Origin of the sequence: Actinoplanes sp. NPDC049802 (assembly GCF_040656595.1) — a bacterium.
Taxonomy (GTDB): domain Bacteria; phylum Actinomycetota; class Actinomycetes; order Mycobacteriales; family Micromonosporaceae; genus Actinoplanes.
In genome coordinates this window covers 1-57,671 of record NZ_JBFAMR010000043.1, presented here as the reverse complement: position 1 = coordinate 57,671, position 57,671 = coordinate 1, and the positions used below count along the sequence as shown (strand labels likewise).

At 70.2% G+C, this 57,671-nt stretch carries 45 protein-coding genes and 1 pseudogene (1 of these 46 running past the window's edge); 30 read left to right on the top strand and 16 right to left on the bottom strand.

From position 1 onward, the window contains the following. The 4 genes in view from AB0I88_RS26480 to AB0I88_RS26465 are tightly spaced (at most 50 nt apart) and all read left to right on the top strand, a layout consistent with a single transcriptional unit that may run on beyond the window. On the top strand, positions 1–353 hold the 3' portion of the coding sequence (locus AB0I88_RS26480) for an ABC transporter ATP-binding protein (protein WP_361029944.1). It extends 625 nt beyond the left edge of the window; 353 of the gene's 978 nt are visible here — the last part of the coding sequence; its start codon lies off the left edge, out of view; it ends in the stop codon at positions 351–353. Further along, complete coding sequence (locus AB0I88_RS26475; protein ID WP_361029941.1) at positions 353–1,669, top strand: GH1 family beta-glucosidase; 1,317 nt, start codon at positions 353–355, stop codon at positions 1,667–1,669. Before AB0I88_RS26480 ends, AB0I88_RS26475 begins: the two co-directional genes overlap by 1 nt. Beyond that, the gene (locus tag AB0I88_RS26470; protein WP_361029939.1) at positions 1,666–2,490 is read left to right on the top strand and encodes a class I SAM-dependent methyltransferase; all 825 of its coding nucleotides are present in this window, start codon (positions 1,666–1,668) and stop codon (positions 2,488–2,490) included. The genes AB0I88_RS26475 and AB0I88_RS26470 overlap by 4 nt, the downstream gene beginning before the upstream one ends. A 50-nt stretch (positions 2,491–2,540) precedes the next feature. Continuing rightward, on the top strand, positions 2,541–2,741 hold the full coding sequence (locus tag AB0I88_RS26465) for a hypothetical protein (protein WP_361029937.1): 201 nt from the start codon (positions 2,541–2,543) through the stop codon (positions 2,739–2,741). A 6-nt stretch (positions 2,742–2,747) separates the two neighbouring features. Here AB0I88_RS26465 and AB0I88_RS26460 read toward each other — a convergent pair whose 3' ends face one another. After that, positions 2,748–3,269 (bottom strand): hypothetical protein, encoded by a 522-nt coding sequence (locus tag AB0I88_RS26460; RefSeq protein WP_361029934.1) that lies wholly within the window; start codon positions 3,267–3,269, stop codon positions 2,748–2,750. 153 nt (positions 3,270–3,422) lie between these two features. On the opposite strand from AB0I88_RS26460, the gene AB0I88_RS26455 reads away from it, so the two are divergent. Together AB0I88_RS26455 and AB0I88_RS26450 are read left to right on the top strand one after the other, a co-directional pair. Then, the gene (locus tag AB0I88_RS26455) at positions 3,423–4,376 is read left to right on the top strand and encodes an aldo/keto reductase (RefSeq protein ID WP_361029931.1); all 954 of its coding nucleotides are present in this window, start codon (positions 3,423–3,425) and stop codon (positions 4,374–4,376) included. 228 nt (positions 4,377–4,604) lie between these two features. Beyond that, positions 4,605–6,878 carry a bifunctional diguanylate cyclase/phosphodiesterase gene (locus AB0I88_RS26450; RefSeq protein ID WP_361029928.1) on the top strand — a complete coding sequence of 758 codons (2,274 nt, stop codon included), beginning with the start codon at positions 4,605–4,607 and terminating at the stop codon, positions 6,876–6,878. A gap of 232 nt (positions 6,879–7,110) precedes the next feature. Here AB0I88_RS26450 and AB0I88_RS26445 read toward each other — a convergent pair whose 3' ends face one another. From AB0I88_RS26445 to AB0I88_RS26435, 3 genes are all read right to left on the bottom strand, one after another. Then, positions 7,111–9,630 (bottom strand): DNA topoisomerase IV subunit A, encoded by a 2,520-nt coding sequence (locus AB0I88_RS26445; RefSeq protein WP_361029925.1) that lies wholly within the window; start codon positions 9,628–9,630, stop codon positions 7,111–7,113. A 14-nt stretch (positions 9,631–9,644) separates the two neighbouring features. After that, positions 9,645–11,726, bottom strand: coding sequence for a DNA topoisomerase IV subunit B (locus AB0I88_RS26440; RefSeq protein WP_361029922.1), 2,082 nt, complete (start codon positions 11,724–11,726; stop codon positions 9,645–9,647). A gap of 112 nt (positions 11,727–11,838) precedes the next feature. Continuing rightward, positions 11,839–12,447 carry an adenylate/guanylate cyclase domain-containing protein gene (locus AB0I88_RS26435; protein ID WP_361029920.1) on the bottom strand — a complete coding sequence of 203 codons (609 nt, stop codon included), beginning with the start codon at positions 12,445–12,447 and terminating at the stop codon, positions 11,839–11,841. 175 nt (positions 12,448–12,622) lie between these two features. Here AB0I88_RS26435 and AB0I88_RS26430 point away from each other — a divergent pair, with 175 nt between their 5' ends. Together AB0I88_RS26430 and AB0I88_RS26425 are read left to right on the top strand one after the other, a co-directional pair. Next, positions 12,623–15,433, top strand: a complete 2,811-nt coding sequence (locus AB0I88_RS26430) for an AAA family ATPase (RefSeq protein WP_361029917.1) — start codon at positions 12,623–12,625, stop codon at positions 15,431–15,433. A 175-nt stretch (positions 15,434–15,608) separates the two neighbouring features. Next, positions 15,609–16,379 (top strand): DUF5995 family protein, encoded by a 771-nt coding sequence (locus AB0I88_RS26425; RefSeq protein ID WP_361029914.1) that lies wholly within the window; start codon positions 15,609–15,611, stop codon positions 16,377–16,379. A gap of 166 nt (positions 16,380–16,545) precedes the next feature. On the opposite strand, the gene AB0I88_RS26420 is transcribed toward AB0I88_RS26425, so the two are convergent. Genes AB0I88_RS26420 through AB0I88_RS26410 form a run of 3 tightly spaced genes read right to left on the bottom strand, consistent with a single transcriptional unit; the run spans position 16,546 to position 19,323 of the window. Beyond that, on the bottom strand, positions 16,546–17,049 hold the full coding sequence (locus tag AB0I88_RS26420) for a hypothetical protein (RefSeq protein ID WP_361029911.1): 504 nt from the start codon (positions 17,047–17,049) through the stop codon (positions 16,546–16,548). Positions 17,050–17,084: 35 nt separating this feature from the next. Next, positions 17,085–18,632 carry a histidine kinase dimerization/phospho-acceptor domain-containing protein gene (locus AB0I88_RS26415; RefSeq protein WP_361029908.1) on the bottom strand — a complete coding sequence of 516 codons (1,548 nt, stop codon included), beginning with the start codon at positions 18,630–18,632 and terminating at the stop codon, positions 17,085–17,087. Then, positions 18,625–19,323, bottom strand: coding sequence for a response regulator transcription factor (locus AB0I88_RS26410; RefSeq protein WP_361029905.1), 699 nt, complete (start codon positions 19,321–19,323; stop codon positions 18,625–18,627). Before AB0I88_RS26410 ends, AB0I88_RS26415 begins: the two co-directional genes overlap by 8 nt. 54 nt (positions 19,324–19,377) lie before the next feature. On the opposite strand from AB0I88_RS26410, the gene AB0I88_RS26405 reads away from it, so the two are divergent. Together AB0I88_RS26405 and AB0I88_RS26400 are read left to right on the top strand one after the other, a co-directional pair. Beyond that, entirely contained in the window at positions 19,378–20,079 is a 702-nt protein-coding gene (locus tag AB0I88_RS26405) for a hypothetical protein (RefSeq protein ID WP_361029902.1), read from the top strand. A gap of 1,226 nt (positions 20,080–21,305) precedes the next feature. Continuing rightward, a complete protein-coding gene (locus AB0I88_RS26400) occupies positions 21,306–22,289 on the top strand; it encodes a glutathione S-transferase C-terminal domain-containing protein (protein ID WP_361029899.1) in 984 nt (327 codons plus the stop codon). Here the strand turns inward: AB0I88_RS26400 and AB0I88_RS26395 are convergent. Next, positions 22,263–22,745: a MarR family transcriptional regulator gene (locus AB0I88_RS26395; protein ID WP_361029896.1), complete on the bottom strand. Its 483-nt coding sequence runs from the start codon at positions 22,743–22,745 to the stop codon at positions 22,263–22,265. The two genes, AB0I88_RS26400 and AB0I88_RS26395, sit on opposite strands and share 27 nt — an antisense overlap. Between AB0I88_RS26395 and AB0I88_RS26390 the strand changes: the two are divergent. Beyond that, positions 22,675–23,634 (top strand): annotated as a pseudogene (locus AB0I88_RS26390) (EamA family transporter); the annotation flags it as partial. The gene AB0I88_RS26395 and the pseudogene AB0I88_RS26390 sit on opposite strands and share 71 nt — an antisense overlap. A gap of 75 nt (positions 23,635–23,709) precedes the next feature. Here the strand turns inward: AB0I88_RS26390 and AB0I88_RS26385 are convergent. After that, the gene (locus AB0I88_RS26385) at positions 23,710–24,354 is read right to left on the bottom strand and encodes an NAD-dependent epimerase/dehydratase family protein (RefSeq protein ID WP_361029893.1); all 645 of its coding nucleotides are present in this window, start codon (positions 24,352–24,354) and stop codon (positions 23,710–23,712) included. Between the two features lie 61 nt (positions 24,355–24,415). Here AB0I88_RS26385 and AB0I88_RS26380 point away from each other — a divergent pair, with 61 nt between their 5' ends. The 4 genes from AB0I88_RS26380 (at position 24,416) to AB0I88_RS26365 (ending at position 32,072) form a co-directional block, all read left to right on the top strand. After that, complete coding sequence (locus AB0I88_RS26380) at positions 24,416–27,445, top strand: DUF5691 domain-containing protein (protein WP_361029890.1); 3,030 nt, start codon at positions 24,416–24,418, stop codon at positions 27,443–27,445. Then, complete coding sequence (locus tag AB0I88_RS26375; protein WP_361029887.1) at positions 27,442–28,503, top strand: AAA family ATPase; 1,062 nt, start codon at positions 27,442–27,444, stop codon at positions 28,501–28,503. Before AB0I88_RS26380 ends, AB0I88_RS26375 begins: the two co-directional genes overlap by 4 nt. After that, positions 28,496–30,688, top strand: coding sequence for a DUF5682 family protein (locus tag AB0I88_RS26370; RefSeq protein ID WP_361029884.1), 2,193 nt, complete (start codon positions 28,496–28,498; stop codon positions 30,686–30,688). The genes AB0I88_RS26375 and AB0I88_RS26370 overlap by 8 nt, the downstream gene beginning before the upstream one ends. 202 nt (positions 30,689–30,890) lie before the next feature. Beyond that, positions 30,891–32,072, top strand: a complete 1,182-nt coding sequence (locus AB0I88_RS26365; RefSeq protein WP_361029881.1) for a VWA domain-containing protein — start codon at positions 30,891–30,893, stop codon at positions 32,070–32,072. On the opposite strand, the gene AB0I88_RS26360 is transcribed toward AB0I88_RS26365, so the two are convergent. Then, positions 32,073–32,324: a hypothetical protein gene (locus AB0I88_RS26360; protein WP_361029877.1), complete on the bottom strand. Its 252-nt coding sequence runs from the start codon at positions 32,322–32,324 to the stop codon at positions 32,073–32,075. It lies immediately after the preceding gene. Between the two features lie 319 nt (positions 32,325–32,643). On the opposite strand from AB0I88_RS26360, the gene AB0I88_RS26355 reads away from it, so the two are divergent. Both AB0I88_RS26355 and AB0I88_RS26350 read left to right on the top strand, forming a co-directional pair. Further along, entirely contained in the window at positions 32,644–33,384 is a 741-nt protein-coding gene (locus tag AB0I88_RS26355) for a hypothetical protein (protein ID WP_361029874.1), read from the top strand. Positions 33,385–33,824: 440 nt separating this feature from the next. Beyond that, the gene (locus tag AB0I88_RS26350) at positions 33,825–34,202 is read left to right on the top strand and encodes a helix-turn-helix transcriptional regulator (protein WP_361029871.1); all 378 of its coding nucleotides are present in this window, start codon (positions 33,825–33,827) and stop codon (positions 34,200–34,202) included. A 62-nt stretch (positions 34,203–34,264) separates the two neighbouring features. On the opposite strand, the gene AB0I88_RS26345 is transcribed toward AB0I88_RS26350, so the two are convergent. Next, positions 34,265–36,265, bottom strand: coding sequence for a S8 family peptidase (locus AB0I88_RS26345; RefSeq protein ID WP_361029868.1), 2,001 nt, complete (start codon positions 36,263–36,265; stop codon positions 34,265–34,267). A 91-nt stretch (positions 36,266–36,356) separates the two neighbouring features. Then, entirely contained in the window at positions 36,357–37,289 is a 933-nt protein-coding gene (locus AB0I88_RS26340; protein WP_361029865.1) for an IPT/TIG domain-containing protein, read from the bottom strand. Between AB0I88_RS26340 and AB0I88_RS26335 the strand changes: the two genes are divergently transcribed. From AB0I88_RS26335 to AB0I88_RS26325, 3 genes are all read left to right on the top strand, one after another. Next, the gene (locus AB0I88_RS26335; RefSeq protein WP_361029862.1) at positions 37,270–37,623 is read left to right on the top strand and encodes a hypothetical protein; all 354 of its coding nucleotides are present in this window, start codon (positions 37,270–37,272) and stop codon (positions 37,621–37,623) included. The genes AB0I88_RS26340 and AB0I88_RS26335 overlap by 20 nt on opposite strands. A 228-nt stretch (positions 37,624–37,851) precedes the next feature. Continuing rightward, positions 37,852–38,967, top strand: coding sequence for an IPT/TIG domain-containing protein (locus tag AB0I88_RS26330; RefSeq protein ID WP_361029859.1), 1,116 nt, complete (start codon positions 37,852–37,854; stop codon positions 38,965–38,967). Positions 38,968–39,159: 192 nt separating this feature from the next. Further along, a complete protein-coding gene (locus AB0I88_RS26325; protein WP_361029856.1) occupies positions 39,160–39,927 on the top strand; it encodes a hypothetical protein in 768 nt (255 codons plus the stop codon). 137 nt (positions 39,928–40,064) lie between these two features. On the opposite strand, the gene AB0I88_RS26320 is transcribed toward AB0I88_RS26325, so the two are convergent. Further along, the gene (locus tag AB0I88_RS26320; RefSeq protein ID WP_361029853.1) at positions 40,065–42,368 is read right to left on the bottom strand and encodes an IPT/TIG domain-containing protein; all 2,304 of its coding nucleotides are present in this window, start codon (positions 42,366–42,368) and stop codon (positions 40,065–40,067) included. A 287-nt stretch (positions 42,369–42,655) separates the two neighbouring features. Next, a complete protein-coding gene (locus AB0I88_RS26315; protein WP_361029851.1) occupies positions 42,656–44,896 on the bottom strand; it encodes an IPT/TIG domain-containing protein in 2,241 nt (746 codons plus the stop codon). Between the two features lie 394 nt (positions 44,897–45,290). Between AB0I88_RS26315 and AB0I88_RS26310 the strand changes: the two genes are divergently transcribed. Beyond that, positions 45,291–45,581, top strand: a complete 291-nt coding sequence (locus tag AB0I88_RS26310; RefSeq protein ID WP_361029848.1) for a DUF1540 domain-containing protein — start codon at positions 45,291–45,293, stop codon at positions 45,579–45,581. Positions 45,582–45,813: 232 nt separating this feature from the next. Here AB0I88_RS26310 and AB0I88_RS26305 read toward each other — a convergent pair whose 3' ends face one another. After that, positions 45,814–48,273, bottom strand: coding sequence for an IPT/TIG domain-containing protein (locus AB0I88_RS26305; RefSeq protein ID WP_361029845.1), 2,460 nt, complete (start codon positions 48,271–48,273; stop codon positions 45,814–45,816). A 228-nt stretch (positions 48,274–48,501) separates the two neighbouring features. Between AB0I88_RS26305 and AB0I88_RS26300 the strand changes: the two genes are divergently transcribed. The 6 genes from AB0I88_RS26300 to AB0I88_RS26275 all read left to right on the top strand — a co-directional run bounded on the left by AB0I88_RS26300 (position 48,502) and on the right by AB0I88_RS26275 (position 54,156). Next, positions 48,502–49,251, top strand: coding sequence for an NUDIX domain-containing protein (locus tag AB0I88_RS26300; RefSeq protein ID WP_361029842.1), 750 nt, complete (start codon positions 48,502–48,504; stop codon positions 49,249–49,251). Next, positions 49,248–50,321 (top strand): molecular chaperone DnaJ, encoded by a 1,074-nt coding sequence (locus tag AB0I88_RS26295; protein ID WP_361029839.1) that lies wholly within the window; start codon positions 49,248–49,250, stop codon positions 50,319–50,321. Before AB0I88_RS26300 ends, AB0I88_RS26295 begins: the two co-directional genes overlap by 4 nt. Before the next feature lie 12 nt (positions 50,322–50,333). After that, positions 50,334–51,290, top strand: coding sequence for a hypothetical protein (locus tag AB0I88_RS26290; protein WP_361029836.1), 957 nt, complete (start codon positions 50,334–50,336; stop codon positions 51,288–51,290). Next, on the top strand, positions 51,287–52,483 hold the full coding sequence (locus tag AB0I88_RS26285) for an adenylosuccinate synthetase (protein WP_361029833.1): 1,197 nt from the start codon (positions 51,287–51,289) through the stop codon (positions 52,481–52,483). The genes AB0I88_RS26290 and AB0I88_RS26285 overlap by 4 nt, the downstream gene beginning before the upstream one ends. A gap of 615 nt (positions 52,484–53,098) precedes the next feature. After that, on the top strand, positions 53,099–53,959 hold the full coding sequence (locus AB0I88_RS26280) for a helix-turn-helix transcriptional regulator (RefSeq protein ID WP_361029830.1): 861 nt from the start codon (positions 53,099–53,101) through the stop codon (positions 53,957–53,959). Between the two features lie 8 nt (positions 53,960–53,967). Then, the gene (locus tag AB0I88_RS26275) at positions 53,968–54,156 is read left to right on the top strand and encodes a DUF397 domain-containing protein (RefSeq protein ID WP_361029827.1); all 189 of its coding nucleotides are present in this window, start codon (positions 53,968–53,970) and stop codon (positions 54,154–54,156) included. Between the two features lie 44 nt (positions 54,157–54,200). Here AB0I88_RS26275 and AB0I88_RS26270 read toward each other — a convergent pair whose 3' ends face one another. Then, complete coding sequence (locus AB0I88_RS26270; protein WP_361029824.1) at positions 54,201–54,635, bottom strand: nitroreductase family deazaflavin-dependent oxidoreductase; 435 nt, start codon at positions 54,633–54,635, stop codon at positions 54,201–54,203. Between the two features lie 128 nt (positions 54,636–54,763). On the opposite strand from AB0I88_RS26270, the gene AB0I88_RS26265 reads away from it, so the two are divergent. From AB0I88_RS26265 to AB0I88_RS26255, 3 genes are all read left to right on the top strand, one after another. Then, entirely contained in the window at positions 54,764–56,503 is a 1,740-nt protein-coding gene (locus AB0I88_RS26265) for a S8 family peptidase (protein ID WP_361029822.1), read from the top strand. A 46-nt stretch (positions 56,504–56,549) separates the two neighbouring features. Further along, on the top strand, positions 56,550–57,149 hold the full coding sequence (locus AB0I88_RS26260) for a sulfite oxidase-like oxidoreductase (protein WP_361029819.1): 600 nt from the start codon (positions 56,550–56,552) through the stop codon (positions 57,147–57,149). Then, the coding region (locus AB0I88_RS26255; RefSeq protein WP_361029816.1) for an FAD-binding oxidoreductase at positions 57,119–57,671 on the top strand (553 nt) is incomplete at its 3' end. The genes AB0I88_RS26260 and AB0I88_RS26255, both read left to right, overlap by 31 nt.

Sequence of the window (57,671 nt, the reverse complement as noted above, 5' to 3'; positions counted from 1 at the left end):
TCGGCTTCTCGGTCATCTTCATCACCCACGACCTGTCGCTGCTCGTCGAGTTCTCCAACCGGATCGCGATCATGTACGGCGGCCGGATCGTCGAGGAGGCGCCGGCCGCCGCGATCTACCGGGACGCGCTCCACCCGTACTCCTCGGGTCTGCTCGGATCCTTCCCGGCCCTGCGGGGACCGCGCCGCGAGCTGACCGGCATCCCCGGCTCGCCGCCCGACCTGAAGGGCATGCCGGGCGGGTGCTCGTTCCACCCGCGGTGCCCGAAGGCCTTCCACCCGTGTTCGGAGAGGATCCCGGTGCTCACGCCGCGCGGGGACCGCTCGGTGGCCTGCTGGCTGATGGAGAGCTGATGGAATTCACCTGGGGCGTTGCCACCTCGGCCTATCAGGTCGAGGGCGCCGCCGGCGAGGACGGGCGGACCCCGTCCATCTGGGACACGTTCGCCCGCGACGTGGTCGGCGAGACCGGCGACGTGGCATGCGACCACTACCACCGGATGCCGTCGGACGTGCAACTGATCAAGAGTCTGGGGGTGAACGCGTACCGGTTCTCGACCTCGTGGACCCGGATCCAGCCGAACGGGCGCGGTCCGGCGAATCCGGCGGGCCTGGCCTTCTACGACCGGCTGGTCGACGAGCTGCTGGGCAACGGGATCGAGCCGTGGCTGACGCTCTACCACTGGGATCTGCCGCAGGAACTGGAGGACGCCGGGGGCTGGGCCAACCGGGACACCGCCTACCGGCTCGCCGAGTACTCCTCCTTCGTCATCTCCCGTCTGGGAGATCGCGTGCGGAACTTCTCGACGGTCAACGAGCCGTGGTGCGTCGCCTACCTCGGCTACGAACACGGCGTCTTCGCGCCCGGCCGGCGGGATCCCGGTGCGGCCGTCGCGGCCACCCACCATCTGCTGCTCGGGCACGGGCTGCTGGCCTCCCAGTTGCGGTCTCCGGACAGAACGGTCAGCATCCCGCTCAACATCGGCACGGCCACCCCCGCGTCCGACGACCCGCTGGACATCGCGGCGGCCTGGCGAGCCGACGGCAACGTGGCGCGGATCTTCCTCGACCCGCTCCGGCACGGCCGGTATCCCGCGGACGTCGTCGAGGATCTCGCGGCCCGCGGCTACGAACTGCCGGTCCGCGACGGGGACATGGAGATCATCTCGACGCCGATCGACCTGCTCGGGGTCAACTTCTACTTCGGGCAGGACTTCGCCGGGCGCGACCTCGACGGCAACACCGTCGACGCGGCCGGCCGCCCGGTCGTCCGGGAGATCAAGCCGGACGCGCCGCGTACCGACCTGGGCTGGCCGGTCACCCCGGACCGGTTCACCACGCTGCTGCTGCGACTGCACCGCGACTACGGGTTCCCGCTCGTGGTCACCGAGAACGGCGCGGTCTACCCGGACCACCCGGACCCGGACGGGTTCGTCGAGGACACCGAGCGGACCGCGTACCTCGCGGCCCACGTCGACGCGGTCGCCGCGGCCCGCGCCCAGGGCGCCGACGTGCGCGGCTACTTCGCGTGGTCGCTCATGGACAACTTCGAGTGGGCCGAGGGCTACGCGAAACGGTTCGGCCTGGTGCACGTCGATTACGAGACCCAGACGCGTACGCCTAAACGCAGTGCGCTCTGGTTCCGTGATCGCATAGCGTCCGGAATATGACCGACTATCTCTCGCTGAACCGTGCCAATTGGGATGATCGGGCGGCCGCCCACGCGAGTTCGCCCGATTACGGTGTCGCCAGGTTCGCCGACGATCCGGCGTTCCTGAGCGACGTGGTGCGATTCGACCGACAACGGCTCGGCGACGTGTCCGGGCTGCGAGGCGTGCATCTCCAGTGCCACATCGGCACCGACACCGTCTCGCTGTCCCGGCTCGGCGCCGACATGACCGGCCTCGACTTCTCCGGCGCCTCGCTCACCGAAGCACGCTCCATCGCTCTCGCCGCCGGCGCCGAGATCGATTTCGTTCAAAGCGATGTGTACGCGGCCCGCGAGGCCCTGGAAGGCGAATTCGACCTGGTCTACACCGGGATCGGGGCGCTCTGCTGGCTGCCCTCGGTGCGACGCTGGGCGCAGACCGTCGCGTCGCTGCTCGCACCGGGCGGCCGGCTGTTCCTCCGTGAGGGGCACCCGGTGCTGTGGGCGCTCGACTACGACCGCACCGACGGGGTCATCGCCCTGGCCGAGCCGTACTTCGAGCAGGAACAGCCGCAGATCTACGACGAGCCGGGGACGTACGTGGCGACCGACCACGCGTTCACCCACAGCGTCACCCACGAGTGGAACCACGGCATCGGCGAGACCGTCACCGCGATCCTCGAAGCCGGGCTCGTCCTCACCGGACTCGAAGAACACCAGAGCGTGCCGTGGGACGCCCTGCCGGGACGGATGCGCCGGATCGACGGCGGTGAGTGGCAGCTCACCGAGAAGCCGGAGCGGCTGCCGCACACGTACACCCTGCAGGCCCGCAAGCCCGTTTAATGATCGCCTCCAACGGGGTATTCGCCGCTCATCCCCGTTTGGAGGCTCTCATGCGTATCGGTGCGGTTCTCATCGTCATCTGGCTCGTGCTCGGCGTCATCGCCGCCTACGAGCGCGGCTACTTCTCCGACAGCGAAGACGCCAGCTGCGCGGAGGCGGGCACGGTCATCGTCACCACCGTCGCCGGGCCGCTGAACTGGATGGGCGTCAACCCCAAGGTCAAGTGCGACGTCCCCGAGCCGAGCAAGTGATCCCCCTCATCTGAGGAAACCCCGCTCGTCGACGTGCCGGGTGGGCTCGCCGAAGAACAACTCCGGATCGGCCGGGCCCACCGCGAAGTTGAGGGTGTCCTGGCGGTACTCCCACCGGCCGCCCTCGCTCACCGGCCACGACATCCGGTAGTTCACCTGCCAGCGCAGCCACTGCCCCGGCCCCAGCCACACGCCCGGCGGACGATGGTCCCGGCCCGGGGCGCCGTGCCGGGCGAGCAGCAACTCGACCCGGACGCCCCGGTCCGCCCGGACCAGCCGCAGCCCCGACCGGCCCGCGCCCGGCTCCCGCTCCGGCGGCTCGACGTCGATCGACTCCACAGGCACGAAGTTGTTACGCTCCGTTATGGACACCTCGTGCACGACACCGGATCGGCGGCCCGGCAACCGAAACCCCACAGGCACCGCGTTACGCCGCGCCGCACCCGGCCCGCCCCGGGAGAGTCTGGTCCACTCGGTGCTCACCCACTGCGCCACGACGTCCACGACCGCCCCCTCCCGCCACGTCATCTTCGCTGCTCCGACAGCGTGAGAGCACGGATTATCCGCCTGTTGGACATTCGCCCTCCGACGGCACGCCGAACGAGATCGACCACTTGATCTGGAGCGCGCTCCAGGTTCTACGGTCGATACCGGAGAGCCCGCCACGAGGGGAGAACACTGATGGAACTGCGTGACTTCGGCCGTCTGGGACAGATCAGCGCGCTGACTCTGGGTGGTGGGGGCATCGCGGGCGTGTGGGGCGGAACCGACCGCGCCGAGGCGATCGCGACCGTCCACGCGGCACTCGACGCCGGCATCACCATGCTCGATCTGGCCCCCAGCTACGGCGCCGACTTCGAATCGGAACGCGCGACCGCCGAGGCCCTCCGACTCCGCCCCGCCCCCGACGTCATGATCACCAGCAAGGTGCAGCTGCACGACGGCGGTGACCTCCCGAACCGGATTCGCCACAGCCTCCAGGCCAGCCTCACCCGCCTGGGCCGCGACCACCTGGACCTGCTTCTGCTGCACACCCAGCTGCGCCGTGGCGGAACCACCCCACCCGAAACCGTCAGCCCCGACGATTACCGCGACGAGATCGTCGTCGCTTTCGAGGCGCTCCGCGACGAAGGCCTGATCCGCGGCTGGGGCATCACCGCGGTGGGCGACCCCACCCCCATCATCGACGCGTTCCAGCACACGCCGCGCCCCGACGCCGCCCAGATCGTCGTCAACCCGCTCCACCAGAACGGCGACCTGTGGATCCACGGCGACACGGTCCGCCCCGACAACCCGGCCCTCATCGAAGCCGCCGCCTCCGCGGGCGTCGCCGTCAGCGCCATCCGCGTCGTCGCCGCCGGCTCCCTCACCAGCACCCTCGACCGCGAAGTCCCGTCCACCCATCCCGCCGCCGTCGACTTCGCACGGGCCGAGCCGTACCGCAAACTGGCCGCCGAACTCGGCGAGACCCCCGCCGCCCTGGCCCACCGCTACGCCCTGACCGTCCCCGGAGTCTCCACCGTGGTCCTGGGTGTGAAGAACCGCACCGAACTGGCCGAATGCCTGGCCGCCGAGGCCCGCGGCCCGCTGACGCCCGACGAGATGGCGGCCGTCACCGCCCTGACCACCCGCTGACTCCGATACCGCTCCCGGCGGGCGGCCTGTCCGCCGGGCCGGCCGGAGACGAGCGCACCCCGCTGCGGATCGGGCCGAGGCGACGACCTCGGCCGATTCCTCGGCTCCGGCGCCTTGGTGCCGATGAGACGCGTGACCAGGAAGGCACTGCGTGCCCGGCTTCTCCGGCCGGGCCGTCACCCTTCCACAGCGCACGCGATTCACCGGAGCTGGAGGTCTCTGCCGCCGATGGCCGCCCGAACCCGTATCCCACTGAACCCGGTGATCTCCTGGATCGTCCTCGGGTCTTTCACCGCTGTGGTGCTGTCCACGTTCATGCTGCCGGCCGCGCCGGTGATCCAGAGCTGCATCCTGGTGGTGGCGACAGCCGGCATCTTCTACGGCGCACGCCGCAACGGTGCCGAGGACCGGCTCACCTGGCGATTCGCGTTCCTGACCGGCGCCATGGAGGTGATCGCCAACGTCATGCGCGCGGTGCTGCCGACCGGGCACGGCTGGGTCTCCTACCTGCCGGACATTCCGACGATGGCGGCCTATCTGTTCCTGATGGCCACCGTCGTCCGGATGCTGCGGCTGCACGGCCGGTTCCGCGGGCCGAGCGACTACCTCGACCTGCTGCTGGTCGGGCTCGGTCTCGCCCTCGCCGCCTGGATCCTGGTCATCGAACCGAACCTGGGCAGCGGCGCGCCGCTGTTGACCCGGCTGCTCAACACGGCCTACCCCCTGATCAGCATCATGATTCTCTTCATGGGCGGCATGTTGCTGTTCACCAGCGCGAAACTGCGGCCGGCCCTGGGCATGATGATCGCCGGCGTGGCGGCCACCGTCGCCGGTGACGTGATCTGGGCGCTGGACTCCATCGGCGCGGATCCGCCGTTGACTCTCGCGTCGGCCTGCTACGCGACCGCGGTGGCCGCGATCTGTTCGAGCAGCCTGCACCCCTCGATGCGGATCCTGACCCGGCGGGAGAAGCTGCCGGCGAAGGCGCCCAGCACCGCGCGGATGACGTGTGTGGCGTCCGCGCTGAGCGTTCCGCTCGTCACCTTCGGCCTGTATCACCCTTCGACGCTCCTGGCCTCGGCGGTCGTCATGGTTCTCAGCTGCCTGATGGGCGCCGTCGTCACCGTCCGGATGGTGACGTCGATCCGGATGTACTCGGCGATCCAGGCCCGACTCACCTGGCAGGCGAGCCACGACGCGCTGACCGGCCAGCCGAACCGGGCGCTACTGTCGGCGCAGCTCGACGAGATGCTCCAGACCCGCCGCGACGGTGTGGCCGTGCTCTTCGTCGACCTGGACCGGTTCAAGAGCATCAACGACACGTGGGGACATCCGGCCGGTGATGAACTGCTGATCAGTGTCGCGGGCCGAATCCGGGACGCGCTGCGCAGCGAGGACGTCCTCGCCCGTGCCTCCGGTGACGAGTTCGTCGCGGCATGCCCGCACATCCCGTCCCAGGAGGCGGCGATCCAGCTCGGCGAACGGGTCCTCGCCGCGTTCGCCGACGCGTTCCGGCTGGGCACGGCCGCGGTGACGGTCACCGCGTCGATCGGGGTCGCCTACGCCGCCGCCGACCGCGACGTCGACGCGGAAGAACTGCTGCGGGAGGCCGGCAACGCCATGAACCGGTCGAAGGCCGCCGGCCGCCGCACCGTCACGGTGTACGGCGGTGACCTCGCGGCGGCCACGGCCCGGCGCGCCGGGCTGGAGGAGCTGTTGCAGGGCGCCGCCGACCGCGGCGAACTGGCCATGATGTACCAGCCGATCGTCGCCCCGGACACCGGCCGTGTCCTCGGCTTCGAGGCCCTGATGCGCTGGGCGAACCCGGTATACGGGCCGGTATCCCCGGCCGAGTTCATCCGGATCGCCGAGGAATCCGGTCAGATCGTGCAGATCGGGCGCTGGTCGTTGCGACAGGCCGTCTCTCAACTGTCGCGTTTCCACCGGATCGACCCGGCGCTGACGATGAGCGTGAACCTGTCCACCCGGCAGTTGCGCGACGAGGAGCTGATCGATCTGGTGGCGGACACCCTGACCGGCAACGACGTACCGCCCCACGCGGTGTTCCTCGAGGTCACCGAAACCGCGATGATCGACGACGCGGATCAGGCGGACACCACCTTCGCCGCCCTCAAGACGGTCGGGGTACGCCTGTCGGTCGACGACTTCGGCACCGGCTACTCGTCGATGTCGTTCCTGCGCAGATACCCGATCGATCAGGTGAAGATCGACCGGTCGTTCGTGTCCGGGCTCGGGGGCAACCACGACGACGAGGCGATCTGCGCCTCGGTGGCGACCCTCGCCAGATCGATGGGCCTGCACCTGGTCGGCGAGGGTGTGGAGACCCCCGAACAGCTCGACGGCCTGATCCGGATCGGCTGCGAGAAGGCACAGGGCTGGCTGTTCGGCAAAGCGATGACCGCGCAGGACGCGACAGTGCTGCTCAGCGGTGGCGCCACCCTCCCCGGCGGCGCCGACCGGTACGCACAGGCCACCGTCTGAGCGGCGGCGGCCACCGATCTCAGCCCGGCGGCCGCGGCACGGGCGGGACCACCGAACGGGCTCGCGCGGCTCGGCGTGACAGCCCGAACGGTCCGGAACGACGAAAACCCCGTACCGGAAAGATGAGAGCGGCGGAGAGGCGGAAACTCAGCCGGGCAAGGTTCGCCGGCGGGGTGGCCCACGAAGGTTTCAAGATCTGAAGGCCTTCGTCGGCCACCCCGCACTCGACCGTCTAGTCCCGCTCGATCAGGTGCCCGACGAGCTGCGGCCCCATCAGGACGGCGACCCCCGACCCGTCCCGGCGGGCGTCCGGCTCGGGAAGCTCGACCGGCTCACCGGTGCTGCTGGCGCCGACCGGCCGCGGCCCGACCCAGGCGACGGCCAGGCGCGACTCGCCCTTGAGGAACCGCTGGACCCGCACTCCGCCGGTGGCCCGGCCCTTGGCCGGGTAGGAGGCGAAGGGTGAGACCTTGACCTGGGTCCCGGTGGAGGTGACGACCATCGGCGCGCCGTGCGCTTCGTCCGCCGTGGCGACCGCGTTGAAGGAGACCACCTCGGCGTCCGGGGCGACGTTGACGCCCGCCATGCCGCCGCCCTTGAGGCCCTGCGGCCGGACCAGTTTCGCCGGGAACCGCAGCAGGTTGGCGTCGGAGGTGATGAAGACGAGCGCCTCGTTTCCGTCGGTGAGCCAGGTGGCCTGGAGCACCTCGTCCCCCTCCTTGAGGGTGATCACCTCGAACTCGTCGGACCGCACCGGCCACTCCGGCGCGCAGACCTTGACGATGCCCTGTTTCGTGCCCATGGCGATACCTGGCGAGCCCTCCGAGGTCAGTGGCGCGAGGCCCACGACCCGTTCGCCCTGATGCAGCGGGACGATCTCGGACGCGGACATGCCGCCGCGCAGCGACACGGTGCCCGATTGTTCCGGAAGGACCGGAAGCGGCAGCACGTCGGTCTTGAACGCCCGCCCCCGGTTGGTGATCAGCAGGATCCGCCCGCGGGCCGTCGAGTGGATGACGGCCCGGACGGCGTCGTGTTTGACCCGGCCGCTACGGCTGCGGGCCTCGGTGGACTCCTCGCTCTCCGCCGCGGTCCGGGCGATCAGCCCGGTGGCCGAGAGGATGACCTGGCACGGGTCGTCGGCGACCTCCAGCGGTCCGGCCGGCACCGACGCGGCGAGGACCTCCTTGAGGTCACCGTCGATGAGGGTGGTCCGCCGGGCCGCGCCGAACTGTTTGGCGACGGCGGCCAGCTCGTCGGAGACGACCTTCTTCAGCACCGCCTCGTCGTCGAGGATGCGGCTGAGCTCGGCGATCTCGTTACGCAACCGGTCCTGTTCGGCTTCCAGCTCGATCCGGTCGAAGCGGGTGAGCCGCCGCAGCGGGGTGTCCAGAATGTACGTCGCCTGGATGTCGGAGAGCCCGAACTCGCTCATCAGCCCGGTCTTGGCGGTGGCCGCGTCGTCGCTGGCCCGGATCAGCGCGACGACCCGGTCGATGTCGATGAGCGCGATGAGCAGACCGTCGACGAGGTGCAGCCGGTCCTCGCGTTTGGTGCGCCGGAACAGCGTCCGGCGGGTCACCACGTCGTAGCGGTGCTGGACGAAGACCTCGAGAAGGGCCTTCAACCCGAGCGTACGAGGTTGGCCGTCGACGAGGACGAGGTTGTTGATGCCGAAGGAGCTCTCCAGCGGGGTCAGACGGTACAGATCGGCGAGCAGGGCCTGCGGGTTGACGCCGACCTTGCACTCGACGACGAGCCGGGTGCCGTGCTCGCGGTCGGTGAGGTCCTTGACGTCGGCGATGCCGGTGAGCCGGGCCGGCTGCCGCTGGCCACGCCGCGGGCCGGAGGTGATGACCTTGCCCTTCACCTCGTCGGTGATCGCCTCGATGATCTTCTCGGCGCCGATGCCGTAGGGCAGCTCGGTGATGGTGATGGCCTGCCGGCCGCGGCCGCCCTCGAGGGGGCCGGTCTCGGCACGGGCCCGGATCCGGACGACGCCGCGGCCGGTCTCATACGCCCGGCGCACCTCGTCGAGGCCGAGCAACTGGCCGCCGGTCGGCAGGTCGGGGCCGGGCACGTAGCGCATCAGCTCGTCGAGGTCGGCCCCGGGTTTGCGGATGAGCAGCCGGGCGGCGGCCACCACCTCGCCCAGGTTGTGCGGGATCATGTTGGTCGCCATCCCGACCGCGATGCCGGACGTGCCGTTGACCAGCAGGTTCGGGAAGGCGGCGGGCAGCACCCTGGGCTCGAGCTCGTTGCCGTCGTAGGTGGGCTTGAAGTCGACGGTGCCCTCGCCGAGCTCGCCGACGAGCAGCATCGCCTCGCGGGACATCCGTGCCTCGGTGTAACGCGCGGCCGCCGGTCCGTCGTCTGGGGACCCGAAGTTGCCGTGGCCGTCGATGAGCGGCGTGTTGAGCGAGAAGTCCTGAGCGAGCCGCACCAGCGCATCGTAAATTGCGACATCTCCATGCGGATGGTACTTGCCCATTACATCACCGACAACTCGGGCAGACTTCACATAGGGCCGGTCGGGGCGGTGGCCCTGCTCGGACATGGACCACAGGATCCGCCGGTGCACCGGCTTGAGGCCGTCGCGGGCGTCGGGCAGAGCACGCGAGTGGATGACCGAGTACGCGTACTCCAGGTAGGAGTCCTCCACCTCGGTGACCAGTGGGTTGTCGATGATCCGGGCGCCGGCCTGGTCGAACGCTGACAGGTCGACGCGCTTGTCGGTTTTGCGGCGTGCCATTGGTGGAGAACCTCTCAGGCGTCGATCGTCTCTTGGTCGATCCGGCCGGCGGCCTCGATCAACCAGTTCTTACGGGGTTCGACCCGCTCACCCATCAGCAGTTCGAGGGTGGCTTCGGCTTTTTCGGCGTCCTCGATGGTGATCCGCCGCACGGTCCGCTCGGCCGGGTTCATCGTGGTGTCCCACAGTTCGTCGGCGTCCATCTCACCGAGGCCCTTGAACCGGACCACCGGCTTGTGCACCTGCTTGCCGGAGCGCTCCAGCCTGCCGACCGTTCTCTCCATCTCCTCCTGGGTGTAGGTGAAGACGGTCTCCGTGTTACGGCCCTTGGTGACGACCTTGTGCAGCGGGGGCATCGCGGCGAAGAGCCGGCCGTGCTCGATGACGGGCCGCATGTACTTGGCGAACAGCGTGATCAGCAGCGTCCGGATGTGCGAGCCGTCGACATCCGCGTCAGCCATGATCATGACACGGCCGTAGCGCATCGAGCTGATGTCGAAGGTGCGGCCGGAGCCGGCGCCGAGCACCTGCACGATGGCCGAGCACTCGGCGTTGTCCAGGACCTGCTGGAGACTGGCCTTCTGCACGTTGAGGATCTTGCCGCGGATGGGGAGCAGCGCCTGGTACTCCGAGGAGCGGGCCATCCGGGCGGTGCCGAGGGCCGAGTCACCCTCCACGATGAACAGCTCGGAGCGGTCGATGCCGATGGCCCGGCAGTCGACCAGCTTGGCCGGCATGGACGCGCCCTCCAGGGCGGTCTTGCGGCGGGCCGCGTCCTTCTGCTGCTTCTGGGTGAGGCGGACGCGGGCCGCGTCCACCACCTTCTGCAGGACGGTGCGGGCCTCCGTCTTGGTGCGCCGGCCGTCGATCCAGTCCTTGAGGTACGCCTCGACGAGCCCCTGCATGACCCGGGCGACACCGGCCGTGGACAGCTCGTCCTTGGTCTGCGAGGTGAACTGCGGCTCCGGCACGCGGACGTGGATGACCGCGGTCATGCCCTCCAGGAAGTCGTCCAGGACGGGCGGCTCCTCCTTGGGCTTGAGCAGGGCGCGGGCGTTGCGGATCGCCTCGGTGAGAGCGCGGACCAGGGCCCGCTCGAAGCCCTTGCGGTGGGTGCCGCCGTGCATGTTGCGGATGGTGTTGGTGAAGCACTCGACGGTGCGCTCGTAGCCGGTGCCCCAGCGGAAGGCGACCTCGATCTGCGCGGTCCGCACGACGTTGGACTGCATCACGCCGTTGGCGTCGGCGGCGTTCTCCTTGTACGTCCCCTCGCCGGTGACCATCAGCACACCGGAGACCGGCTTGTCGGACGGCGGGGTGAGGAACTCCACCATGTCGGCCAGGCCGTTGGGGTAGTGGAACGTCTCGGTGGCCGGCTCCTCGGCGGTCGCGTCGAAGAGCGTGTACTGCACGCCGGGGACCAGGAACGCGGTGTTGCGCAGCTTGGTCCGCACGGCGTCGACGTCGAGGCGGGCGCCGGTCTCGAAATACCGGGCGTCGTACCAATACCGGATGGAGGTGCCGCTGGGCTCGCCCCGCTTCATCCGGCGGACCACGCGCAGACCGGGCTCACGGGTGAACGCCGCGTCCGGCCCGGGGCCGTCGAAGACGCCGGGCACGCCGCGCTGGAAGGAGATCTCGTGGACCTTGCCGTCCCGCTTCACGGTGACGTCGAAGCGCAGCGACAGGGCGTTGACCGCGGAGGCGCCGACGCCGTGCAGGCCGCCGGAGGTCTTGTAACCGGAGCCGCCGAACTTGCCGCCGGCGTGCAGCCGGGTGAGCACCAGCTCGACGCCGCTCAGGCCGGACTTGGCGTGCACGTCGGTGGGGATGCCCCGGCCGTCGTCGTCGACCTGGACCGAACCGTCCGAGTGCAGGGTCACCGCGACCCGGGTGGCATGCCCGGCGACACCCTCGTCGGTGCAGTTGTCGATGATCTCGTTGGCCAGGTGGTTGATGCCCCGGCCGTCGGTGGAGCCGATGTACATGCCTGGGCGTTTCCGGACAGCGTCCAGCCCTTCCAGGTGCGTGAGGTCGTCAGCCCCGTACAAGGTCTCTGGCTGTGCGGTCACGAGGCGGCACTCCCGATCGGCCATGGGTGGTCAAGTCGGCGCGAGCCTACCCGGCGCCTCCGACACTTCTGCCCCAGGCGAGCCAGGTCCAGGCCATGCCGAGGCCGGAACCGGGAGAAACAACGACAAAAGTGTCCTACGCCACGATCGCCAGAGGCGCGGTCTGCGGCTGCAACGCTCGCCAGAGGTCCAGCGGATAGGACTTGCCCGGAACCGAGACCGGCGGCAACTCCTGGTAGGCGATGAGCTCGTCGGTGACCTCCCGGGTCGCCGAGCAGACCACCACGGTGTCGTGCGGCGCGTACGCCTGCAGCCGGGCCGCCGTGCTCACCACACTGCCGCTGATCATCGCGTAGCCGCCGTCGAAGGCCGCCATCGGGTCGACGATCACCTCTCCGGTGGCCAGCCCCACCCGGGTGCGGACCGGGAACCTGCCGGCCAGGAGTCGCCCCCTCAACGTCTCCTGAACCGACAGGCCCGCTCGTACCGCGGAGGCGGCGGCCTCGGGACCGAACCCGTCCTCCGCGGCGCCGAACACCGCCATCACCGCATCACCCACGTACTTCTCGACGATGCCGCCGCAGTCGCGAACCACCCCGGACACGGCCGAGAAGTAGTCCCGCTGCAGCGCACGCACCTCCGCGCAGTCCAGCCGGTCCACCAGAGCGGTGAAGCCGACGATGTCGATGAACAGCACGGTTACGGTCTGTCGCCGCTCCTGTACGGCGGTAGTGACGGTGGTCATGTCTCACGCTCCCCCAGATCACTGCGTTGACCGGGAGTACGGTGCCAGCCCGGAACAAGACGCGGATCCGCAGAACTACCTATCTCCGTCAGCATCGATTTCCGTCGTTTCTGTGACGTGAAACAGTCCGAACCGACGACAACGTGATACGCCGATACGGATTAGGCTGCCGGACATGGCCAGACAGGGGGACGACGGGCCGCTTGTCGGGCGCACCGGCACGCTGGCCGACATCCAGTCCTTCCTGCGCGACGTCGGCCCCGGTGGGACAGCCGCGGTGTTCGTGACCGGGGAGAGCGGCATCGGCAAGAGCCGGCTGCTGCGGGAGACCGCCGACGCCTTGCGCGGGACGGGCTTCGCAGTGCTCTTCGGCACATGTCTCGACATCGGGGACGCGTCACCGCTGCACCCGGTGCTGCAGGCGTTGCGCCGCCACGACGGCAGCGGCCCGGCCGCGGACGCCGACGACGCCGGCGCGCTGCTCGACCGGGTCTCGCGCGACCTGCGCCGGATCGCCGGCGACCGGCAGCTGCTGCTCGTGCTCGACGATCTCCAGTGGGCCGACCGCAGCACCCGGCAACTGCTGCTCTACCTGCTCGCCGGTCTCGGTGAGGTCCGGGTGTCGGTGCTCGCCGCGATCCGGGCCGAGGCGCTGCACGGGACCCACCCGCTGCGCCGGGTGCTCGCCGAGCTGCGCCGCCTGCGTTCCGTGCGGGTGGTGGACCTGGCCCCGCTCAACCAGCGGCAGACCCACGAGCTGGTCACCGCGATCGTCGGCGGCACCGTGGCGGTGGAGGACGCCGAGCGGGTCTTCAAACGCAGCGGCGGCAACCCGTTCGTCGTCGAGGAACTGGCCCGTGACCTGCGCGACGGCCGGGTCGAGCTGTCCGACACGCTGCGTGAGATCTTCCTGTCCAGGGTGGACGAGCTGCCGCCGAACGCGCACACCGTGGTGCACGCCATCGCGGCCGGAGTGGAGCCGGTCGAGCACGCCGTGCTGGCCGGGGTCGTGCCGCTGCCGGAGGAACAGCTCATCGAGGCGATCCGGGCCGCGGTCACGCACCGGTTCGTGGCGCGCGACGGCGACGGCTACAAGCTGCGGCACCGGCTGGTCGCCGAGGTGCTGGAGCAGGAGGTGCTGCCCGCCGAGGCGGCGTCGCTGCACCGGCGGTACGCGGAGGCCCTGGAGTCGATCGACGGCGAGCCGGACAACGCCCGCCTGGCGTACCACTGGCAGCGGGCCGGGGAGCCGGGCCGGGCACTGCCCGCCGTGGTGGCCGCCGCCCGCACCGCCGAGAGCATGTACGGCTTCGCCGAGGCGCACCGCTACTGGACCATCGCGCTGCAGCTCACCGAGGAGGCCGACCGCCGGCGTACCGAACTGCTGGCGAACGCCGCCGAGTCGGCCCACCAGTGCGGCGAGCACCTGCTGGCGCTGGCCCGGCTGGAGGAGCTGGCCGGACGGCCCGACGCGCCCGGGCAGGCCGGAGTGCACCTGCGGCGAGCCCGCTACCTCGCGGCCGCCGGGCGATCGGCGACCGCCGAGACCGAGTACCACCGGGCCCTGGAGGCGCCGGACTGCACGCCGCGCCAGCGGGCCTCGGCGGCGGCCTACCTGGCCGAGCTGCTCCTGCATCTGGGGCGGTACGCGGACGCCAACCAGCACGCCCGCGACGCCCTGGAGCTGGCCGCGGTGAACGGGGCGACCGCCGACCTGGTCCGGGCGAGCGCCGCGCTGGGCTTCAGTGCCGCGCTGCGGGAGGATCCGGACGCGGGTCTGGCCGTCATCCGGCACGGGGTGGAGATCGCCGAACGGTCCGGCCACCCGGACGACCTCGGGGTGGCGTACCTCCACCTCGCCGAACTGCTGGCCGGCCCGCTGAACAGCGTCGAGGAGGGGATCCTGGTGGCCCGCCGCGGCGCGGACAAGCTGTCCTCGCTCGGCGTCGGCCGGACCTACCAGACCCGGCTGCTGGCGATCGCGGCGAACGGACTGTTCCGAATCGGACAGTGGGCCGAGGCGGACGCGGTGCTGGACAGCGCGATGCGCAACCGCCCGTCCGGAGCGGACGCGGTCGAGCTGCTGCTGGCCCGGTGCCGGCTCTGGGTCGGTTTCGGCGAGCTGGACAAAGCCCGCGCCGCCCTGGACGCGGCGGCGACCCTGCTGGCCGGCGGCGGCGCGCGGCACGTGCTGCCGATGCTGACGTTGCGGGCCGGCCTGGCCATGTGGCAGGGCGAGCACGCCGCCGCGCGGGCCGCCGTGCAGCGTGGGCTCACCGAGAGCCGCTCCGACGATCTGGTACTGCTGAGCGTGCTGGCCTGGCACGGGCTGCGCGCCGAGGCGGAGGCGCACGTGGCCGGCCAGACGGTCGACCCGGGGGCCGTGCGCCGCCTGCGGACGGTGATGGAGCGCCTGGTCAAGGGGGTGGTGGACGCGTCGCCCGCGGTTCGTGCGGTGGTCGACGGCTACCTCGACCTGTGCGCCGCGGAGCTGAGCCGGGTCGAGGACCGGCACGATCCGGAACCGTGGGCGAGGGCGGTGGCGACCTGGGACCGGCGCCAGCAGCCGTACCCGGCGGCCTACTCCCGGCTCCGGCACGCCGAGGCCACGCTGCAACGCCGGCTCCGCCGGCCGGTGGCGATCTCCGGGCTCCGGCAGGCGTACGCGACCGCGACCGCGATGGGCGCCCGTCCACTCACGAGCGAGATCGTGGGGGTCGCTCAGCGGTTCCGGGTCGCGCTGGCCGACGACGCGCAGACGGTGCCGATGCCGGTGCCCGAGCAGCCCGTCGACGAACTCTCCTCGCTGACCGGCCGCGAACGCGAGGTGCTGGCCGCGGTGGCGGAGGGCTTGACCAACCGGGAGATCGGTGAGTTGCTCTTCATCAGCGAGCGCACCGTCGGCGTGCACCTCGGGCACATCTTCGACAAGCTCCAGGTCCGGACCCGGGTGCAGGCCAGTCGCGTTTTCCTGACAGCAGCCTGACCAGGCAATCGTTACCTCGCCGTGACATACGTACGCGGAATACGTAGTTCTACCGATCCGATCGGCGGACCCCCGGTGGAAGTGTGTGTCGCACGGGGGAGCACCGCCCGGCGACCAGCTTCGCCGGGCGGTGCTGGGGGCCCTCCGCTGTCTTGCATCATTCACGGAGGAACCGATGACCCAGCCCATCTGGGGCCCCGTTCAGCAGGAGATGTCCGACATCCTGCAACGGCACCCCGACGACGTGCCCGGAGTGGTTGACCAGCTGGCGAAGCTTCAGGAAGTCCTGTGCCAGGTGCCGCCGTTGCTCCACAGCAACCCGCTGGCCGACTTCAACAAGCTCTACCTCACCATCACCGAGAACGTGCTCGAGCGTCTCTACGCCGGCAAGTTCAAAGATCCGGCGTTCCTGGCCCGGCTCGATGTCGAGTTCGCGGCGCGTTACTTCGACGCGCTGCGCTACTGGACCGAGGCCAGCCCGGCCTGCCCGGGCGTCTGGGCCGGCCTGTTCTGCCGGGTGCCCGGGCCGGACGCCCGCGCGCTCCCGTCGGCGGTCGCCGGCGTCAACGCGCACATCAACTTCGACCTGCCGTTCGCACTGGTGACCACCTTCGACCATCTGGGCAGCGACCCGGTCGACGGCAGCGACCAGCACCACGACTACCTCCAGGTCAACGACATCTTCGCCGAGGAGATCCCCGGTCTGCGCCGCGGTTACCTGGACCGCTGGCAGCTGCTCATCGACACGATGAACGGCGACCTGGACGACTGGTGGCAGGGCGAGATGGTGGAATACACCCGCAATGTCGCCTGGCGCAATGCCCAGCGGATCTGGGCTCTGCGGCACGACCTGATCGAGCTCGACAAGGAGCGGCGGCGGCTGGACAAGACCGCCACCGGCCTCGGCAAGCTCCTTCTGTCGCCCTTCGGCGGATTCCTGCAATAACCACCCCGGTAACTCGGTCCCGCGGGGGGCGGGCCGAGTGTGGGGACCATCGGCTGGGGCCGGCCCGAGGGGCGGGCCGGCCTCGGCCGATGATGGTCACCCGCTTCATCAGCACCGGACAGGGGCCGACGTCACCCGCTTCATCAGGGCCGCCCAGGAGCCGACATCAACCCACGATGATCAGGCGGGCCGTGGTGGTGGAGCCGTCACGGACCCCGCCGACACCGACGGTCGCGCCCACGGTCACGGCGCTGCGCTCGGTCTTCTCCCGTTTCACCCGGTCCACCACGCGCAACGGGTCGCCGAAGGTCCACGAGCCCTCGAAGCCGTCGGACGACTTCACGGTGAACCGGTCACCCTCCACTGCGATCACCTCGCCGCGCTGCACCACGATCGTGCGCGTGCCTCCGTCACGCGTCTCCACGACCACCTCGCCGTGCAACGCGTTCTTCCGCAACAGTTTGCGGACGGCGTGCGGCCGCGCCTTCCCCGGGCCGGCGGACGGTCCGGCGGACGGTCCGCCGGCGAGCTCCTCGGTGAAGCCGACCTCCTGCAGAGCGACCGCTTCGGCGGCGACGTCAGCCACGGTCTCCGGCGCTGCCCGCGGCGCGCCACACCCGGCCAGGGCCAGGACGATACAGAGGATCAAAACCTTCGGGGTACGTGTCATGCCCACGATCCTGAGCCGCCCGCGATCGGGAAACGTCAGCCCATTGTTCGGGACCGGTAAAGCTCCACGGTGAACATGGCGCCGCCCTCCGGGGCGTGACCGGCCGTGATCCGCCCACCGAGCCGGGTCACGAGACGGGCCGCCAGCGCCAGCCCGAGCCCGCTGCCCACCGCGCGGACGCCCCGGTAGCGCCGGTTCAGCTCGCCCCGCTCGAACGCCACGGCCAGATCGTCGTCGGTGAACCCCGGCCCACCGTCACGGACCTCGACGATCCCGCCCTCCACGAGCCTGCCCTCCCGGCCGTACACGTCCCTGCCGTACGTATCACCGCCACGCCCGTCACCGCCACGCCCGTCACCGCCACGCGCGTCACCGCCGTGCACGTCCTGGCCAGGCGCGGCCTGGTCAGGGGCCATCCGGTCGGGAGCCGGCTCGGACCGGGCGCCCCCGGCCGGCCGGGCCGCCAGGATCAGCGGCGCACCCGCCGGGACCACGCGCAACGCGTTCTCGCAAAGGCCGTCGATCACCTGCCGGATCCGCCCGGCATCGGTGTGGACGAGGACCGGCCCGTCCGGCGTCTCGACGGTCAGCGCCGGGCCGTCGGCGCCGCATCGGGCCGCCCACGCCCGGCCGGCGTCGCGGACCAGCTCGGCCAGGTCCACCTCGGTCACGTCGATCGGCAGGTCGGCGGCTTCCAGACGGGAGAGCACCAGCAGGTCGGAGATCAACCGGTCCAGCCGCTGCGCCTCGCCGAGCATGGTGGCGCCCGCGCCGGTGGTGTCGCCGCCGGCGATCACGCCGTCGGCGAGGGCCTCCGCGTAACCCCGGATGGTGGCCAGCGGGGTGCGCAGCTCGTGGGACACCGACAGCAGGAAGTCGCGCTCCCGGCCCTCGCTGGTCTGGAGCGCCGCGGCGAGCTGGTTGAACGCGTCGGCGAGCCGGGCCGCCTCGGACGGGCCGGCCCGGGAGATGCGCACCGAGCGGTCCCCGGCGGACAGCCGGGTGGCGGCGGCCGCGGCCCGTGCGATCGGCCGGGTCACGACGCGGGCCAGCACGGTGCCCGCGAGAACCCCACCGGCCAGGCCGATGACCAGGGCGACCCAGACCCCGCCGAGCACCCGGGCGGCCAGGTTGGTGGCGACCTTGCGGGTCAGCACGACGCCGCCGGCACGGCCGGGCAGCGGCCGTGCCGCGACGAACGACAGCCGCCCGTCGACCTGGCCGCGGGTGTCGACGGTCTCCCCCGCGACCACCCGGCGCACCACCCGCGGTGGAAGCCCCGCACGGTCGGCGCGGCCGTTGCGGATCAGGTAGATCTCGACGCCCTCGGCGCGCAGCCGATCGACGATCCGGGCCCGGACGGCGGGGCGCTCGTCGGTGAGCAACTCGACCGCGAGCACGGTCTGATTCATCAGCTCGGTGCGGATCTGGGCGTTCACCGACCGGACCGCGATCGGCACGGCCACCAGCGTGGTCACGAACACCGAGACGACCGCGGTGGCGGTGGTGACCAGGACCGCGCGGCCGGTCAGCGTGGTGAGGTGGCGCCGCAGCGCCGGGGCCCACGCCCGGGGTCTAGGCATCGGCGGTGTACCCCACGCCGCGGACCGTCCGGATGAGGACGGCGGCCGGGCCGAGCTTGGCGCGGACCTGCGCCACGTGCACGTCGACCGTCCGGGTCCCGGCGTGCGAGGCGTAACCCCAGACGGCGGCCAGCAGCTCCTCCCGGGTGAAGACCCGGCCGGGCCGTCCCACCAGGTGCGCCAGCAGGTCGAACTCGGTCGCCGTGAGGGTCAGCGGCCGCCCGTCCAGGGCCGCGGACCGGCGGCCGGGGTCCAGTGTGACCGGCCCCAGGCTGCGCACCCGCTCCGCGCCGGCCGGGCCGGACGCCCGCCGCAGCAGCGCCTTGACCCGGGTGACCAGCTCGCGGGGGCTGAACGGCTTGGTGACGTAGTCGTCGCCGCCCAGCTCCAGGCCGAGAATGCGGTCCACCTCGTCGTCCCGCGCGGTCAGGAAGATCACCGGGGTCCAGTCGTCGTCGGCACGCAGGCGGCGGCAGATCTCGGTGCCGTCCAGGCCGGGCAGCGCGATGTCCAGGATGCACGCGACCGGGCGCAACCGCCGGGCGGCGGCCAGACCGGCCGCGCCGTCGTGCTCGACCTGCACGCCGAAGCCCTCCCGGCTCAGGTAGAGCCGGACCAGGTCGGCGATCGGCCGCTCGTCCTCCACCACGAGGACCAGTCCCCTGCCCGCCGCGTCCGTCACGGCACTCATCATGCCGCGCGGCCGGGCGCGGCGGCGTACGAGGAAGGTAAGGTCTGCGACGGGATGCGAGAGATCGCTTGTGATGAATCCGGGTACGAGGGCGAGCGCTTGATCGGCTCGACCACCGCCCTGTTCGCGCACGCCTCGGTGCTGCTCAGCGAGCCGGCCGCGATCCTGGCCGAGCTGCGCGCCCGGGTCCGCTCCCCCGCCACCCAGTACAAGGCGAACCATCTGCTGCGGGAGAAGAACCGCCCGGTGCTGGACTGGTTCCTCAGCGAGTCCGGCCCGATGCACGGCAACGGCCGTGTCTTCCTGCTGGACAAACGCACGTTCGTCCGGGAGGCGGTGCGGGAGGCGCTCGGCGTCGAACTTCCGGACAGTGGCCTGGCACTGGGCAACGAGGTGTTGCGCGCCCGCGGCCGCCCGGACGGGGATCTGCCCGGCGGGGCGGAGTTCCGGGAGTGGCTGGCGGCCGACCCGGTGGGTCGTTCGGTGCTGGATCCGCTGGTGCCGGCTCTGGTCGCGGCGGTCCGGTACTGGGGTCCGGTGGCCGTCGCGCACGACCGGCAGACGCAGTTGCCGCCGCGCCGGGTGGATCTGGTGCGGGAGCGCTGCGGTGGCGATCTGCTCGGCCTGCGGTTCCTGGACGCCGGCTCGCACCCGCAGATCCAGCTCGCCGACATGCTGGCCGGCACGGTCCGGCATCTGGCGGAGAACGGCGGCCCTCGATCCCGTGAGCTGATCGCGCCGTACCTCCTGGATTGACTCGACCGGGTGATGTGTGCGTTCCGCCCCATCTTGTGCGACGTCCTGGCCGTCCCTGTCCTGAGCTGCGCGCGGCTCGCCGTGGGCGCGCTCCCAGAATTGGCCTGGAAGCACTTTCATCTCGTGCTATAAAGGCGAAAGCGCCCAGCGGCCGGGCGCCCGCGAGCGTGGCCTCAGCGAGCCCGGCGCCGGTGGAGCCCGCCCGCCCGGACCCGCCACCACGCGGCCGAGAGCCGGGCGAGGCGTCGCACACGGGGGGATGCCTCGCCCACCGACGTAACCGGGCCGTCCGCTTCACCGCGGACGGCCCGGCCCGGGTCTTCGGATCGGCGGTTGGAGCGCAGCCCTCATCCGGCAGAAGAAGGGCTGTCACGCGGGTATTGATCGCCGAGGATCACCGGTAACCGGCGGAGACGCCCCCACCGGGCCCACGCCGGAGGACCGGCGTCGACGGCACGCCGATTTCGATGACGAATTCTCGTCCACGCTCGTTGACAACGAACGCGAGCTCCGCGATGACTTCGCCGAGGAACTCGTCCGATAAAGGAGTTCGTCGCGGAGAACAACAAGCCGCCCCAAGAAATGGGAGCGGGCGCACCTCGGTCAGAAGCCCAGCTTCTTCTTCACAACGGTGCGGCACCTGGAGCATTTCAACTGGTTGGTGGTGTACTGCTGCAGTGTGTACCTGTCACAGATCGGACACTTGTAACCTTTCGGCATGATGATGCGCCCCTCCCTGAGAAATGATTTAGGCCGCCCACAACGCGAGCAACAGAGGTTCCATGGTGGCGCCGGTTATTGATTGCGTCAATTTCCCTGCTTGGACCTGCGGTTATGCAACTAATGACTGGAGTCGAGGAGAACTCGGAACAATTTGTTGAGGTAGGCAACGATAGGGCCGGATTCGCGTATCACTCACGGTAATCCAGGGGGACCGATACGGCCGGTTCCCGTTGATTTTTGTGCGAGCCGACGTCCCTCGATCGTGTGAACGGGCCGGCGATGCCACTCGATGCGGTCACATCGCTGTGGAGCGGGTTTCGTCGCCACAAGGCTGCTGTATGCGGCCGGTGAGGGTGCGCGGGCAGGTCCGCCCGGCGGGCGCGGCACGGTCTGGGCCATGCGGGTGCTCGCGGGTCTTCCACGGCGGGTTCGGGTCGGGCGTACCGGAGAGGGTCTTCGGGAAAGACGGTGTGCCGGCGGCGAATCCGGGAAGAGTGAGTGGCATGGCCTATGTGAATCCGGCGGGTGAGTTCACCCGTGATCAGCGGTACATCGCCACGCGGATCACCGTGGACGGGCGTGACGGGTATCCGGTGGAGGCGGGGCGGTATCGGCTGGTGGTGAGCCGGGCGTGCCCGTGGGCGAACCGGGCGATCATCGTGCGGCGGCTGCTCGGCCTGGAGGACGTGCTGTCGATGGGGATCTGCGGGCCGACCCACGACGAGCGTAGTTGGACGTTCGACCTGGATCCGGGCGGGCGTGACCCGGTGCTCGGGATCGAGCGGCTGCGGGAGGCGTTCCTCAAGCGCTATCCGGACTATGACAAGGGCATCACCGTCCCGGCGATCGTGGACGTGCCGACCGGGAAGGTCGTCACCAACGACTTCGCGCGGATCACCCTCGATCTGTCGCTGGAGTGGGCGGAGTTCCATCGCAAGGGCGCGCCGGAGCTGTACCCGCAAGCGCTGCGGGACGAGATCGACGAGGTGAACCAGGTCGTCTTCGCCGACGTGAACAACGGCGTCTACCGGGCCGGGTTCGCGGGCTCGCAGGAGGCCTACGACAAGGCGTTCAACCGGTTGTTCGCCCGGCTGGACTGGCTGTCGGATCGATTGGAGTCACAGCGTTACCTGGTCGGCGACACGATCACCGAGGCGGACGTGCGGCTGTTCACCACGCTGGCCCGCTTCGACGCCGTCTATCACGGCCATTTCAAGTGCAACCGGCACAAGCTGACCGAGATGCCGGTGCTGTGGGCTTATGCGCGGGACCTGTTCCAGACGCCCGGCTTCGGCGACACCATCGACTTCACCCACATCAAACGGCACTACTACGAGGTGCACCGCGACATCAACCCGACCGGCATCGTGCCGGCCGGGCCGGACCTCTCCGGATGGCTGACCCCGCACGGCCGCGAGTCGCTGGGCGGCCGCCCCTTCGGCGACGGCTCTCCCCCGGCGTCAGAGCCCGTTCAGGAGCTCTCTTAGCAGGGCGCTGAGCTGGGCGGTCTGCTCGGGAGTCAGGTGGGCGAGCAGCTTCTGCTGCTCGACGAGGCCGGCGGTGACGGCCTCGTCGGCGAGGGCGTGGCCGCGCCCGGTGAGCCGGACCAGGACGGCACGGCGATCGTTCGGGTCCGGGGAGCGGGTGACCAGGCCGGCCTTCTCCAGGCGGTCCAGGCGGGCGGTGGTGCCGCCGGTGCTGAGCATCATCGACGCGGCCAGGGCGCCCGGTGACAGCTGGTAGGGCTCGCCGGAGCGGCGCAGCGTGGCCAGCACGTCGAACTCGGGGCGGCCGATGCCGAAGCGGGCGTAGGCGCGCTCGGTGGCGTCGCCGGACAGTTTGGCGAGGCGCAGGATCCGGCCGAAGACGCCCATGGCGGTGGTCTCCAGGTCGGGGCGCTCGCGGGCCCACTGGTCGAGGATCCGATCGATGTCGTCGGTCACGTTCCCATCTTTCTCGATGACAAGCTTCTCGACAAGGATTATCTTTACATCGAGATACTTTATGTCGAGGGAGATGGTGGCGATGCGGCGGATCCTCCTGCTCACGGCGATCACGCCCCTGCTGTGGGGGACGACCTACGCGGTCACCACCGAGTTCCTGCCACCCGAGCGGCCCCTGCTCGCCGGGCTCCTGCGGGCGCTGCCGGCCGGGCTTCTGCTCCTCGTCCTCACCCGGCGACTGCCGCGCGGCGCCTGGTGGTGGAAGTCGGCGGTCCTCGGGGCGCTCAACATCGGCGTCTTCTTCGCGCTGCTGTTCGTCACGGCGTATCGGCTGCCCGGCGGCATGGCGGCCGTTCTCGGTGCGGCGCAACCGCTGCTCGTGGCCGGCCTCGGAGTGCTGTTGCTACGGGAGCGCGTCGGTTTGCGTACGCTGCTCGCCGGGTTGATCGGGGTTGCCGGTGTGGCCCTCGCCGTGCTCACCTCGGCCGTCCGCCTCGATCCGGTCGGTGTGGCCGCCGGGCTCGCCGGGACCGCGTCGATGGCGTTCGGGCTCATCCTCACCAAACGCTGGGGGCGGCCGTCGGCGTCGCTGCTCGCCGCGACCGGCTGGCAGCTCACCGCCGGCGGGCTGCTTCTGCTGCCCGTCACCCTCCTGGTCGAGGGACCGCCGCCGGCGCTCACCACGACCAACCTGATGGGGTACGGGTATCTGTCGCTGATCGGGACGGCTCTGGCGTACACGATCTGGTTCTCCGGGGTGGAGCGCATGCCGGCCGCCCGGGTCTCGCTGCTCGGGTTGCTCTCCCCGCTGATGGCGACCGTGGTCGGCTGGGCGGCGCTCGGCCAGACCCTCACGCCGGTGCAGCTGGCCGGCATGGCGCTCGCCTTCGGCGCGGTCGTCTGGGGCCAGTCGGCGAGTCTCCCCCGACGTGACGACGGCGGCCGGCGCGCGGCCGAGGGAGGCTCAGCGCATGTCGGCGGTCGTCACGACGCGGTCGGGGAAGCCGGTGCGGGCCACCTGGAGCATGGTCCGGCCGACCGCGCCGGTCGTGGTGACGTAACGCGGCGCGACCCGGCGGATCATCGGGACCAGCGGGGCGATCACCGTGTAGGCGGCGTTGTACCAGCGCGTCTTCGACCGCACGCCGTGGGTCGGCTGGATGAAGCCGGGGCGGAAGGCATAGCCGTTGCGGAACATCTCCATGATCTCCCGCTCGGTGCGGGCCTTCACCCGGGACCACATCAGCCGGCTCGACGCGTCGGTGCCCTCGCCGGAGACGTAGACGAAGGTGATGTCCGGGTTCAGCGGGGCCAGCGCGCGGGCCGCGGCCATCGGGAAGTCGTGGCTGACCCGGGTGTAATCGACCTCGCTCATCCCCACCGATGACACGCCCAGGCAGTAGAAGCAGGCGTCGTAACCGGTCAGCTCGGCCTCTATCGGGCTCAGATCGGTGAAGTCGGTGAGCGTGACCTCACGCAGCTTCGCGTGGTGGACACCGGTCGGGGTGCGGGTCACCACCAGGACCCCGGTCACATCCGGCGCGAGCAGGCACTCCCGCAGCACACCCTGACCGACCATCCCGGTCGCCCCGAAAACGATCACCCGCATCCCTCCAGTGTGCCGCCTGCGGAAGCGGAAAAACGTCGTACCCGGGGCCTAGGGTCGGTGCGTGCTCGTCGAACGATGGTCCGCCGCCCAGGTCGAGGCGCTCGCGCCCGATCCCGCCTCGCTGCGCAACGCGCGCGGCGTCACCGGCCGGTTCACCACCACCGGGCGCAGCGGCGACGTCCTCTGGGGACTGTGCCGCGGCTATCAGGTGGCCGTCGATCTGGCCGGGCCGGCGTTCAAGTGCTCCTGCCCGAGCCGCAAGATCCCGTGCAAGCACACGCTCGGGCTGCTGCTGCGCTGGTCCGAGTCGGGGGTCGGCGACTCGCCCGCGCCCGAGTTCGTCGCCCGGTGGCAGACCGCGCGGGCCGCGCGGACGTCGCGGGGCCCGTCCGCGCCCGATCCGGCCGCCGCCGCGAAACGGGCGCAGGGCCGCGCCGACCGGGTCTCCGGTGGCATGACCGAGCTGCGCCGATGGCTCGACGACCAGGTCGAGCAGGGTCTGGCCGCGGCCGGGCGCTCCGGTCCGCGAGCCTACGAGGCGATGGCGGCCCGGCTGGTCGACGCGCAGGCGCCCGCCGCCGCACGGGCGGTCCAGCGGCTCGGCGCCATCGCCGGGATCGGGCCGCAGTGGGCCGATCGGCTGCTCGGCGAGCTCGCGCTGCTGCGCCTGCTGGTCTCCGGGCACAGCCGCCTCGACACGCTCGATCCGGCGCTGGCCGCCACCGTCCGCTCCCGCATCGGATTCCCCGTCTCCACCGAGGAGGTGCTGGCCGGGCCCCGGGTCACCGACCGCTGGCAGGTGCTCGGCCAAGTGGAGGTCGACGAGGGCCCGCTGACCAGCCGGCGGACCTGGCTGCACGGCTCCGGCACCGGCCGGTTCGCGTTGGTGCTGGCGTTCGCGGCGCCCGGCCAGCCCCTGCCGGCCGACCTGGTGCCGGGCACCGAGTTCCGCGGTGATCTGTGTTTCCATCCCGGCTCGGCGCCGCTGCGCGCCCTCGTCGCCGATCGTGCCTCCGCGGCCGAGCCGTTCGGCTCACCGGACGGCGCCGGCACGATCCGGGCGGCGCTCTCCCGCTGGTCACAACTCCTTGCCGCAGAGCCATGGCGGTACGACGCACCCATGCTCCTGTCCGGGGCAAGGCCGTCCGGCGGTCACCTGGTCGACTCCTCCGGCGCCGCGTTGCCGCTGGCCCCGGGCCATCGCGAGCCGTGGTGGCTGCTCGCCGCGGCGGGCGCCGCCCCGGCCACGGTGGCGGCCGAGTGGTCCCCGTCCGGGCTGCGGCCGCTGGCCGCCTGGGTCGGCGGCGTCTTCGTGCCGGCCGCCCCGCCGACCCCCGAGCCGGCCGCGCGCCGCGAGCCCGAGCTTCCACCGGAGCTGCTGACGGCCGCGCTGGTCGGCACCGGCCGGCGCCCGTGGTCCGGCCACACGATCGGGGTGGGCCCGATCCGTGTCCGGTTCGGGCCCGTCCCGGACGGTGCGGAAACGACCGGTGCACCGGGGCCGGGCGGCGAGGCGGATTCAGCCGGCCCAGCAGCGGACCCGAAATCTGCGGTGCCCGTCCATCCGGACGCTGCCGGCCGGGCGGACGCGCCGGATAAGGGCGGCCGTCCAGACGCATCGGAGACGACGGCGACCGTCCATCCGGAGGCTGCCGGCCGGGCGGACGCGCCGGAGACGGCGGCGGCTGCGTTGCTGGAGGCGGCCGCGGTGGCGCTGACCTGTCGGCGGGCCGGGGTGGAGCCGGTCAGCGGGCTGGAGCCGATGGCGGAGGCACCCGCCGAGACCATGGCGCCGCTGCCCGCGGCGGCTTCGGCACGGCTGGCCCGAATCCTCGGTGGCGGCGCGCCCGGCGGTGGGCACCACGAGCAGGAGCTGCTCGCCCAATGGCTGGCGGCGGCCGCCGCGCGGGGCGGGATCGTGCCGTCCACGATCCTTCCGGCGCTGCTGGAGGCCGGCCGGCGGAACACCGCGGTCCGGTCCGACCTGGCGAAGGTCGCCGGCCGGCGGGGCGCCTGGCTGGCCGGGCAACGTGGCGACTGGCGGTGGCTGCTCAGCGAGGCGCCGCCCGCCCTGGCCGGGGAGTGGGCGGCCGGCCTGCTCGGGCAGCCGGCCCGGGAGTGGGCGACCGGCGGCGCCGCCGAGCGGCTCGGGCACCTGGCCGCGCTCCGGGCCGTCGACCCGGATCAGGCCCGGGAGCTGGTGGAGAGCACCTGGGCAGAGGATCCGTCGGAGATTCGGGCGCGGTTCCTCAGCGCGTTCGGCCCGGGCCTGTCGCTGCGGGACGAGCCGCTGCTGGAGCGGGCGCTGGACGACCGGCGCAAGGAGGTCCGGGAGGCGGCCCTCGACCTGCTGCGCAACCTGCCGGGCGCGGCGCTGGGCCGGCGGATGGCCGCACGGGCGCACGCCGCGGTCCGGCTCGGCGACTCCGGCCGGCTGACCGTCGACCCGCCCACCGAACTCGACCGGGAGCTGCGCCGGGACGGGGTCGGCGCGGCGCCGGTGCGGGGCGTCGGCGCCGGGGCGTGGCTGCTCGAGGAGGTGGTGGCCGGCACTCCACTGGACACGTGGACCCGCCTCGACCCGGACGGCTGGCTCACCGCGGCCCGCGGCCACGACTGGGCCGCCCCGCTGCTGCACGGCTGGGCCAAGGCGGCGGTCGTGCAACGCGACGCGCGCTGGGCGACAGCGCTGCTCGGCGCCGACGCGGGGCTGCTGAGGGAGGCCGTCCGCTGGGATCTGCACCTGGTGCTGCCCCCGGACCGGCTGGCCCGGCTCGCCGCCGCGGCCCTGCGCGCCGAGGACGGCACCGCCCAACGGCTGTTGGCCCTGCATCCGGGGCCGTGGCCGGACGGTCTGGCGGTGGCGGTCCTGGAGACGGTGGAACAGCGAGCGCGTACCGACCGGCACACCTGGCAGTTGGGCGAGCTGTGCCGGGCGGCCGGGCTGGCGATGCCCCCGGAGTACGCCGACCTCGCCGGGCGGCTGGCCGCCCACCTCGACCAGACCGTCGATCCGACGCGGGTGCGGCCGGTGGCCGAGCTGGCCCGGACGCTCACCTTCCGACTCGAGATGTTTCAGGAGTTCTCGTGACCGCTCTACGACCGCACGCCGAGGACCAGTACGCCGAGGAGCTGGCCCTGCTCGCCGCCGCCGACGACCGGCCCCGCCCGCCCGGCTGGCGGCTGTCGCCACAGGCCGTGGTCACCTACCTGCTCGGCGACGGCGCGAAGATCACCCCGAAGTACGTGGGACCGCGCCGTCTCATGGAGGTGGCCGTCTCCACCCTGGCCACCGATCGGGCGCTGCTGCTGCTCGGTGTCCCCGGCACCGCCAAGACCTGGGTGTCCGAGCATCTGGCGGCGGCGATCTCCGGTGATTCGACGCTGCTCGTGCAGGGCACCGCCGGCACCGCCGAGGAGGCGATCCGGTACGGGTGGAACTACGCCCGTCTGCTCGCCGAAGGCCCCACCGACGCCGCCCTGGTGCCGAGCCCGGTCATGCGGGCCATGCGGACCGGGTCGATCGCCCGGCTGGAAGAGCTGACCCGGGTCCCGTCCGACGTGCAGGACGCGCTGATCACGATTCTGTCCGAGAAGACGTTGCCGGTTCCGGAGCTGAACACCGAGGTGCAGGCGCAGCGCGGGTTCAACCTGATCGCCACCGCCAACGACCGGGACCGTGGGGTCAACGAGCTGTCCAGCGCGCTGCGCCGCCGGTTCAACACGGTGGTGCTGCCGGTTCCGGCGAATGCCGACGACGAGGTGGAGATCGTGGCGCGGCGGGTGGCGCAGCTCGGCAAGGCCCTGGAGCTGCCCGAGGTGCCGGCAGCGCTGGAGGAGATCCGCCGGGTGGTGACCGTCTTCCGGGAGCTGCGGTCCGGGATGACGGAGGACGGGCGTACCAGATTGAAGTCGCCCACCGGAACCCTCTCGACCGCCGAGGCCATCTCGGTGATCACCAACGGGATGGCGCTGGCCGCCCACTTCGGTGACGGCACGCTGCATCCGGGTGATGTGGCGTCGGGCATCGTCGGCGCCGTCGTGAAGGACCCGGTGTCCGACGGGGTGGTCTGGCGGGAGTATCTGGAGGCCGTGGTGCGGGAGAGGTCCGGCTGGCTCGACTTCTACCGGGCCGCCCGCGATGCCTGAGCGGATCTACGGCATCCGGCACCACGGGCCCGGCTCGGCTCGCGCCGTGGTGCGGGAGCTCGGCGAGCATCCGCCGGAGGTGCTGCTGGTCGAAGGCCCTCCGGAGGCCGACGATCTGGTCCGCTGGGTGGCGGACGGTGGGCTGGAGCCGCCGGTCGCCCTGCTGGGCTATGCGGTGGACGATCCGGGGAAGGCGGCGTTCTGGCCGTTCGCGGTCTTCTCCCCCGAGTGGCAGGCCATCCGGTGGGCGGTCGCGCACGGCGTCCGGGTGCGGTTCTTCGATCTTCCGTACGCGTATCGCGTCGCCACGGAGGTGGACACCACCTCGCCGCAACCCACGGAGACCCGGCCGGTGGATCCGATCGGGGAGCTGGCCGCGGCCGCCGGGTACGACGACCCGGAGCGCTGGTGGGAGGACGTCGTCGAACATCGGGGCGTGCCGGTCTTCGAGGCGATCGCGGAGGCCATGGCGGCGATCCGGGAGACCGTTCCGGAGAATCCGGACGATCAGTCGCGTGAGGCCCACATGCGGACGGTTCTGCGGGAGGAGCGGCGCCGCCACGAGCACATCGCCGTCGTGTGCGGGGCGTGGCATGTGCCGGCGCTGACCCGCAAGGTCCCGGTCAAGGACGACACCGCTCTGCTCAAGGGACGCCGGAAGGGGAAGGTGGCGTTCACCTGGGTGCCGTGGACTTATGGGCGGCTGGCGTCGTGGTCCGGTTACGGGGCCGGGGTGCGGTCTCCGGGGTGGTATCACCATCTGTTCACCACGGCGGACGAGGTGGTGCCCCGTTGGCTGGTGGACGCGGCGGGGGTGTTGCGCGCGGAGGGCGTACCCACGTCGTCGGCGCACGTGATCGAGGCCGCCCGCCTGGCCGAGGCCCTCGCCACGCTGCGTGGACGGCCGTTGGCCGGGCTGGCCGAGGTGACCGAGGCGGCGGAGGCGGTGATGTGTGACGGCGAGCCGCTGCGCACCGAGTTGATCTCCCGGCGGCTGGTGGTCGGGGAGCGGCTGGGTACGGTGCCCGACGAGATGCCGGCCGTGCCGCTGGTTCGGGACCTGACCGCGCAGCAGCGCTCGCTGCGGCTCAAGCCCGAGGCCGGGGAGCGGACCGTCGACCTCGACCTGCGGCAGGACAACGATCTGCGGCGCAGCCGGCTGCTGCACCGGCTGCGCGTTCTGGACGTGCCGTGGGGTGAGCGGGTGACGGCCCGGCGCGGCACCGGGACGTTCCGGGAGGAGTGGCGACTGGCCTGGCAGCCCGAGTTCGCGGTGCGGCTGGTCGAGGGCGGCATGTGGGGCACCACCGTGGCGGCCGCCGCCACCGCACGGGTGACCGCCCGCGCCGGTGCGGCGGGCACCCTGGCCGAGGTCACCGAGCTCGTGGAGACCTGTCTGCTGGCGGATCTCGCGGAGGCGTACCGTCCGGTGCTCGCGGCGCTGGACCGGCGTGCCGCGCTGGACGCCGACGTGCATCACCTGATGGCGGCGATTCCGGCGCTGGCGCGCACGCTGCGGTACGGCGACGTGCGCAAGACGGATGTGGCCGGCCTGGCCACGGTGACCGCCGGTCTGCTCGCCCGGGTGTGCGCCGCGCTGCCGTCGGCGGCCGGTTCACTGTCCGACGAGGCCGCCCGGCGGCTGCGGGACGGCATGGACGGCGTGCACCAGGCCGTCGGTCTGCTCGCCGACGAGTCCCAGCGGGAGCGGTGGCTCGCCACGGTCGAGTCGCTGGCGGTCCGGCCGGGGCTGCACGGGCTGCCGGCCGGGCGGCTGACCCGTCTGCTGCTGGACGCCGGCCGGCTGGACGGCGCCGAGGTGCGCCGGCGGTTGCGGTTGCCACTGACCGTCGGCACGCCGCCGGCGCACGCGGCCGCCTGGGTGGAGGGTTTCCTGTCCGGCGGCGGGTTGCTGCTGGTCCACGACGAGGCGCTGCTCACCCTGGTGGACGGCTGGCTGGCCGACATTCCGGCAGAGGCTTTCGACGCGGTGCTGCCGTTGCTGCGCCGCACGTTCGGCGCGTTCGAGGCCGGCGAGCGGCGGGCCATCGGCGAGCGGGTGGCGGGCGCCCGCTCCGTCTCCGCCGACGCTGCCGCTGTCGACACCGTCCGGGCGGCTGCCCCGCTGCCGGTTCTCAGCGCCCTGCTCGGCCGCCCGCTCACTTCGGCCGGAGGCCCGCCATGACCACCGGCTCAGCCGTCCGCCGGGCCGGCCCCAGCCGGCATCCCGAGCCCGGCCGACGGAACAGACCCGGGCGGCAGAACACGCCCGGGCGGCAAGCTGCACCGGACCGGCGGCCCCGGGAACGGCCGGGCGCCGGGCGGGCAGCGTCGCGGGCCGTGGCCACGGGCGTTCGTGAAGGAGAGGCAATGCGCGGGGAGGTGCGGTGAGCAGCGCGGACGACGCGACGCGGGAGCGGCTGCGGCGGTGGCGGATGGTGCTCGGGGGCCAGGCAGACGAGGCGCTCGGCAAGGCCGAGGGCAGAGATGGGGCGATGGACGCCGCGCTGGCCGCGCTCTACGACGCCGGGGAGGGCGGCCCGGACGGCAGGCCGGCGCGGCGGTCGGCCGGGCTGGGCGGGTCGGCGCCGAAGGTGGCACGGTGGCTCGGCGACATCCGGGAGTATTTTCCGAGCACGGTGGTCCAGGTGATGCAGGCCGACGCCATCGAGCGGCTCGACCTGACCCGGCTGCTGCTGGAGCCGGAGATGCTGGCCGCGGTCGAGCCGGACGTGCACCTGGTCGGCACGCTCCTCTCGCTGAACCGGGTGATGCCGGACGCCACCCGGGAGGCGGCCCGGCAGGTGGTCCGCACCGTGGTGGAGGAGCTGGAGCGGCGGATCGCGCAGCAGACCCGGGCCGCGGTGGCCGGCGCGCTGAACCGGGCGGCCCGGATCAGCCGTCCCCGGCACGCCGACATCGACTGGGACCGGACGATCCGCGCGAACCTGAAGCACTATCTGGCCGAGCATCGGACGGTGATCCCGGAGCGGCTGGTCGGGTACGGGCGGCGGAGCACCGCGGTGCAACGGGATGTGGTGCTCTGCGTCGACCAGTCGGGTTCGATGGCGGCGTCGGTGGTGTTCTCCGGCGTGTTCGCGGCGGTGCTGGCGTCGCTGCGCTCGTTGCGTACGTCGCTGGTGGTCTTCGACACCGCGGTGGTGGATCTGACCGATCAGCTCGCCGATCCGGTGGAGGTGCTGTTCGGCACGCAGCTCGGCGGCGGCACCGACATCAACCGGGCGATCGCCTACTCACAGCAGTTGATCACCAGGCCGCGGGACAGCATCTTCGTGCTGATCAGCGACCTGTACGAGGGCGGCGTCCGGGAGGAGATGCTGCGCCGGGTGGCGGAGATGACGGCCGCCGGGGTGCAGGTGGTGGTGTTGCTGGCGCTGTCCGACGAGGGGGCGCCGTCCTACGACCACGAGAACGCGGCGGCTCTGGCGGCGCTCGGGGTGCCGGCTTTCGCGTGCACGCCGGATGTCTTCCCGGATCTGATGGCCGCCGCGATCGAGCGCCGCGATCTGCGTGCTTTCGCCGAGCGGGCTACGGCGGCGGGAGGCTGATCAGTCGGTCCAGCGGAGGAAACGGTCGAAGAGTTCCGAGGCGGGCGCCTGGGGCATGTCGCGGGCGGCCTCCTCGAGGTGATCCCACATGATCATGGCCAGGTCGAGGCGGCCGTGTTCGCGGGCGAGCTGTTCGCGGGCCGGGTCGCACGGCCAGGCACGGCCGCACGAGGCGCAGTCCCAGGAGGGCCGGGCGGGGCTGTGTTCCACCCGGTCCGCGATCCCGGTCATCGCCGGGATCTCGCGCCACACCGCACGAGACCGCTCCTTTCCCCGAGGCGGGCGCCCCGCCGTCGTGTCCCACACATTGCGCGTGTATCGCCGGCCGGTCAATCGCGTGGGCGGCCGGCTCGCCGGTCCGGGTGACCCCCGGCCGGGCCATCGGAACCGGTCGTTTCGTCTCGGTCACCGTCGGTTCAACCCGAAGATCAAGATCCGTGGGTACGAGTGAACGGCGCGAAATCTACTGAAAAAGGAACTCTCTCTGACACCATGAGATTGTGTTGACTTTCGGCGCGATTCGCACCCGAACTCAACACACCCCGGTTCTGAGGATCCGAGGAGGTGACATATGAGCTACGACGAGGAGCCCCGGTTCGCTCCGGAGAGCTCCCTCTACGCCTCGGCGACAGCGGACACGCCCCAGCGGGCCGCCCGGCGCCGCAAGCAGGTGTTCGCCGCGATCGCCGGCGCGGCGGCGGTGCTGACCGGCGCCGGGTTCCTGGCCACCCAGCTGATGAACGAGTCGCAGCCCACCCTTCCGGAGCCGGCCGCCCTGGCGCCGCAGACCACACCGGCCTCGGCCGGGGTGAGTGCGGCCGGGATCTCGCCGTCGGATGCCCGTACCCCTGGAAAATCGACGAAGCGGGCGGCGCCCGCCGAGCGCAGCCCCGCGCCCACGCCCGCGGCGGGAGGTCCGGGGAGCCCGGGCGCGGACGCGGCTCGGGCCTCCGCCGCCATCGGCGACCTGCGTGACCGTCTCGGCCTGGGTGCGACCGGGGTGGCCGAGCGGACCGAGAGGCTGGGCGACGGCACGGTACGGATCGTGACCGCGCGACGGGATCTGACCGGCGACCGGGAGCTGGTCCTCGCCGGCGACGACGGCACCGAGGTCGGCGACGGGGTGCGCTGCACCACCGATGTGCGCCGCGGCACGATCATATCCTCGGAGGCGCCGTCGCCCGCCACGCTGCTGTGCTGGCGCACCTCCGCCGAACGCAGCGTGATCACCATGGCGACCGCACCCGACGGCGAACCCTCCACGGCCGACAGCGTCGAGCTCATCCAACGGGAATGGGAACGCCTCGGTTGAGCCGGCCACATCGAGTTCCGCAGCGACAATTATGCTGTTGGCGCCATATTCGGTGGGGTGCTGATCGATTGGTCGAGTGAGTTCGACAGATGGTTGACCGAGTTGGAGCGGCCTGCCACCGATGACCACGGCCGGGCATCCGAGCAGCTGGACCTTGTCAACGCGATGCTGGACTTCCTGCAGGACCTCAAAGAGCCACCGACTGACGACACTCCGACCCTGAGGCGCGTCCGGCGATCCGGTAAACACCAGGTCTGGCGGATCTCCACCCGTTCCGGGACGGCATCGCCATCCGCCTCATCGTCTGGTTCCCGCCCGGCGCGCCACCAGTCTCTTCGGCAACGACAAAGCCCAGATCGGCGACGTGTTCTACAACAGTGTCGGCAGCCGCGCCGACCAGGCGATCGCGGCCTATCTCAGACTGACCGACGGAGGCGACGATGAGTAATCAAGCTGAGCAGCCAGAGCCCACCACCTTCGTTGGAACCGAGGCCGCGCAGGCACGGATCGCTCGCCTGCGCGCGCGGCGCGGCGCCGCCGAGCGAGTCGACCGCATCCGTGCCGAGATGGCTGACGCCGACCGGATCTACGTCGAAAACCTCGCAGCGGTACGGAAAGCGGCTGATCTGACGCAAGTCGACCTCGCCAAGGCCATGGGAGTCGCACAGTCGGAGATCAGCCGCATCGAGAGCCGCCCGGACATGCTGCTGTCGACACTCGCCGGCTACCTCGCCGCCGCTGGTGACCGTCCCCGCGTGGTCGTCACCATCGCCGGGCACGATGTCGAACTGGATCTCACGTCGCTGATCAGGCGCTGAGTTCCCGCGGACGGCGAGACGGCCCGGCGCCCCGAAGGGTGCCGGGCCGTCTCACTCGGTGATCAGGCGACGATCGGGGCGCTGGTGACGCCGAGCACCGTGGTGCTGTTCGGGACCATCACCCGGTAGGACTGGCCGGCGGTCAGGCCGCTGACCGTGACCCGGACCGGGGAGACGGTCGCCGTGTACTTGCCGACGGTGATCCAGACGCCGCGGATGTACTGCTGGATCTCGGCGGGCTGGCCGACCGTGCCGGTCAGGGTGACCGCCAGCTGGGCCGGCGCGACCCGGACCACGGTGACGGCGGCGCGCACCTTGTAGGTCACCGGCGACGAGGTGACGGCCTCGCTCGTGGGTGTGGCGACCGCCTTGAGGACGAGCTGGTAGTTCGCCTTGGCGGTGCGGTTCACCTGCACGGTGCCGATGACGCTGGTGGTGGTGTCGGTGCACTGCTGGGCGGCGGTGCCCTCGGTGACGCAGATCTGCACCGGCTTGCCGGCCCACGCCTGGTTGTTCGCCTTGACGGTGAACGTGGTGGTCACCGCGGTGCCGTGGACGACCTCGCCGCCGGTGACGTTGGCGGTGATCACCGGCTTGACCTTGACGACGGGCTGGCTCGGAGAGGGCGCGACGGTCGGAGCGGTGGTCGGCGCGGTCGTCGGGGCCGTGGTGGGTGCGGTCGTCGGGGCGACGGTGGTCGGTGCGGTCGTAGGAACGGCGGTGGTCGGAGCGCTCGTCGGAGCGACGGTGGTCGGAGCGGTGGTGGGTGCGGTCGTCGGAGCGCTCGTGGTGGGTACGGTCGTCGGAGCGCTCGTGGTGGGTGCGGTCGTCGGGGCCGTGGTCGGGGCGGTGGTGGGTGGCGGGATCGTGGCGAGCGCCGCGGCGGCGTCGATCCGGCCGTTGCCGAAGTCGTTGTCGAAGCCGGCCGCGCCCAGATCGGCCGCCGACTTCTCCAGCGCGGTCTCGATCTGGTCCGGGGTGAGGCTCCACCGGTGGGACTTGAGCAGCCCGGCCACCGCGGCGACGTGCGGGGCGGCCATCGAGGTGCCGTTCATCCCGACGTACTGGCTACCCAGCGCGGTCGGGTAGGTGCTGATGATGCCGCTGCCCGGGGCGGCCACGTCGACGTAGGCGCCGGCGTTCGAATAACCGGCCACCCGGTCGGCGGAGTCCGTCGCGGCCACCGCGATGACACCCTCGTCAGCGGCCGGGTACGAGACCGGGCTGCCCTGCTGGCGGCTGTTGCCGGCCGCGGCGATCACCGTGACACCCTTACTGCGGGCGTACGTGATCGCGTTGCTCACCGCCGACACCTTCGTGGTGGAACCCAGCGACATGTTGATCACCTGGGCGCCGTTGTCGGCGGCCCAGACGATGCCCTCGGCGGTGTCCGACATGTTGCCGCTGCCGTTGGCGCCCAGCACCTTGATCGGCATGATCTTGACGTCCGGCGCGATGCCCGACACGCCCACGCCGTTGCCGGTCACCGCGGCGATGGTGCCGGCCACGTGAGTACCGTGCCCGTTGCCGTCGGTGCTGGTCCCGGCCGTGTTGGCGATCGCGTCGTAGCCGCGCAGCACGTTCGCCGCCAGATCCGGGTGGGCCGCGTCGACGCCGGTGTCGATGACCGCCACCGTCACCCCGGAGCCGGTCGACCTCTGCCACGCCTCAGGCGTACGGATCTTGGTGAAGTCCCACTGCTGTGCCCGGTAGGGGTCCGAGCCGGTGGGGATGCCGAGCGCGTACACCGGGGCGTCGATCTCGACACCGACCGCGCCGTCCGCCTTCTGCGCCTCCTTGACCAGCTTCACCGCGGACGCCTTGTCGGTGGCCTCCCTCACGGTGACGACCGGCCGGCCGTCGGAGTCGATCGTGGTCGTGACCACCCGCGCCGGCTTCTCCGCGGTCACCGTCTCCGGAACGATCCGCTCCGGCGGCGCGCTCAGCCCGTAGGTGACCGGAGTCCAGTCGGCGCTGCCCGTCGGAAGGGCGAACACACCGACGGCCGCGAGCGCTCCCGCCGCAGCGGCTCCGGCCGCGAACCGACGCTTCTGAACCTTCATGCCTGCCTGCCCCTCCCGTTTCACTGACGGGATCGAGCATCGGCGGCGGCGGAGACCTATTCAGTGATCGGCGGGTTGCAACCGGGGTGCATCAGTACGGGCCGACCGTGAAGGTGGAACCACTGCTCACGATCGTCGGGTTGGCCGCCGGCCCGGCCCCGGTGCTCCCGTTGGCGACCACCGTCAGGGTGTAGGCGCCGTCGCTGACCGGCGTGCTCGGCACGGGCGCGCTGGTCGCCGGGTTCAGTCGGTCCGCAGCCAGGTTCAGGGTGCAGACGAGTTCCACATCGCTGATCACGGCGACGTCGTCGCATTCGGCCACTCCCCGGTTGCCGGCCGCGTTGTAGGCACCGCTCACCAGGAACACCTGCGCGTTGCTGCTGGTCGGGCTGTCCCCTCCGACAAAGGTGAGCTGCCCGAAGCCGGCCCCGGTGACATCGACGGTCACCGAGCTTCCGGCAGCCGCGGTGTTGGGCACGATGGTGATGCCGTTGGAGTAGTTGAACGGGATCGGTGAGTCGGCGGTGTTGCTGTCGTTGTCCGGGTCGAGACTGCTCACGGTTCCCCCCGGCGTGGTGACGGTCAGGGCCAGACCCGTGTCGGCGGTTCGCGGACCGGTCGTCGCGGTGAGACTGTTGCCGTTCGCCGCGACCCTGATGTTGGTGAGCGGCGTCCCACCGATCGCGGCGGTCACCGACGTGGAACCGACCGCGGTGAAACCGGTGCCGTTCACCGTGATGGCCTGGCCTCCACCCGCGGGACTGCTGGTCGGCGTGACTGACGTGATCGTCGGACGGAGCACCACCGTGTACGACGAGGTGGCGAGCAGGGTGCTGCCGACGGGAGCGTCGCTGTCGTAGACGCACACGTTCCACCGGGCGGTCGTCTGGGATCCGGTGAGTACCAGACCGGTCGCGTTCAGCCCGCTGCCCGGGTAGGAGCGGGACGGGACCTTGAAGGCGATCTTCGTACCGGAGATGCGTTTCACGTCGAGCGGATCGACGGTGAGCACACCGGCGGTCAACGTGGTCCCCGTTGCCGCGATCTGGGTGATCGCCTTGGCCGTGCTGCCGCAAGCGGTGGATCCCGTTCCGACGTACTGGAACTGCACCGTCGGCGTGACCCCCGCCGGGAAGGTTGCCGCGGCGGACGCGGCCACCGTGCCGATGATCGTGTTACCTCCTCCGCTGGGACCGGCCACGCTACTCAGAGTCATTGGCACCGACGCGGCGGACGCCGGTGTGGCGGCAGCGAGCAACAGCAGGGCGGATGCGGCGACGGAGACGGGTCCGGCCCGGCGGATCGACACGGTTGACGTGTTCATCGGAGCACTCCTCAGGATCAACGGCCGCCGGTGAGCGTAACGACGATTCGGCGCATCGACTGCGAGAAACAAAACAAAGGACAAACATTTCTCGTACGATCGACGGCCCGCGTTAATTGTGTTAACGGGAGTTGCTGCTGAGCAGTTCCAGCAATTCGGATGAGGGCTCAGAAATCCACTCCTACGACTTATCGAATAGTTAGTCTGAGGGCACTCTCAGTCATCACACGGACTGTCGTACGAGCATGGAAGGATCCTCCCAATGCCGCTTCTCACATCGAGGCGTGGACACAGGGCGGCCGCTATAGGAGCCGCTGCCGGCCTCGTCGTAGGCGCGTCCCTCGTCGGCGCGCAGAGCGCCGAGGCCGCGACCAACTACGGCGTCACCATCACCGCCGTGACCCCGGCCAAGGTCGCCGCCGGGCTGGGCAACCGCGTCGTGGTGATCACTGGCACCAACTTCGACGAGGACCAAATCACCGGCATCACCCTCGGGGCCGATCCAGACTGCGCGGAACTGACCAGCTATGTGGTGACAAGCTCGACCTCGATCTCGGTGAAGACCCCCTCCGCCAACGGTGCCAGCGCCGACGGCGTACCGGGCTGCACCGCGGGTGCCGCCGCCGACGTCACGATCCACCAGACCGAGCTGGGCACAGCGACAAGGGCCGCCTCGATCACCTTCGTCGATCCACCCGCCCTCGCCACCACCAACCCGATGATCACCGAGAACAGCTCGTCGCTGACGACGGGCAACCAGGTCAAGACATTCCACACCACCGGCAACCAGACCATCCGCATCAAGGCGGGCAGCGGGACCACCTTCAGCGGCCAGGCCGGCGCCGCCCTGTCCGGCACCTACGGCGGCAAGGCGCTGACCAGCGTCGGTTTCCTCGACCCGACCGGCGCCACCCAGCTGGCGTCCGCCGCGGGCAGCCCCGGCAACTACTGGATCGCGAAGACCGCGGCGAGCCTCACCGCCGCCAGCAACACACTCACGATCTCGCTCAACGGCGTCTCCCGTACGTTCTCCGCGACCGACACGGGCACCAGCCTGGTCGCACTTCCGACCATCACCTCGCTCGACGTGACCTCGGGCAAGACGAACGCCTCCACCCAGGTACGGATCACCGGCACCAACTTCAACACCACGATCGGTGACTGGACCGTCACCTTCTGCGGCGTGGCCGGCACCGTCACCGCCGCGACCGCGACCCAGCTCACCGTCACCACCCCGGTCGTCGGCGGCGTGACCCCGGGCCTGGGCACCACCGCCTTCGCCGGCGTGTGCCCGGTCTCGGTCGTCAACGCCAACAACGGCAGTCCGCTGACCAGCCCGGTCAGCCCGGCGAGCTACTTCACCTTCCTCAACGCCTGACCGACGGCACTCACGGAGGGGTGGACGCGATGCGTCCGCCCCTCCTTCGTCGTACGCGAATCCTTCTCAACAAGCTCTCAGGCGACCATTTGCCGGTTCTAGAGCGATTTGCCCGATGCGCTGCGAGCATGACACTCGAGAGGGCCTCACCCCTCCACGACAGGTCGAGCAAGCAACCAGAGGGAAAACGAAATGATCAAGGATGACCATCGGCCCGGCGACGACGGCGTCTCCCCGAACTCCGCGCCGGCCGGAAACCTCCTCCGGCGGCGCCGCGGGCGCATGGCGATCGGGGTGGCCGGGCTGGCCGCGGTGCTCGGCGCCGGCTCCTACCTGACCACGACATGGCTCACCGCGGACAACGACACCACAGCACAGGACGTGCCGGTCGTCACCGCCAACGCCCCGGCCACCGAAGAAGCCCACGCCTCTGCGACACCCTCGGGCTCATCGGCACCCGGCTCGTCATCGTCCCCGTCCGCCGCGGCCACCACCGGCGGCGCCCAGGCCGCCAACCCGGAGACACCCGCCCCACGAGACACCAGGTCAGCGGAGGAACGCATCAAAGCGGCCCGGGACGCGGCCGCGAAAGACGGATTCCCGCTGCGGCGGGCACTCGAACCGGCGCCGGGCCTCCCCCAGGGCAGCCTCAAGGTGAGGAACAGTGGCTCCCTCAAGGAGGGTGGAACCATGCGGGTGATCACCGCGAAGTACAACCTGGAGGGACAGCGCGAGCTGCTCTGGGCCGCCGACAAGGGCGAGAAGGTCGGCATCGCCCGGTGCACTCAGACCTTCCGCTTCAGCAACAACATGACCCCGAAGGAACGGCCCACCCTGCTGCTCTGCTGGAAGACCTCCCCGACCCGCAGCGTCGCAACCGTCGCCGTAGCAGCGAAGGGCCGCCCCGACAAGGCCGAAAGCGTAGCCATCATCAAGCGCGAATGGGAAAAGCTCGAATGACGAGCCGAGGACACCGATCCGCGCCGGTCCCGGACGGGACCGGCGCGGATCGTTTGTGTGGCGCGTGGTCGACGACGAAAAGGGCCGCGGCCCGGAGTTCGACTCCGGGCCGCGACTGGTGCTCTCAGTTGGTTGGATCAGTAGTTCGCCACGGTGAAGGTGGAACTGCTCGTCATGGCGCTTTCGGCATAGGCGGGGTCACCGCTGGGGGCATTCGGGGTAGCGTTGCTGACCACCACGATGTTGTAGGACCCCGTCGGGACAGCATTACTGGTCAGGCTGACATGAACCGCCGAAATGGTCCCGGTCACGTTGTTGGAGAGCGTAGCGATCGATCCGTCGTCGTTAACGGAAACGATGTAGGTCCCGCTCGGAATGGCACCAGCACCGGTCTGCTTGGTGACATAGCGGCCGACATCCGCCTGGGTGAACGTGCTGGCCGATCCGGTCAACGTGTTGACGGTGGTGGTGTTTGTGATACTACCCCGTGAGGATGGCGCCGTGCCGAGAGTGACCTGCAATCCCGTACCGTCGGCTATCGTGCTCGGCTCGGACATGAGGATAGTGGTTGAGTTGATGACATCGGCAACCGTTGCTCCAGCCGGGATCTCACTCGCGCCGCCGGTCTGAACCAGCGTCTTACCGATGTCGCCCTTGGTGAAGTTCGCACCTGCCGAGGTAAGGATGGCGCTGTTCTGAACAGACACGAAGTCACTCGCGGTGTAATAGCCGGTACCTTTCACAATCCCCAAGGCGTCCAAGGTACCGGTGAGGTTCAGTCGGCAGATCAGTTCCGTTTCGCCGATCACCAGAACGTTGGTGCAGGCGGAGACCGGGTTGAGGTAGTTCCGAGCCGTACCCGCCGCCGACGCGTACGCGGTGCCACCCGTACCGACGTACTTCCCATCGACGAGATAGACCTTGGCGTCCTGGTTGGGGGTGTCCGTGAAGTTCAGGTTCTCGAAACCCGTACCGAGAATGTCGAGGTCCACGGCGGATGCGGTGTTCGGGGCCGTGTTCGGTGTGACGGCGATGCTGTTGAGGAAGGTATAGACGCCCGCCCGGGTGGAGGTGCCGGCCGCTGTGGTCAACGACAGGTCGGCGACTCCCTGGGTGTGCGGCGGGGTGACCGCCGTGAACGTCGTGGCATTGATCGGAGTGATGTTGGTGAGAGGAGACCCGCCGAGGGTCACCGTCATCGCGCCGGCGTCGATAGGCAGATTCGAGCCGGTGACGGTGACGAGGTTGCCGCCCAACGGCGACCCGGCCGACGGTGAGATGCTCGACACCACGGGCACGGCGACCGGCGTGTACTGCGTGGAGCCCAGGAGCCTTCCACCACTGCTCGACGAATACGTACAGACGTTCACTGTCCCGGTGGCCACGGTCACGATCGAGGGTGCGGCGACGGCAGCCTTGGTGTTCGTCAGCTTGCGTGCCGGGTTGAAGTCGACACCGGAGGTGATGGCCGCGGCGGCCAGGCCCAGATCCGTCCGGTTCGTCGGGAACACGGCCGAGCAGGCAGCCGGCGTGAAGAGCACCGCCGGGTCGGTGACGCCGGTCAGGAACGCGGTCGGCGACTCGATGGTGAGGTTCGGCGTGTTGCTGGCCGTCACATACGGCGCGCCCACAGCCTGGTTCAGCGAGGTCGCGGCGAGCTGGACGGTGTAGCCGCCGACCGTCGACTGCGCCATTACCTGGTCACTGGCGCCGGTGCCCGGATAGAAGCAGACCGTGTACGAGGTGGGCGGAGGCGCTGGGGAGCCTGGAGCCGGAGCGTTGCCCGCGACCTGCGCGGGCACGGTGACCGTGACCTGGGATGTGGTCTGCCGGATCGGCTGCGTCCTGATCCGGGTGCCGGCTTGCGGATGAGTCGCCGGGCAACCCCCGGAGGCAGTGAACAGAGCGGTGTCGGCACCCGGGGTGGTGGTGAACGGCGCGCTTCCGGACGGCGTGGTGAAGGTGAGCGTGTTGCCGCCACCGCTGGGACCCGTGGTCGGTGTGACCGCGCCGATCGGGGTGAGCACGTAGCTACCCTGCCCCTTACCGGCCGCGCCCGAGGCACTGGACGCGTAGATGCAGATCATGTACTTCCGCGCTGCACCAGCGCTGAGGCTGAGCGTGGCAGGGATGGTGATCTGGGCCTCGTCGTCGGAGACCTTCCGGGTGGTGGCCGCGATGTTGGCTGCGTTGGTAGCGAAGGAGTCGGTGCACGTCGGGTTCGGCGTGAAGATCGTGTACGGCGCGGTGACGCCGGTCAACATTCCGGAGAGTGTCACCGTGATCGTGCCGGATGCCGGGCCTGCGGTCGGCGTCTGGTTGGTCACCGCAGTCAGGGCGAATGCCGGCGAGGTGCCGACGAGCGCGGAGGCGGCCGTCAACGCCGTTGCGGCGCCCGCGCCCCACAGGCGGGCGCGAGTTCTTGCGTGGGACTTGCGCATGCGAGGTCCTCCTACGGGTTCCGATGAACCGCGTTGTGGATTAGGTGGGCCCGCGCGTGCGTCGCGACAACGGCGGGCCGTCTCGATGGGAGCGTAACGTGGCATTTGCTCGCATTAGTGCAGAGTGGCGAATTTGAGTGGATCGCAAATCAGGGGCAGTCGACCGGCACCCCTGGAACGACTCAATCACGCCGCATTTCCGTTTACGATGCGGCCCCAAATCGCGCGGTGCCGCGGCTCGAAGTAGATACCTCGAACCGCGGCTTGAAATCCGGTCAATGGAACTGTCAGTAGTTGGCCACCGTAAAGGTCGACCCACTGGAGGCAACGCTCACGCGCGGACTTGAGGCGTTGATACTCGAATCACTCACCACGACGATGTTGTAGACACCGTTCGGCACGGATGCGGGCGGCGTGAGTGTCACACCCGTCAGATCACCGTGGGTACCGATGGTGCCTCCGGTAAGTGTTGCCGTCGTTCCCAAGCTGTTCACCGAGGTGATCACCGGCGTGCCCGACACGGACGCGCTACCGCCGGCCACCGCGGTGACGGCCTTACCGACGTCGGCCTGAGTGAAGGTGCCCGTCAAGGCGCTGTTGACACTGGCGGTCGCCGACATTGCGACTGGGCCGACCGTGTAAGTGCTACCGCCGGTCGCCGCGGCCGTGGCCGCCTTCGACATGACGATGGTATTGCCGTCGAGGACATCCACAACCGTCGTGCCGGCCGGGATCGTCGTGCCGGGGGCGGTCAGATTCGTGACGGCCTTGCCGATGTCGCCCTTGGTGAAGCCACCGGTCGCCGACACCAGCCGGTAGCTGTTGTTAGCAACCGTGATATCTGTTCCTGGTTGGGAGAAGACGCTCGCGGGCTTGTATGTGTCGGCTGCCGTCAACGTCTGAGTCAGATTGACCCTGCACACGAGTTCGGTGTCACTAACCACCATGACCTCGCCGCACTCGGACACCGCGTTAACATTTCCACGCGTGCCACCTGCGTTGCCGTTCGCATACGCACCGTCGACCAGGTAGACCGCCGGACCGGACAGGGGTGTCCTGCTGCTCTCGAAGGTCAGCGAGGAGAAGCCTGTACCCTTCACATCCAGGTCGACCGTCGTCGCCGTGTTCGGGGCAGTGGTCGGCGTCACGGAGATGCTGTCGATGAACGTGTACCCGTTCGCGAGCATGTCTCGGCCCGCCGCGGTCTCGATGACCAGAGTGGACCGGCCCTGAGTACTAGCCGGAGTCACGGCGGTGAAGGTGTTCGCGTTGATCGGCGTGATCTCCGTCAGCGGCTTCCCACCGAGCGTGGCCGTGATCGAGCCCGGCGAGGTCGGCAGGTTCGTGCCGCTGATCGTCACCAGGTTGCCCCCGAGCGGGGATCCCGCGGCCGGCTGGATGTCTGTCACCTGCGGCACGCTGACCGGGGTGTAGTTCGCCACGGCGAGCAGTTTGCCGGTCGTCGTGCTGGCGGAGGAGTAGGTGCAGACGTTGAATGTGCCGGCCGGAGTCAGAACGTTCTGCGGCAGAGTGATGGCCATCTTGCTGTTCGACAGTTTGCGGCCGAGGTTGTATTGAGTGTTCAGTGTCTGAGCACTCGGGAATAGTGCGGGACAGGCGGTGGTCTGGAAAAGGACCGCGGGAGCGGTGACACCGGTCAGAAACGCCGTCGGCGAGGTGACGGTGAGGCTTGGTGTGCCGGGCGGCGACGTGTACGGCGCACCGGTCGTCTGGTTCAGCGTCGCGGTGGACAGCGAAACGGTGTAACCACCGTTGGTCGACTGCGCCGTCAGGTTGTCGGAGCCGGTGTTCGCGCTGTAGAAGCACACGGTGTAACCAGTAGCAGGTGGTGTGACCGTGCCGGCGGTGGGCGGATTGCCGACAACCTCGGCAGGCACGGTGACGGTCGCCTGGGAGGTGGTCTGCCTGTTCATCGTTGCCGTGATCGGGGATCCGGACGGGTAACTGCCGGGACAACCGGCGGCCGCCGTCGAGAAGATCGCGTAGTTGGTGGCGCCGAATGGGGCGCTGCCGGTGGGCGCAGTGAAGGTGACGACGTTGCCGCCGCCGCTGGGGCCGGTGTTCGGGGTGAGTGTGCCGATCGGCGTCACCCAGTACGTGGTCTGCGCCTTGCCGGCCGAGCCGGCGGTGCTGGACGCGTAGATGCAGATCGTGTACTTACGGGCCGCGCCGGCGTTGAGGCTCAGCGTGGTGGGTACGGCGATGCGCACCTCGTCGTCGGAGACCCTGGTGGCGGTGGCGGTGATGTTGGCGGCGTTGGCGGTGTAGGTGTCACCGCATGTGGTGCCTGTCGTGTAATACGCGAACGGCGATGTCACCCCGGTCAGCATGCCGGAGAGGGTGACGTTGACGAAGCCGGATGCCGGGCCGCTCTGTGGCAGCGTCGCCGTCGCCGCCGTGAGGGCGTATGCGGGCGCCGCAGCTACCAAGCCAGAGACGACCGTCAACGCCGATGCGGCTCCCGCACCCCACAGGCGGGCACGGGTTCTTGCGTGGGACTTGCGCATGCGAGGTCCTCCTACGGGTTCCGATGAACCACGTTGTGGATTAGGTGGGCCCGCGCATGCGTCACGACGCCGACGGGCCGTCTCGGAGGGAGCGTAACGTGGCATTTACTCGCTTTCGCCTAGACTGACGAACTTGAGTAGGTTGCCCGGTATCTGATCATTCCGCGCGAAGACAGCGCCACCCGGCGGCCGCCCGCGCCCTCGCGGCCGGCACCGCATCGAGGGGCGTCGTGATCTCTGAATAGCGAGGCTTGCCTTACCTAAATCGACAAAAGTAAGCCTCGCCTAACCATTCTCGATTTCCAGGAATGTAACTCGAGAAACATGCGTAAGCTCGAGGGAATGGGTATGTTCAAATCGCTGAACGACTGCTTCGAGTAGAAGGAGGTCCGTCGTGACACAGATGATGAACATGCCTCGCGTACAGACCTGCACCGTCACGGACTGCGGCTACAACCACGACGGCTGCACGGCGTTCGCGATCACCATCGGTGAGGTGAATTCGGAGTGCGGCACGTTCGTCGGCTCCGGGCTCTCGGGCGGTATCGGCATCGCGACCGCCCAGGTGGGCGCCTGTAAGCGCGCCGAGTGCAAGTACAACAACGACCTCGAGTGTCAGGCGCCGGCCATCACCGTGGGCGCTTCCGCCGACAAGGCGGACTGCCTCACCTACGAGCACTCCTGACCGATCCACGCCGACACCGCCGCCGCCCGTCGGGCGGTGGCGGTTTCACGTTCCCGGGCCGAACCCGGCCGAGGTTTGCGCGCGGCGGGTTAGCGAGTTGCGAGAAGCCGCGAATTCGACGTCATCTCCGATTACTGGATCTTTCTGAGCGCCGGTTGTCGACCTTCCTTGACGCCGGTACGGACGAGCCGGTGGCCCGGGGCGGAAGGCCCCGGACCACCGAGATGTGCGATCAGAAGGAGCTGACGGTGAAGGTGGAGCCGCTCGTGACGGCGGACTGCCGGTATTCGGGGTCCTTCGTCTCGGCGTCGACCGAGCCGTTGCTGACGATGGTCAGGTTGTAGGCGCCCTCCAGCACCGGCGTCGCCGGGTACAGGCTCATCACGGAGCGCCTGGTGAGGGTCATGGTGCCGGTGCCCGTCACAGTCTGGCCCGGCTGGTTGGACAGCACGGCGCTGGAGCCGTCCAGCGATTCGATGACGGTGCCGAACGGGATTCCGGCGTTGTTGGCGCCGACGACCGCGCCCACGTCAGCCGCCGTGAAGCTACCCGGGACGGTCTTCTGCCCCTGGGTGAAGGACAGGCCGGTGAGGCTGACGACGTTGGCTCCGCCGCCGGTCGCCGGTGCGGAGAGGACCGCTGTCCGGCCGTTGGGTGCGACCGACACGATGGTGGTGCCGTCAGTGACGCCGGGCGTGTCCTTGAAGACGCGGCCGACGTCGGCCTTGGTGAAGGTGCTTCCACTCACCGAGACGGTGGTGGAGCCGGGAACGGCGATCAGACCGTTGGATCCGGTGGTGTTGACGTTGCGCACCGCGCCGCCGATGGCGACGGTGACCTCCGAGGCGGGAGCGGCGGTGAGGAGCGCGGGTGCGGAGATGACCGCCTTGGCCGGGCTGAGCACGTCGGTGATGATGCTTCCGTTGGGAATGGTGAGGCCGGTGCTGTCCACGATGTTGTGGCCGATGTCGTCGATGGTGAAGGCGCTGGTCTTCGAGGTGACGACCCTGCTGCCGGCGACAGTGGTGATGTCGAGGGTGAGGGTGCGGGGCGCCGTTGTCGGATCGACGAAGCCGGTCAGGTCCTTGTTGAGGCGGCGGTTCAGCTTGAGCGTGCAGATGAGCTCGTTGTCGCCGATGACCAGGACGTTCCCGCATTCGGCGACCGGACTGTTGGAGCGGACGTCGGGCGCGATCTGGGCCCCGTTGTACTCACCACGGGTCAGGAAGATTCGCGCGTCGGTCCCGGAGGTGCCGAACGGGTAGCCGAAGAAGCCGTTGCCGGTGATCGAGACGTCGATGGCGGGCATGGTGTTCGGCGCCGTGTTGGGGCTCACCTTGATGGCGTCGCGGAAGGCGAAGGCGCCGGGCAGCGCTTTGGTGCCGGACGGCGTGGTCACCATGAGTGTCGCGTTGTCGTCGGCGCCGTGCGGGGGCAGGGTCGCGGTGAACGACGTCGAGTTGATCGGTGTGACGTTGGTGAGTTCGGTGCCGCCGAGGCTGGCGGTGATGGAACCGGGCGCGGTCGGGAAGTCGGAGCCGGTCACGGTGACGGTGACGCCGCCGGTGGTGGGCCCGGCTTCGGGAGTGACGCCGCCGAGGGTGGGCAGGATCGTCGAGGTGTAGCCGGCCTGGGCCAGGACGGTGGACTCGGGGCTGGTGCCGTTGTAGACGCAGAGCTGGTACTGCTGCGGCTGGCGCTGCGGGGCCAGCGGCAGGCCCGGCACGGTCACGGCCATCCGGTTCTGGGCGAGCCGCCGGATCGAGGTCGGGTTGACGCCGATGATGCCGGTGCCGGTGCCGTAGTTGATGGGGCACTGTGGCCCGGTGACGAAGAGGACGCCGGGAGCGCTGACGCCACCGAGCATGTTGTAGGTGCCGCTGTTGATGGTGATGCCGTTGGGGCTGTCGTACGGCCCGCTGGTGGCGCTGAGCATGACGGACGGCAGCGCGACGCCGTAGGTGGCGGCGGTCAGGAGCGCGTCGTTGCTGGTGGTGCCGGCGTAGAGGCAGAGGTTGTAGATCATCGTGCCGACGACGCCGGGCGGTACGGGAACCGTGACGACGGTGTTCGCGTTGGCGGTGGACGTGCTCTTGATGACGTTCGCCGGGATGCCGCCGGAGTTGGTGGCCGGGCAGCCCGCCGGCTGGGCGACGAAGAGGCCGCCGACGCTGCCGAGGCCGGTGAACACGGCGTTGGGCGAGGTGACGGTCAGTGTGGTTCCGCCACCGCTGGGGCCGTTCGGCGGGCTGCTGGTGGCGGGGGCGTAGACGGTGAAGACGCCGTGGGCGCCGGCCAGTTGGGTGGCGGTGGTGATGGCGCTCTGGTACACGCACACGTTGTAGGTCTTCGCCACGTTGTTGGTGCCGAGCGGCACGGTGGGCACGACGACGCTGATCTCGCCGGCGTTCCTGGTGACGGTCGTCGCGTTGACGATGGTGGTGGTGGGTGTCGTCCAGTTGGCGGGGCAGCTGTCGGGGCGGAACTGGACGGCCGGGACGACTCCACTGCCGAGGCCACTGATCGAGGCGTCGTTGAGTCTCAGGGTGGCGCCAATCGGGCCGCTGATCGGGTTGGCGGTGGCCGCGTGGGCGGGAGCGGTCGTCGCCACGAGTGCCAAGGCGGCCGCGGCGACCGATGCTGTTCCCCCGCCAAGGGCGCGGACCAGGGTTTTCTTCCGGACTGTGGGCATGCCAGAGCCTTCTTTCAAGGTTTGGTGTTGGGTTCGGCGTTTGAACTCGACCGCCCGTCGGAAGCGTAATCATGAAACTTCCTCTATCCGCATAAAACTCCATAGGTCGGACTTACCGCCCTGGCATGTGATCGGTGTTGACGAGGGGCCGCGAGCGCGCTAGGTTGCACTCAGATCGAGTAATACTCAGATCGAGTAAGACTTGGACCGAGCAGAACCGGAGCGACGATGGACGAGACGAGCTTCCTGGCGGGGTACGACCCTCGGGACTATCCGGCGATCGCGGTGACCGTGGACGTCGTGGCGCTGACCATCCGGGGCGGGCGGCTCTGCGTGCTGCTCGTCGAGCGTGGCGAGCAGCCCTTCGCCGGCCACCGGGCCCTGCCCGGCGGGTTCGTGCGGGAGGAGACCCTCGGCGAGGCGGCTCTGCGGGAGCTGGCCGAGGAGACCGGCCTGACGCCCGGCACAGGAGAGCTCGACCGGGTGCATCTGGAGCAACTTCAAACGTACGGGGACCCGCACCGTGATCCCCGGATGCGCGTGGTGTCGGTGGCCTATCTGGCGTTCGCGCCGAGCCTGCCCGAGCCGACGGCCGGCAGCGACGCGGCGCGGGCCTACTGGGTGCCGGTGGAGGAGGCCAAGGATCTGGCCTTCGACCATGACGGGATTCTCGCGGACGGGCTGGAGCGGGCCCGGGCGAAGTTGGAGTACACGCCGCTGGCCACCGCGTTCACCGGGGCCGAGTTCACGATCGGGGACCTGCGGCAGGTCTACACGGCGGTGTGGGGCGAGGAGCTGCACGCCGGCAACTTTCATCGCAAGGTGCTGTCGGTTCCGGGGTTCGTGGAGAGCACCGGGGAGACCACGGCTCGGGGCGGGGAACGGGGCGGGCCACGGGCGCGGCTGTACCGGGCGGGCGACGCCCGGCTGCTGCACCCGGCGCTGCTCCGGCCGACGAGGGAGGACCGGGTGAGATGAGCGGATTCCGGGGCACGGGCGTCACCGATCACCCCAGGACGGGCACGGCCCGGGCCTGGCCGTCCACCACAGAGGACAGCAAGCCGGAGGTCAGGAGCCCGGAGATCGGGTTCGAGGAGGCCGTCGCACGGATCATGGCGGCGGTCAGCTTCGGGGACCTGCTGCACGGCGGGGAGACCGGCGGCGAGCTCGAGAAACACGGCGGAACTGGTAGGGGTCGCGCGGGTCACGCGTACAAGAAATGGGCGAAGCTGGTCCATCCGGACACGGTGAGCGCGGGTCGGAGGGCGACCGCGACGGACGCCTTCGCGAAGCTCTCCGCTCTCTACAAGCAGAAGCCGGCGGTGCCGGTGCTGCACGGACGGCGGCGGGCCTACCGGATGGGTGAGGTGTTCGCGCACGGTGACCTGGCCGAGCTGTACGCGGACGGCCAGGCCGTGATCAAGGTGCCGCGGCATCCGGGCGACAGCGACCTGATCGAGACCGAAGCCGTGACCCTGCAGAAGTTGTGGCGCGACGGTGACCCGCGGTTCCGGCCCTACGCGGCCCGGCTGATCGAGACGTTCGTCTATGAGGACGAGCGGCGCTGCCGGCGGCGGGTGAACGTGCTGGAGCGGCAGGACGGCATGGTCAGCCTGGCCCACCTGAAAGAAGCGACCCCGCAGGAGGCGCTGTGGATCTGGCGGCGGCTGCTGACCGGGCTGGGCTGGGCACACCGGGCCGGCGTCACGCACGGTGCGGTTCTGGAGGAGCACGTGCTGATCCAGCGGGAGTTGCGCGGGCTGGTTCTCATCGACTGGTGCTATGCGGGGCATCGACCTAGGGCGATAGTGAAAGCACGGCAGCCGTCCTACCCGCCGGAGGTGCTGAACGACAGGCTCGCTGGTCCCGCCACCGACATCTACATGGCGACCGGGCTGATCACGCGGCTGATGGGGCCGCGGATGCCCGAGCCGCTGCGGCGGTTCGCCGCCGGATGCACCTATGACTCGCCGCGGATGCGGCCGCAGGACGCCTGGGCGCTGCTGGGCGAACTCGACGACATCATCCCCCAGCGGTACCGGAACTGAGGAGAGAGCGACATGGGAAGCGGACACTGGTCCACCGACGTCTACACGGCGGCCGCCGATTTCCGGGCGGCGACCGGGCGGAGCGCGTTCGCGTACAGCGACTCCGGCGCCCGCACGGTGCACCCGGACCTGGACCCGGGCAAGGTGTTCATGCGGGAGTCCCGGGACAGTGACGAGCACCCGTTCAGCACGCCGATCGCGGTGCTGTTCGACGTGACCGGCTCGATGGGCACCGTCCCCCGGGTGCTTCAGACGAAGCTGCCGCAGCTGCTGGGGCTGCTGACCCGGAAGGGCTACGCGGTCGACCCGCAGATCATGTTCGGGGCGATCGGCGACGCCACCTGCGACCGGGCGCCGCTGCAGGTGGGCCAGTTCGAGTCGGACAACCGGATGGACGAGCACCTCGCGAAGATCGTCCTGGAGGGCGGCGGCGGGGGCCAGAAACACGAGTCCTACGAGCTGGCGCTCTACTTCATGGCCCGGCACACGATCCTGGACTCGCTGGTCAACCGGGGTCGCAAGGGTTACCTGTTCATCATCGGCGACGAGATGCCCTATCCGCGGGTCAAGCCGCGCGAGGTGCGGGCGGTCATCGGCGACGAGCTGCGCGAGCCGATCCCGACCGAGGCCGTCCTGACCGAGCTGAAGCGCAAGTACGACGTCTACTACATCCTGCCGACGGCGGCGCACCACAGCGGCGACAAGGAGGTGCTGTCGCGCTGGCGCAAACTGCTCGGGCAGAACGTTCTGGAGCTCGACGACCTGGACGCCGTCTGCGAGACGATCGCGCTGACCGTGGGCCTCGGCGAGGACGCCATCGACCTGGACGAGGGCATCGCGGATCTGACCGACCTGGGTTCGGCGGCGGGCGGCTCGGTCGGCCGGGCGCTGGCCCCGTTGCAGCGCACGCCGGTGGTGCGGTCGTCGTTCGAGATCGCCGGCGGCGCGGGCGGGAACCAGCGCCTGTGACCTCGCGGCACGTCGCGGTCGTCGATCTCGGTTACGGCGACGCCGGCAAGGGCACGGTCGTCGACTTCCTCTGCGCCACCGGTGCGAAGAGGGCCGTCCTGCGCTTCAACGGGGGAGCGCAGGCCGCGCACAACGTGATCACCGAGGACGGCCGGCATCACACGTTCAGCCAGTTCGGATCGGGCACGCTGCGCGGCGTGCCCACCCACCTGACCCGGTTCATGGTGGTGGACCCGCTGTCGCTGTCGGCCGAGGCGGCCGCGCTGGGCAACCCGTACCACCTGCTCACGGTGGATGGCGAGGCACTGCTCGCCACTCCGTGGCATCGCGCCGCCAACCACCGCCGGGAGCGCGCGCTTCGTCACGGTTCGTGCGGCATGGGCGTCGGAGAGACGATGGCGTACGCGTCCAAGCACCCCGATGCCCCGAAAGTCGCCGACGTGCTGTCCCCGCCCCGGTTGCGCCGCCGGTTGGCGGCCGTCCGGGACGCGCTCGACGTTCCCGGGCCACCGTTGGAGGATGTGGTGGAGGCGTTCGCCGCATTCGGCGAGGCGGTCCGGATCGTCGGATCCTCCTACACGTCCCGTCTGCTCGCCTCGGGGCCATGCGTCTTCGAGGGTGCCCAAGGGGTTCTGCTCGACGAGTGGCGAGGTTGGCATCCGCACACGACGTGGTCGACGACGACGTTCACGAACGCCCTCGCATTATGCCCGGATTTATTGCGACTCGGCGCGGTAAGGACGTACACCACTCGGCACGGTGCGGGCCCGTTCGTGACCGAGGACCCGACGCTGGACCTGCCGGAGCCGCACAACGGCCGCGACGTGTGGCAGGGCGACTTCCGGGTCGGCCACTTCGACGCGCTCGCCCACCGGTACGCGGTCGAGGTGTCCGGCGGCGTCGACGCCCTGGCTATCACCCACCTGGACATCCCGGACCACTCCCCGGACCTGCGGATCTGCACGTCCTACGAGGTGGACGGCGAAACCTGGGACCGCATCGAGCCGGGCCCGGCCCGCGACCTGGACCATCAGGAACGGCTCGGCGAGCGCTTGCGGCGGGCGCGCCCGTCCGGCCTGTACCGGCCGGACGACTGGTGCGAGGCGATCGCCACCCACCTGGGCGCGCCCGTCCACCTGGAATCCCACGGCCCGGCCGCTGCCGACAAGAAGCAGCTCAGCGCGTCCATTTGATGAAGCGCTCGAACATCTCGGCGGCCGGAGTCGGCGGCAGGTCGTGGACGGCGTCTTCGAGTTGGTTCCACATATACATGGCGAGTTGCACGCGGTCGTGCTCCGCCTTCGACGCCTCACGCGCGGGGTCGCATGGCCAGGGCCGTTCACAGGCAAGGCAGTCCCACGACGGTCGAGCCGGAACATGCGCCGTCATCCCTGTCGGCTGCGCCATTGCTGACCCCGCGTCATGAGCGGACGGCGCTGGTTTCCTCGCTGGGGAATCGCGGCATAACGAGCGGTCGGCCCGTTCCAACGCGGGTTCTCCGGTCCGGCCGACAAACGCAAGGACTGGACCACCGGAGGAGGCGCAGCGGTCACCGTGTCCGGGCAGGGAAACCAGGCGCAGCCACAAGCACATCTCTTCTTCCAGGGCATGAACCACACGCGCACTTCACGGTGCCTTCGCATGGCCTCTCCTTCCGTGGAGTGTGGCAGGTGTGGCTGCCGCAGCACGGGCCGTTAGCCACCACACCTGTCCCGCCAGTTTGCGCGCGCATTTTTATCGAGTCAACATCGCGCACGCGTTCACGGTCACCCAAACGAGTGGATGCAGGGTCGATCAAGCATCGCGAGATGGGGCAGAATGTGGCGGTGGACAGCCCGACGTTCGTGAGATTCCAGCTCGGCGGACAGCTTCGCCGGCTACGGGAAACGGCCAAGATCTCTACCGAGCGCGCGGCTGAGGCCATCGAGGTCACGGCCAGCACTCTGCGCCGGATCGAGTCTGGCAAGGTCGGCATCAAGGGCCCCTCGCTGAATGCGCTGCTCAACGAGTACGGCGTGGAGAATGCCGAGCTGCGCGAAACTCTGCTCACGATGGCGCGGGAGGGCAAGCAGCGCGGCTGGTGGGCGAAGTACAGCGACCTACCGCAGGTCTACCGCCAGTACATCGGCCTTGAATCGGCGGCCGAAGAGATCCAGGACTTCCAGACGATCGTGGTCCCCGGCCTTCTCCAGACCGAGGCCTACGCGCGAGCGATGATCAGCTCGGGTGCTCGGAGGCCGACTCCGGAAGCGGTAGAACAACATGTCACGGCCCGGATGGAGCGGCAGAAGCTCATCACCGACGGCCGGCTCCGACTCGTAGCCGTCATGGACGAGGCGGTTCTTCACCGGCAGATCGGCGGAGCCACCGTGATGCGCGAACAACTCACGGCGCTGCTGGAGTTGGCGAAGCTACACAACGTGAGCATCCAGGTGATCCCGTTCCGGGAGGGCGCCTACGCCTCGATGCTGTCGAGCTTCGCCATCCTCAACCTTCCCGCCGGCCCGAACGTGGTCTACACCGAGGGTTTGACCGGCGACCTCTACGCTGAGGGCGACGAGGTGCAGCGCTGCATGACGGTACTGAACGAGCTTCGAGCATCGGCGTTGTCGCCTACCGCGTCGCTTGAAATGATCAAGCAGATCCGCGAAACGGACCACCAGCAATAGGAGTTGTGATGCTCGACCAGACCTGGCGCAAGAGCACGCGCAGCGGAGACAACGGCGCGTGCGTCGAGATCCGGCGCGTAGACGACACGATCGAACTCCGCGACACGAAGGATCGGAGCAAGCCCGCGCACACCTTCACGCTGGCTGAGTGGGAAGCCTTCATCGGCGGTGCGAAGGACGGCGAGTTCAATCTGTAGCAGCAAGGAGGGTGGTCACCGAGGGTGACCACCCTCCTTTTCGATCAGGCCGGAGTCAGGAGGAAGACCGGGATGAGGCGGTCGGTCTTTTTCTGGTAGCCCTTGTACGGCGGGAAGGCCTCGACCGCCCGCGCCCACCAGGTCTCCCGCTCCTCGCCGGACAGCTCGCGGACCGTGTAGTCCTGCTTGAGCGGCCCGTCCTGAAGCTCGACCAGTGGGTTCTTGCGGATGTTGTGGACCCAGACCGGATGTTTGGGGGCGCCGCCGAGCGAGCCGACGACCGCGTACTCCCCGTTGTGCTCGACCCGCATCAGCGCGGTCTTGCGCAGCAGCCCGGTCTTCGCACCGACGCTCGTCAACACGATGATCGGTTTGCCCTGGATGTCGTTGGCCTCGGCACCGCCGGTGGCCTCGTACTTCTCTGCCTGATTGCGCGCCCAGTCGGAAGTGCTGGGGGCGTACTCACCCGTCAACGGCATGATCCCGACCCTACCTCGCGCACCTCGATCGCACCCGTCCCGCGCCTGCTCGGCACTTCACGAGCCTCACCTTTGTCGACAACGGGCCGACCACGGACGGGCGGCCACCCGACGAAGGGCGGAACCACATGCGGATGCAGGTGCGGCGGAACTACTTCGCCGGTGGACTCGCGGCGCTCACCGCCGCGGCGGTGAGCGTCTTCGCGCTCCCCACCGGAAGCCAGGCCTTCACGCCGGTCACCTACGGGCTGACGCTGCCGGAGACGGTCTCCGCGGCCCAGCCGGTCCGGATCGTGACCACCTCCCGCGACCTGAACGGGCGGCCGGTCTTCCGGGTCCGCGTGGCCACCGACAAGGCCGAGGCGGCCCAGCTCATCGCCCAGGCCCGGCAGGCGGGCGGCACCCTGCACGTCGAACTGGACGTCCGCGGCCACGCGCTGGAGGCGCCCACCATCGACGACGAGCACGCGGTCCACCAGTGGGACCTCGGCAAGCTCGGCGTCGAGGAGGCCTGGCAGTCCAGCACCGGGGAGGGTGTCACGGTCGCCGTCATCGACAGCGGTGTGGACGCAGGCCACCCCGACCTCGCGGACAACATGGTCGCCGGCTACGACGCCATCGAGGACACCGACGGCGGCGACTTCGACGACAACGGGCACGGCACGCACGTGGCCGGCACGATCGCCGCGGTGACCGGCAACGGCGTGGGCATCGCCGGCATCGCCCCGCACGCCCGGATCATGCCGATCAAGGTGCTGGACGCCGAGGGCAGCGGCTACATGTCGGACACCGCCGAGGGCATCGTCTGGGCCACCGACAAGGGCGCGCAGGTCATCAACCTGTCGCTCGGCTCGGCCGACCAGGTCGACGCCGTCTCCGAAGCCATCGCGTACGCCCGTGAGCAGGGTGTCACCGTGATCGCCGCGGCCGGCAACGAGCGTGCGAACGGCAGCCCGGTCAACTTCCCGGCCGCCGACGAAGGCGTCATCGCGGTCGCCGCCACCGACGACCAGGACGAGGTCGCCGAGTTCTCCAACGAGGGCGACTACCTGGACGTGGCCGCCCCGGGCGCCGGCATCATGAGCACCGTCCCGGACGGCGGATACGAGGAGTACAGCGGCACGTCGATGGCGTCGCCGCACGTCGCCGGGGTGGCCGCGCTGCTCGTGGCGTACCGGCCGGATCTCGGCCCGGACGACGTCGAGGAGGTACTGGAGAGCACCGCCGTCGACCTCGGCGAGGAGGGCTTCGACACCGACTACGGCAACGGCCGGATCGATGCGCGGGCCGCCGTCGAGTCGCTCGACGGAGACGGCGGTGAGGACGGCGGGGATGGCGAGGTGATCGTTCCCGAGGTGCTGGTGGACATCGAGTCGAAGACGGTCGGCTACGGGACGAAGACCAGCACCACCTTCGTGGTCTCCGACTCGGCGACCGGCGACCCGCTCTCCGGCCACGTGGTCGAGCGTTGCGTGACGACCGGCTCCTACGAGAAGTGTGAGGACGTCAAGACCGACGAGGACGGTGAGTACACCCTCGTCCACGTCGCCAAGAGTTCCTTCGTGGCGGAGCTGACCGTGCCGGAGTCGGAGGAGACCGAGGAGGCGTCGGCCTCGTCCGCGTACACCGTCCGGGCGGTCGTCACGGCCAGCAAGGCCGGCAAGGGCTCGCTCACCGTCAAGGTCGGTGGGGCCTCCGGGCAGAAGCTGACCCTGCAACGTCAGGTCAAGGGCAAGTGGTCGGCCGTGAAGACCTACGCGGCCAAGCCCAGCCAGAAGATCAGCGGTCTGGCGTCCGGCGCCTACCGGGTGGTGCTGGCCTCCTCGAAATCGGTGGAGGGCGTGACCAGCGGCACGGTCAAGCTCTGAACGTACGCAACGCGGTGGTGATGCTCGTGAGGTTTACTGCTATCTCATGAGCATCATCTCCCGGGGCTTCGGAGGCCGCCGACGAGAGTCGCCGCCCGACCTGCCACCCGGCCAATACCTCGCGCACGACTTCCCGGTGCTGTCGGCCGGGCCGACACCGCGGATCCCGCTGGACCGGTGGCACTTCACGATCGTCACCGAGACCGGCGAGAAGCACACGTGGGACTGGAGACAGTTCACCGCGCTGCCGGCCGAGGAGATCACGGTCGACATCCACTGTGTCACCAAGTGGTCGAAGCTCGGCACCACCTGGAAGGGCGTCGCCATCGACACCCTGTTCGAGGAGGTGGAGTCCGCCGCCGACTACGTGATGGCGCACAGCTACGGCGGCTACACGACGAACGTGCCGTTGGAGGATCTGCTCGACGGCAAGGCGTGGATCGCGTACGAGTACGACGGCGAACCACTGCACCCGGAGCACGGCGGCCCGGCCCGGCTGCTGATCCCGCACCTCTACTTCTGGAAGTCGGCGAAGTGGGTGGACGGGTTCCGGATGATGCACGAGGACGAACCGGGGTTCTGGGAGGACGCCGGCTACCACATGTACGGGGACCCATGGCGCGAGCAGCGGTATCACGGCGACTGACCTGGCGGGCCGCCACCGTGGTGGAGGCCCGCTGGGAGACACCGACGGCACGCACGCTGGTGCTCGACATCCCCGAGTGGCCCGGTCATCTGGCCGGGCAGCATCTCGACGTCCGGCTCACCGCCGAGGACGGCTACCAGGCCCAGCGCAGTTACTCGATCGCCTCGGCGTGGCCGGGTGACGGCCCGGCCGAGATCGCGGTGCAGCGGCTGGAGGACGGCGAGGTGTCGCCGTACCTGACCGACGTGGTCGAGCCCGGCGATCAGATCGAGGTGCGCGGGCCGGTCGGCGGCTGGTTCGTCTGGCGGGACACCTCGACCGCGCCGGTGCTGTTGGTGGCCGGCGGCTCCGGGGTGGTGCCGCTGATGGCGATGATCCGGGCGCGTGCGCTGGCCGACGGCCGGCAGCCGTTCCGGCTGATCTACTCGGTGCGTACGCCGGAGGACGCCCTCTACGCCGACGAACTGCGCCGCCGCGGTCGTGAGGACGCCGGGCTGGACGTGCGGTTCGTCTACACCCGCA

Excerpts from the sequence above, each read along its gene's own strand:
- AB0I88_RS26475 (WP_361029941.1), top strand. The coding sequence starts at position 353 with ATGGAATTCACCTGGGGCGTTGCCACCTCGGCCTATCAGGTCGAGGGC.
- AB0I88_RS26470 (WP_361029939.1), top strand. The coding sequence starts at position 1,666 with ATGACCGACTATCTCTCGCTGAACCGTGCCAATTGGGATGATCGGGCG.
- AB0I88_RS26465 (WP_361029937.1), top strand. The coding sequence starts at position 2,541 with ATGCGTATCGGTGCGGTTCTCATCGTCATCTGGCTCGTGCTCGGCGTC.
- AB0I88_RS26460 (WP_361029934.1), bottom strand. The coding sequence starts at position 3,269 with ATGACGTGGCGGGAGGGGGCGGTCGTGGACGTCGTGGCGCAGTGGGTG.
- AB0I88_RS26455 (WP_361029931.1), top strand. The coding sequence starts at position 3,423 with ATGGAACTGCGTGACTTCGGCCGTCTGGGACAGATCAGCGCGCTGACT.
- AB0I88_RS26450 (WP_361029928.1), top strand. The coding sequence starts at position 4,605 with ATGGCCGCCCGAACCCGTATCCCACTGAACCCGGTGATCTCCTGGATC.
- AB0I88_RS26445 (WP_361029925.1), bottom strand. The coding sequence starts at position 9,630 with ATGGCACGCCGCAAAACCGACAAGCGCGTCGACCTGTCAGCGTTCGAC.
- AB0I88_RS26440 (WP_361029922.1), bottom strand. The coding sequence starts at position 11,726 with ATGGCCGATCGGGAGTGCCGCCTCGTGACCGCACAGCCAGAGACCTTG.
- AB0I88_RS26435 (WP_361029920.1), bottom strand. The coding sequence starts at position 12,447 with ATGACCACCGTCACTACCGCCGTACAGGAGCGGCGACAGACCGTAACC.
- AB0I88_RS26430 (WP_361029917.1), top strand. The coding sequence starts at position 12,623 with ATGGCCAGACAGGGGGACGACGGGCCGCTTGTCGGGCGCACCGGCACG.
- AB0I88_RS26425 (WP_361029914.1), top strand. The coding sequence starts at position 15,609 with ATGACCCAGCCCATCTGGGGCCCCGTTCAGCAGGAGATGTCCGACATC.
- AB0I88_RS26420 (WP_361029911.1), bottom strand. The coding sequence starts at position 17,049 with ATGACACGTACCCCGAAGGTTTTGATCCTCTGTATCGTCCTGGCCCTG.
- AB0I88_RS26415 (WP_361029908.1), bottom strand. The coding sequence starts at position 18,632 with ATGCCTAGACCCCGGGCGTGGGCCCCGGCGCTGCGGCGCCACCTCACC.
- AB0I88_RS26410 (WP_361029905.1), bottom strand. The coding sequence starts at position 19,323 with ATGAGTGCCGTGACGGACGCGGCGGGCAGGGGACTGGTCCTCGTGGTG.
- AB0I88_RS26405 (WP_361029902.1), top strand. The coding sequence starts at position 19,378 with ATGCGAGAGATCGCTTGTGATGAATCCGGGTACGAGGGCGAGCGCTTG.
- AB0I88_RS26400 (WP_361029899.1), top strand. The coding sequence starts at position 21,306 with ATGGCCTATGTGAATCCGGCGGGTGAGTTCACCCGTGATCAGCGGTAC.
- AB0I88_RS26385 (WP_361029893.1), bottom strand. The coding sequence starts at position 24,354 with ATGCGGGTGATCGTTTTCGGGGCGACCGGGATGGTCGGTCAGGGTGTG.
- AB0I88_RS26370 (WP_361029884.1), top strand. The coding sequence starts at position 28,496 with ATGCCTGAGCGGATCTACGGCATCCGGCACCACGGGCCCGGCTCGGCT.
- AB0I88_RS26355 (WP_361029874.1), top strand. The coding sequence starts at position 32,644 with ATGAGCTACGACGAGGAGCCCCGGTTCGCTCCGGAGAGCTCCCTCTAC.
- AB0I88_RS26350 (WP_361029871.1), top strand. The coding sequence starts at position 33,825 with ATGAGTAATCAAGCTGAGCAGCCAGAGCCCACCACCTTCGTTGGAACC.
- AB0I88_RS26345 (WP_361029868.1), bottom strand. The coding sequence starts at position 36,265 with ATGAAGGTTCAGAAGCGTCGGTTCGCGGCCGGAGCCGCTGCGGCGGGA.
- AB0I88_RS26330 (WP_361029859.1), top strand. The coding sequence starts at position 37,852 with ATGCCGCTTCTCACATCGAGGCGTGGACACAGGGCGGCCGCTATAGGA.
- AB0I88_RS26325 (WP_361029856.1), top strand. The coding sequence starts at position 39,160 with ATGATCAAGGATGACCATCGGCCCGGCGACGACGGCGTCTCCCCGAAC.
- AB0I88_RS26320 (WP_361029853.1), bottom strand. The coding sequence starts at position 42,368 with ATGCGCAAGTCCCACGCAAGAACTCGCGCCCGCCTGTGGGGCGCGGGC.
- AB0I88_RS26315 (WP_361029851.1), bottom strand. The coding sequence starts at position 44,896 with ATGCGCAAGTCCCACGCAAGAACCCGTGCCCGCCTGTGGGGTGCGGGA.
- AB0I88_RS26305 (WP_361029845.1), bottom strand. The coding sequence starts at position 48,273 with ATGCCCACAGTCCGGAAGAAAACCCTGGTCCGCGCCCTTGGCGGGGGA.
- AB0I88_RS26300 (WP_361029842.1), top strand. The coding sequence starts at position 48,502 with ATGGACGAGACGAGCTTCCTGGCGGGGTACGACCCTCGGGACTATCCG.
- AB0I88_RS26295 (WP_361029839.1), top strand. The coding sequence starts at position 49,248 with ATGAGCGGATTCCGGGGCACGGGCGTCACCGATCACCCCAGGACGGGC.
- AB0I88_RS26290 (WP_361029836.1), top strand. The coding sequence starts at position 50,334 with ATGGGAAGCGGACACTGGTCCACCGACGTCTACACGGCGGCCGCCGAT.
- AB0I88_RS26280 (WP_361029830.1), top strand. The coding sequence starts at position 53,099 with ATGGGGCAGAATGTGGCGGTGGACAGCCCGACGTTCGTGAGATTCCAG.
- AB0I88_RS26275 (WP_361029827.1), top strand. The coding sequence starts at position 53,968 with ATGCTCGACCAGACCTGGCGCAAGAGCACGCGCAGCGGAGACAACGGC.
- AB0I88_RS26270 (WP_361029824.1), bottom strand. The coding sequence starts at position 54,635 with ATGCCGTTGACGGGTGAGTACGCCCCCAGCACTTCCGACTGGGCGCGC.
- AB0I88_RS26265 (WP_361029822.1), top strand. The coding sequence starts at position 54,764 with ATGCGGATGCAGGTGCGGCGGAACTACTTCGCCGGTGGACTCGCGGCG.
- AB0I88_RS26260 (WP_361029819.1), top strand. The coding sequence starts at position 56,550 with ATGAGCATCATCTCCCGGGGCTTCGGAGGCCGCCGACGAGAGTCGCCG.